Source organism: Aliifodinibius sp. S!AR15-10 (genome assembly GCF_031569985.1).
In the GTDB taxonomy this organism is placed as follows: domain Bacteria; phylum Bacteroidota; class Rhodothermia; order Balneolales; family Balneolaceae; genus JAMQKA01.
Genome location: NZ_JAMQKA010000009.1, coordinates 1 through 57,671, shown reverse-complemented (window position 1 = coordinate 57,671; position 57,671 = coordinate 1). Strand labels below are relative to the sequence as shown.

35 protein-coding genes and 1 pseudogene are annotated in these 57,671 nt (G+C 43.4%); 10 read left to right on the top strand and 26 right to left on the bottom strand.

Annotated features, from left to right (window positions below; translation table 11 throughout):
* The first annotated feature begins 2 nt into the window (after nt 1–2).
* From NC796_RS08140 to NC796_RS08125, 4 genes are all read left to right on the top strand, one after another.
* Complete coding sequence (locus tag NC796_RS08140; protein WP_310683788.1) at nt 3–1,118, top strand: DUF6588 family protein; 1,116 nt, start codon at nt 3–5, stop codon at nt 1,116–1,118.
* A 342-nt stretch (nt 1,119–1,460) separates the two neighbouring features.
* A complete protein-coding gene (locus NC796_RS08135) occupies nt 1,461–4,016 on the top strand; it encodes a family 20 glycosylhydrolase (RefSeq protein WP_310683786.1) in 2,556 nt (851 codons plus the stop codon).
* A 379-nt stretch (nt 4,017–4,395) separates the two neighbouring features.
* Nucleotides 4,396–4,671, top strand: a complete 276-nt coding sequence (locus NC796_RS08130; protein ID WP_310683784.1) for a SelT/SelW/SelH family protein — start codon at nt 4,396–4,398, stop codon at nt 4,669–4,671.
* A 126-nt stretch (nt 4,672–4,797) separates the two neighbouring features.
* The gene (locus tag NC796_RS08125) at nt 4,798–5,580 is read left to right on the top strand and encodes a DUF1080 domain-containing protein (RefSeq protein ID WP_310683783.1); all 783 of its coding nucleotides are present in this window, start codon (nt 4,798–4,800) and stop codon (nt 5,578–5,580) included.
* 20 nt (nt 5,581–5,600) lie between these two features.
* Here the strand turns inward: NC796_RS08125 and NC796_RS08120 are convergent, their stop codons facing one another.
* A complete protein-coding gene (locus tag NC796_RS08120; RefSeq protein WP_310683782.1) occupies nt 5,601–7,337 on the bottom strand; it encodes a histidine kinase dimerization/phosphoacceptor domain -containing protein in 1,737 nt (578 codons plus the stop codon).
* Nucleotides 7,338–7,707: 370 nt separating this feature from the next.
* Between NC796_RS08120 and NC796_RS08115 the strand changes: the two genes are divergently transcribed.
* Entirely contained in the window at nt 7,708–8,076 is a 369-nt protein-coding gene (locus NC796_RS08115) for a hotdog domain-containing protein (protein ID WP_310683781.1), read from the top strand.
* A 279-nt stretch (nt 8,077–8,355) separates the two neighbouring features.
* Here NC796_RS08115 and NC796_RS08110 read toward each other — a convergent pair whose 3' ends face one another.
* Entirely contained in the window at nt 8,356–11,451 is a 3,096-nt protein-coding gene (locus NC796_RS08110; RefSeq protein ID WP_310683780.1) for a hypothetical protein, read from the bottom strand.
* A 110-nt stretch (nt 11,452–11,561) separates the two neighbouring features.
* Between NC796_RS08110 and NC796_RS08105 the strand changes: the two genes are divergently transcribed.
* From NC796_RS08105 to galE, 3 genes are all read left to right on the top strand, one after another.
* Entirely contained in the window at nt 11,562–11,918 is a 357-nt protein-coding gene (locus NC796_RS08105; RefSeq protein WP_310683778.1) for a taurine dioxygenase, read from the top strand.
* 85 nt (nt 11,919–12,003) lie between these two features.
* Entirely contained in the window at nt 12,004–12,747 is a 744-nt protein-coding gene (mtgA, locus tag NC796_RS08100) for a monofunctional biosynthetic peptidoglycan transglycosylase (RefSeq protein ID WP_310683776.1), read from the top strand.
* Nucleotides 12,748–12,902: 155 nt separating this feature from the next.
* Nucleotides 12,903–13,916 carry a UDP-glucose 4-epimerase GalE gene (galE, locus tag NC796_RS08095; protein ID WP_310683773.1) on the top strand — a complete coding sequence of 338 codons (1,014 nt, stop codon included), beginning with the start codon at nt 12,903–12,905 and terminating at the stop codon, nt 13,914–13,916.
* A 101-nt stretch (nt 13,917–14,017) separates the two neighbouring features.
* Here the strand turns inward: galE and NC796_RS08090 are convergent, their stop codons facing one another.
* From NC796_RS08090 to NC796_RS08080, 3 genes are all read right to left on the bottom strand, one after another.
* Nucleotides 14,018–14,785 (bottom strand): hypothetical protein, encoded by a 768-nt coding sequence (locus NC796_RS08090; RefSeq protein ID WP_310683771.1) that lies wholly within the window; start codon nt 14,783–14,785, stop codon nt 14,018–14,020.
* A 447-nt stretch (nt 14,786–15,232) separates the two neighbouring features.
* Nucleotides 15,233–15,898 (bottom strand): InlB B-repeat-containing protein, encoded by a 666-nt coding sequence (locus NC796_RS08085; RefSeq protein WP_310683769.1) that lies wholly within the window; start codon nt 15,896–15,898, stop codon nt 15,233–15,235.
* Between the two features lie 61 nt (nt 15,899–15,959).
* Nucleotides 15,960–19,322, bottom strand: a complete 3,363-nt coding sequence (locus NC796_RS08080) for a T9SS type A sorting domain-containing protein (protein ID WP_310683767.1) — start codon at nt 19,320–19,322, stop codon at nt 15,960–15,962.
* A gap of 1,133 nt (nt 19,323–20,455) precedes the next feature.
* Between NC796_RS08080 and NC796_RS08075 the strand changes: the two genes are divergently transcribed.
* Nucleotides 20,456–20,650 carry a hypothetical protein gene (locus NC796_RS08075; protein WP_310683765.1) on the top strand — a complete coding sequence of 65 codons (195 nt, stop codon included), beginning with the start codon at nt 20,456–20,458 and terminating at the stop codon, nt 20,648–20,650.
* A 528-nt stretch (nt 20,651–21,178) separates the two neighbouring features.
* Here NC796_RS08075 and NC796_RS08070 read toward each other — a convergent pair.
* From NC796_RS08070 to NC796_RS07980, 19 genes and pseudogenes are all read right to left on the bottom strand, one after another.
* On the bottom strand, nt 21,179–21,502 hold the full coding sequence (locus NC796_RS08070; RefSeq protein ID WP_310683940.1) for an NAD(P)-dependent oxidoreductase: 324 nt from the start codon (nt 21,500–21,502) through the stop codon (nt 21,179–21,181).
* A gap of 50 nt (nt 21,503–21,552) precedes the next feature.
* Nucleotides 21,553–21,999 carry an NAD(P)-dependent oxidoreductase gene (locus NC796_RS08065; protein ID WP_409070361.1) on the bottom strand — a complete coding sequence of 149 codons (447 nt, stop codon included), beginning with the start codon at nt 21,997–21,999 and terminating at the stop codon, nt 21,553–21,555.
* 281 nt (nt 22,000–22,280) lie between these two features.
* Nucleotides 22,281–23,884, bottom strand: a pseudogene (gene pckA, locus NC796_RS08060) (phosphoenolpyruvate carboxykinase (ATP)).
* Between the two features lie 173 nt (nt 23,885–24,057).
* On the bottom strand, nt 24,058–25,218 hold the full coding sequence (locus NC796_RS08055) for an iron-containing alcohol dehydrogenase (protein ID WP_310683763.1): 1,161 nt from the start codon (nt 25,216–25,218) through the stop codon (nt 24,058–24,060).
* Between the two features lie 50 nt (nt 25,219–25,268).
* Entirely contained in the window at nt 25,269–26,759 is a 1,491-nt protein-coding gene (locus NC796_RS08050; RefSeq protein WP_310683761.1) for a CoA-acylating methylmalonate-semialdehyde dehydrogenase, read from the bottom strand.
* 3 nt (nt 26,760–26,762) lie between these two features.
* Nucleotides 26,763–28,475, bottom strand: a complete 1,713-nt coding sequence (locus tag NC796_RS08045; protein ID WP_310683759.1) for an L-lactate permease — start codon at nt 28,473–28,475, stop codon at nt 26,763–26,765.
* A gap of 13 nt (nt 28,476–28,488) precedes the next feature.
* Entirely contained in the window at nt 28,489–31,365 is a 2,877-nt protein-coding gene (locus NC796_RS08040) for an FAD-linked oxidase C-terminal domain-containing protein (RefSeq protein WP_310683757.1), read from the bottom strand.
* Nucleotides 31,366–31,411: 46 nt separating this feature from the next.
* Nucleotides 31,412–33,304 carry a hypothetical protein gene (locus tag NC796_RS08035; protein WP_310683756.1) on the bottom strand — a complete coding sequence of 631 codons (1,893 nt, stop codon included), beginning with the start codon at nt 33,302–33,304 and terminating at the stop codon, nt 31,412–31,414.
* A gap of 37 nt (nt 33,305–33,341) precedes the next feature.
* Entirely contained in the window at nt 33,342–33,959 is a 618-nt protein-coding gene (locus NC796_RS08030; protein WP_310683754.1) for a YhcH/YjgK/YiaL family protein, read from the bottom strand.
* A 55-nt stretch (nt 33,960–34,014) separates the two neighbouring features.
* Nucleotides 34,015–34,647, bottom strand: coding sequence for a hypothetical protein (locus tag NC796_RS08025; RefSeq protein ID WP_310683752.1), 633 nt, complete (start codon nt 34,645–34,647; stop codon nt 34,015–34,017).
* A gap of 79 nt (nt 34,648–34,726) precedes the next feature.
* Nucleotides 34,727–36,016: a mandelate racemase/muconate lactonizing enzyme family protein gene (locus tag NC796_RS08020; RefSeq protein ID WP_310683750.1), complete on the bottom strand. Its 1,290-nt coding sequence runs from the start codon at nt 36,014–36,016 to the stop codon at nt 34,727–34,729.
* Between the two features lie 121 nt (nt 36,017–36,137).
* Entirely contained in the window at nt 36,138–39,626 is a 3,489-nt protein-coding gene (locus NC796_RS08015; protein ID WP_310683748.1) for an FG-GAP-like repeat-containing protein, read from the bottom strand.
* A 287-nt stretch (nt 39,627–39,913) separates the two neighbouring features.
* Nucleotides 39,914–41,005 (bottom strand): hypothetical protein, encoded by a 1,092-nt coding sequence (locus NC796_RS08010; protein WP_310683746.1) that lies wholly within the window; start codon nt 41,003–41,005, stop codon nt 39,914–39,916.
* An 88-nt stretch (nt 41,006–41,093) separates the two neighbouring features.
* Complete coding sequence (locus NC796_RS08005; protein ID WP_310683744.1) at nt 41,094–43,406, bottom strand: hypothetical protein; 2,313 nt, start codon at nt 43,404–43,406, stop codon at nt 41,094–41,096.
* Nucleotides 43,407–43,489: 83 nt separating this feature from the next.
* Nucleotides 43,490–45,823, bottom strand: a complete 2,334-nt coding sequence (locus NC796_RS08000) for a hypothetical protein (protein ID WP_310683742.1) — start codon at nt 45,821–45,823, stop codon at nt 43,490–43,492.
* A gap of 200 nt (nt 45,824–46,023) precedes the next feature.
* Nucleotides 46,024–47,457: a RagB/SusD family nutrient uptake outer membrane protein gene (locus tag NC796_RS07995; RefSeq protein WP_310683740.1), complete on the bottom strand. Its 1,434-nt coding sequence runs from the start codon at nt 47,455–47,457 to the stop codon at nt 46,024–46,026.
* A gap of 69 nt (nt 47,458–47,526) precedes the next feature.
* A complete protein-coding gene (locus NC796_RS07990) occupies nt 47,527–50,937 on the bottom strand; it encodes a TonB-dependent receptor (protein WP_310683738.1) in 3,411 nt (1,136 codons plus the stop codon).
* 15 nt (nt 50,938–50,952) lie between these two features.
* A complete protein-coding gene (locus NC796_RS07985; RefSeq protein WP_310683735.1) occupies nt 50,953–52,062 on the bottom strand; it encodes a FecR domain-containing protein in 1,110 nt (369 codons plus the stop codon).
* Nucleotides 52,063–52,370: 308 nt separating this feature from the next.
* Entirely contained in the window at nt 52,371–52,946 is a 576-nt protein-coding gene (locus tag NC796_RS07980; RefSeq protein WP_310683733.1) for an RNA polymerase sigma-70 factor, read from the bottom strand.
* A 682-nt stretch (nt 52,947–53,628) separates the two neighbouring features.
* Here NC796_RS07980 and NC796_RS07975 point away from each other — a divergent pair.
* A complete protein-coding gene (locus NC796_RS07975) occupies nt 53,629–54,354 on the top strand; it encodes a hypothetical protein (protein WP_310683731.1) in 726 nt (241 codons plus the stop codon).
* 322 nt (nt 54,355–54,676) lie between these two features.
* Here the strand turns inward: NC796_RS07975 and NC796_RS07970 are convergent, their stop codons facing one another.
* Both NC796_RS07970 and NC796_RS07965 read right to left on the bottom strand, forming a co-directional pair.
* A complete protein-coding gene (locus NC796_RS07970) occupies nt 54,677–56,221 on the bottom strand; it encodes a tripartite tricarboxylate transporter permease (protein WP_310683729.1) in 1,545 nt (514 codons plus the stop codon).
* A gap of 11 nt (nt 56,222–56,232) precedes the next feature.
* Entirely contained in the window at nt 56,233–57,462 is a 1,230-nt protein-coding gene (locus tag NC796_RS07965) for a tripartite tricarboxylate transporter substrate-binding protein (RefSeq protein ID WP_310683727.1), read from the bottom strand.
* Between the last annotated feature and the right edge of the window lie 209 nt (nt 57,463–57,671).

Sequence of the window (57,671 nt, the reverse complement as noted above, 5' to 3'; positions counted from 1 at the left end):
CGATGAAGCTACGACAACTACTTCTCAAAGGACTTCTGTTTTTTGTTTTCGTCGGTGTTGTTTCCGTGCCTTCTTTTGCCCAGTTGGGCGATGTGGGTAGTATCCTGCAATCGGGCAAAGAAGATGCCAATACTTTAGTAAGAGCCTATCTGGAACCTTTCGGATCCGGATTTGGTGCGGGATTGAACACGGGCTGGACCAATACAGCCAAAACACACAATACACTGGGATTTGATCTGACTGTCAGCGCGGGCCTTGCCATTGTACCCGATGAAGATCTCACATTTGATGTAACCCAGCTTGACCTGCAAGAGCTTGAACTTGAGGACGGATCGCCAATAACCCCGACCATCAGTGGACCCAGCGAAACCGGGCCTACAATGGCAGCCTATGCAAATGTTCCGTTCCAGGGCCGGGAAAAACTGGTAGAATTCAATATGCCTGAAGGGACCGGCTTCGAATATTCCCCTGCCCCAATGATCAAAGCTGGGATTGGATTGATCAAGAATACGGATGTAATGGTACGCTACACTCCCGAATACAATATTGAGGATTACGGGTCTTTCAAGCTGTTCGGTGTCGGTGTAAAGCATGACGTAAAACAGTGGCTGCCAGGTGGTAAACTTATTCCCGTTGATATTTCAGTCATGTTCGGATATACAAATATGGAGCTGGGAACCGATTTTGATGTAATGCCCAATGATGTGATTACCCAGCCCGAGGATACCGAAAATCCATATCCCGCCTCAACATGGGACGGACAGCGTGCCGCACTCACAACCGACGCATGGACCGTCAACGCTCTTGTAGGGAAGACACTTCCTGTTATCTCGGTTTACGGTGGTATCGGATATGAGGCTTCCACTTTTTCCGTTTCCACCCCGGGATCATATCCTACCGTTATCCCCAATGAGGAATATCAGACTGATCCCAACAACAATGAGCCGCTGATTGTAAATGCCATCGAAAAGCCAATAAATGTAGAAATGGAGGGGCAAAATGGCTTTCGGGCACTGGCCGGATTTCGACTGCGCTTTGCAATATTCCATGTTTCCGCCTCCTACACCCTGGCCAACTACTCAAGCTATAACGTAGGATTTGGCATCAGTTTTAGGTAATCAGCTTTTAATCACCCTCTTTACTTTAAGGGAGCCCATTCGGGTTCCCTTTTTTATTTGCCGGATGGCTCTGTTGTTAAAACCTGGTTGTTTGTCATTTTATCAGAGTATGGTAAATTCAAGGATAGAAATATTTTAGTTACTATACACCCGTTTAGCAGGTGGATTTCATGGCTAATGAAAAATAAATACCTACTGTTTCACCCGAACCCAATCCGGGATCTCGTCGTGGGCAATAGACGTTGATTAATTACAAAACTATATCAACAGTAATGGCCTCTGCGAGATCCTGAAACAAGTTTATATTACGATTTCATCAACGCTCAATTAAGAATCTTTTCCATGCATAGAATAATTGTGCTGCTTTTTTATTTCTTTTTCGGGATATCCTCAATGATTTGGGGACAGGGTAATAACGAATTCAGTCCTTCCTCTCTCCAAATAAGTTGGGAACTGATGGATAATCACCACCGGGGTAACTCACAGTTCTTAGCCCGGCTAACTCTAGTCAATAATGGCAATAATCCAATCCCGGAGAGTGGCTGGAGCTTGTATGTCAATAACATGTTCTGTAAGGATCAGACCGGGAATTTTGACATCAGCCATGTAAACGGGGATTTGGATCAAATGGCACCCATACCCTCTTTTGACGGCCTCATTCCCGGTGAAACCCTAAACCTGGATCTCATATGCACGGGCTCGGCGTTGAATATTACGGGAGCACCGATCGGTTTCTACTGGGTGTGGGACTCCAACAAAGAAAATGGAATTCCGATTAAACAGTACACCGTAGAACCTGTAGACGGTCCAGAGGTGCTGGATCGCGGCCCAGGCGACCATGTGTCCGTGGCCACTCCCGAGAACGTATATGAATGGAACAATCAGATTACAGACCTTGATGAGAACCAGCTCCCCAAAGTGTTCCCTACGCCAAACCAGTATCGCGAGCGGAACGGTAGCTTTTCCCTGACTTCCGATGTCTCTATTAAGTATATCAGCGACTTTAGAAATGAGGCCGAATACTTCTCCAGTGAATTGGAGAAAATTCTAGGAAGCAAGCCCACTATGACTACTGAGAACGTTCCAGGTAAAGAGATCACACTTCAGAAAACCAACACAGAACCGGAGGGCTACGAGCTTTCAGTCACTCCACAGGCCATCACTATTTCGGCTTCCGACGCGGCAGGCATTTTTTACGGTATACAATCCCTGAAAACGGCCATGCCCCCTACCGCCTGGTCAGGGCCCCAGCAATCGGTCGCTATTCCTGCGCTGGAGGTAACCGATGCGCCTCGCTTCGGTTACCGGGCTTTTATGCAGGATGTGGCTCGTAATTTTCGCTCCAAAGAGCAGATCCTGAAGACGCTTGACCTGATGTCGCTCTATAAGCTGAATGTGTTCCATTTCCACTTTAATGACGATGAGGGATGGCGAATTGAGATTCCAGACCTACCGGAACTCACCGAAGTCGGTGCACAGCGCGGGCACACACTGGACAACCACGAGCGACTGCAGCCCTCTCATGGTTCAGGTCCCAACTCTACACATCCGGGTAGCGGTTACTACAGCACTGAGGATTTCATCGATATCCTGGAATACGCCACAGAGCGGCACATCAGGGTGATCCCGGAAATAGAAACGCCCGGACATGCCAGGGCTGCCATCAAGTCGATGGATGCCCGCTACCGCCGCCTGATGGAACAGGGCAAGGAAGAGCAAGCCAAAACGTATTTGCTGAGAGATCTCGAAGACACTTCGGAGTATGAGTCCGTACAGGGCTGGGATGACAATGTGATTAACGTGGCCCTCCCCTCTACCTACCGCTTCCTGGGCAAAGTAATCGACGAGCTGCAGGCGATGTACAACAAAGCCGGGGCTCCGCTGGAGCGCATCCATATGGGTGGCGATGAGGTGCCCGCGGGCGTCTGGGAAAAATCGCCAGCCGTACAAACACTCATTAGTGAAAATCCGGAAGTGGAGTCGACAGGAGACTTGTGGGGCTATTTCTATCGCAGGGTTGACGACATGCTGAAAGAGCGTGGCCTGAAGCTGTATGGCTGGGAAGAGATTGGGATGAAAGACGCGCTCTGGGGCGGAGAATCTCATTCTGTCGCCGATACTGCTTTTGCTAAAGAAGATGTGCAGGTCGATGTGTGGAATAACGTCACCGGTTCCGGGGATGAGGACCTGGCCTATCGCCTGGCCAATGCCGGATACAAAGTGGTGCTCTCCGGGGTATCCAACTTTTATTTCGATTTGGCCTATCAAAAAGAATTTGCCGAGCCCGGGCTTTACTGGGGTGGCTTCAACAGCCTTGAAAAACCGTTCGAGTTCATTCCATACGATTATTACAAAAATGCGGATGCTGACGTAATGGGAAGACCGCTTAACGACAACCATTTTGAGGGTATGGAGCGCCTGACCGAGGAGGGTCGTGCCAACATTGTCGGTATTCAAAGCCTGTTGTGGGGAGAAAAACTTATAAGTGACGAGCGGCAGGAATATATGTTGGTGCCGAAGCTGCTGGCGATGGCTGAACGGGCCTGGGCTGAACAACCTGAATGGGCGCAGGGAGAATGGACTATCCAAAATGAACAGCAGTACCAACAGGCGTGGTCAACGTTCTTGAATATTGCCGCCAAACGGGAACTCCCGCGGCTGGATCACTATGCCGGTGGATTTCGATACCGGATTCCCACGCCCGGGGCCATTATCAAGGACGGCACCATTTCGGCAAACGTCCAGATGCCCGGCTTTACCATCCGCTATACAACCGACGGTTCTGAGCCCGATATAAATAGCAAAATATACGCCGGCCCGATCAATGCTTCTTCAGCCAAACTGAGGGTGTTTAGCCGAAACGGTCGCGGCGGGCGTACGGTAGAGATTAGTAAGTAGTAATAGAACACAGATTAAGCGGATCAAGCAGATTATCACAGATTTAACAATACGGGTTTACGACTGAAGACCTTTATTTTAAGAGCCTGATTAGATTATTTGTAGATACCGTGAGATGTCCACCTTATCCATAGCGTGGGAATTAATTCCCACGCAAGTGATCGGGCATTCCCCACGGGAGTACAGTGTTTTTAACCAGTAAACACGTTAAATACTACTATCTGCGTGTATCGGCTTTGTTCGCAACATCTGTATTCTAGTGCTCTTTCAATTCTAAGCTGCCGAGTTCCGAGAATGCAGATGAAGCAGATCCTGCAATGTCTCGCGGATTTCAATACTATCTGTTGTTGTCAATAATCATTAAACCGAAATCTCTAGCATGAAGCCCAACGTAGAAATCACATACTGCACGCAATGCCGGTGGCTGCCGCGCGCCTGTTGGATGGCACAAGAGCTATTAACGACGTTTGAGAATGAATTGGGAGGGGTAACACTCTCCCCTGGCAGTGGCGGCATATTTGATGTACATGTAGATGGCAACCTGATTTATTCCCGCAAAGAGCAAGGACGGTTCCCGGAGTCAAAGGAGTTGAAGCAGCTGGTTCGGGATCGCATCGCACCGGAGAAAGACCTGGGGCACAGTGACAGCAACTGAATACTCCCTGCACTGGAAGTACGGAGGACCTATAAAAATTTTACAGACACGATTCTTGCGGTTTAGCAGCTTTCTAAAGACCTTCCTATGATTCAAATCAACAAATTAGTATTCAAACCATCGATTATGACCAAGTATATTCTGTCTTTTTTGTTGCTCGGGATGTTCTGCACTACAACTATCAACGCCCAGGGCACCACTGGTGACGGTGAATGGATTCAGCTTTTTAACGGTAAAAACCTGGACGGATGGACACCCAAATTTACGGGTAGCAAAGCCGGCGTTAATTACAACAATACCTTCCGTGTTAAGGATGGCATATTAACCGTCTCTTACGACAACTGGGACTCATTCGATGGCGAGTTTGGTCATCTTTTTTATAACAAATCATTTTCAAATTACCGGCTGAGGGCGGAGTATCGTTTTGTGGGTGAACAGGTCACCAACGGCCCCGGCTGGGCGATCAGGAACAATGGTCTTATGATTCACGGTCAGCATCCAGAAGATATGCGGGTGGACCAGGAGTTCCCGGTTTCAGTGGAAATTCAGCTTCTGAGTGGGAATGGAACCGATGAGCGATCCACTGCAAATATCTGTACACCGGGCACAAATGTAGTAATTGATGGTGAACTGGTGACCCGGCATTGTATAAATTCAAGCTCCGAGACCTACCACGGCGATCAGTGGGTTACGGCCGAGGTAGTTGTAAAAGGCAACAACATAAAGCATTACATCAACGGCAACCTGGTGTTTGATTATGACGACCCGCAACTCGATCCGAATGATTCAGATGCCAAAGAGATCCTCAAGAACGCAGATAGCAAAATATTGACCGGGGGAACCATATCCATCCAAGCCGAGAGCCATCCTACTCAATTCAGGAAAATTGAGATTTTACCCCTTGATTAAACAGGAATTCCCTACGGAAATCACTGGGGAAATTTCAGGCGAAATGTGGTCCCATTGCTATTCTCAATAGGGTAACTGGAATTAATTTGCTCTAACAGGGCTTTGATCAGCGTAAAACCCATGGTGTCGGATTCTTCCAAATTATAGTTTTGGGAGAGGCCGATACCGTTATCCGCAACCGTCAACGCCACTTCGGCATCCTCGCTGCACTGTGTTAAACTTACCCAAACGGTCCCCTCTTCTTTTCCTTCAAAGGCGTATTGAAACGCATTCATCAGCAGCTCGTTTAACAACAATCCAACCGGTATCGCCTTGTTTATATTCAGAGTAATTGGATCGAGGTCGAGATCCAGCGTATAACGTTTTGAATCCCGGGGTACTTTGTCCCTAATTGACTGGCACAGCTTGGCGATATATTCATCGAGATGTACTTTTGAGAAAGTTTCGGTATGGTACATAAGCTCGTGAACCATTGCTATGGAATGGATGCGTGAAATGGTATTGTCCAACAGGGAGGATTCCTCATGCTTTTCCAGCCCCTCTTTTTGCAGTTGCAGCAGACTCTGAATGAGAGCCAGGTTGTTCTTCACGCGATCATGAACTTCCGTGAGCAGGTAGCTCTTTTCCTCGAGCTGATCTTTTATTTGGAGTTCTGCCCTTTTGCGTTCAGTGATATTTTGAACAATACTGTATGCCCCGTCGATTTTTCCTTCGACATAAATGGGCAGCATCGTCACATCGAGATGCAACTCACCATTGCCCGTTTTAGTAACTACAGTCTCGAGTTTTTGGGGATCGCCCTCCAATACTTTCTGAAGAGTATCACGCAGCTCTTTCAGCTCCTGTCCCAACCAAGCCCGATCCGGCTTATCCCCCTCTTTTGGGCCTTTTGAAGAACTGAATAAGCTTTTAAAAGCTTTGTTATTGTCGACCAGTTGTCCCTCCTTGTCCAGGGAAAAAACGGCATTTGGATTTTGTTCAAACAGAGAGCGATACTTTTGTTCGCTAACAACAAGATCCCGATGCCAGCTTTTTATACTTTTGAGGAAACGCATGGAAAGGACTACCCCGGTTAAAAAAAGAATAATACCCAGTGTTGTAGCGATCCAGATAATTGTTGAATTTAAAAAATGAGTTCCGTTCCCCAACGCACCTGAAAGACGATATTGGGAGCTTGTTAATTGCTGATCAAGTTGCCTGATTTCATTTACCAACTGCTTTTCCCGGTCGGGGGTCAGCGTTTGTTGCGAAATTGCAACATCTGCTTCCCGGGCTATCTTTTTCAGATCATTAAAAAGCTGATCAGCATAGCTCCATTGATGAATCGCTTCTTCGAAATCTGAAAATGATTGAAAAAGCTCAAATGTTCTTATCATTGTCCGCCTGTCGTTGGGAGGAACACGTGCTTGTTGCATCAACTCCAATACCGCGGCATTGTTGGTGTTGTCCTTCTGTAGCTCAACTCTTATTTCAGTGAATTTATCCACAAAAGATCTTGTACTGTCAAAGTTTGCCAGGTAAACAACGTCTCCTGTCTTCACAAAATTGACAAGCTGAAATGTGGCCTCTTTCCGTGCCTCGGTCCATTGTGTTTGGAGGGTAGCAAACCCCCGAAGTGCAGACAATGTACTGGTTGCCAGGATGATAGTAATCACGATACAGATTCCGAGGAAAGCAAAGACCGAGAGAATCCCGATCATATTTCGATCAATATTAAGCCGTCTGGAGCGCTGGTTCGTTCTGCCCAAATTATTCATAAACAGTTCTTTTATTCAACTATCACAAAATTACCCCGCCTAACCCGTATTTTTCAGAGAAGAAATTATAGAACTGAGATGATAATACAAATTAATATAACTAGGTAGTACCACTAAGAAAGTATCGTCATTATTACGATAGATTGAATATATCTGTGCCAACAATTTTGTTAGTGGTTATCGGTTATTTGTTATTGGGAAAGCTCATGAAGCTGACTACTTTAATTAACCACTGTACCAATGAACGAATAACAACACTAGTTATTCGTGTGAGTTAGCTGCTCCAAAAAAGTGTTAAAGTTGTAGATATAAAGCACAGAATTCCTATCTTAAGCCTTCTTTTTGATCTAAGCTGAAATAATCACTTATTATGAAGTTCTACAGTCGCAAACTTATTAAACCACAAGATTTGAACGCAACCGGCACCCTTTTCGGGGGCTCACTCCTGGCATGGATTGATGAAGAAGCAGCTATCTATGTAACATGTCAGCTAGATAAAGGAAATGTCGTCACCAAATATATGTCAGAAATCAACTTTGTGAGTTCTGCCAAAGTGGGTGATGTCATTGAAATCGGTATGGAGACAGTAAAATTTGGCACCTCCTCAATCACCGTTCGCTGTGAAGTCCGCAATAAGTTCAGTAAAGAGACAATCATTAAAATAGATACTATCGTCTTTGTAAACCTGGATAAAGACGGTCGACCAACTCCGCACAAGGTTTCTGAATCTGCAAATTAAAAGACAGTGAGCAAGGTGTAGCACTTTTACTCACTGCCAAAAATAATTAATAGCATCCTAAAGAAGCTTTAACCGGTGGAATGCAATCTGCAAGGATTTTCTGGACTTTATGAAACTGCCAGAGGCTTCTGAATTTATCCTCTCTCCAGGCGCCTTGACTTACGGAATAATGGCCTCCGGCATAATGCACACAGTTAGATTAACAGGCCGTAAAAGATAGTGAGCAAGGTTTGAACGACCTTGCTCACTGAAAATATTGATGTTTTTCTGTTGCTTACCCTACCATCCGGGAGAGATGGAGAACCCAACGTATCCCGGTTGTTCGGGTCGCTGAAATGGTATGGCATAGAACACTTCGGCAACCAGGTAGCCAAGCACATTTACCCTGGCACTTATCCCTGTACTGAAAACCGGAACGCGTTCACTGGTATCTCCCGAGGTCCATTTCAGGTCTTTAAAACTGAATGGTTCGTCTTTGGTCCATGCGTAACCGGCATCAAAGAAGGGAGACAGCGTGGTTGGAATGGTCCTGGAACGAAACAGTGCCAGCTCTTCCGCTCCCAGCACTGGTATCCGGAACTCGACGTTTGCCAACGCCATGCGACTACCTATCAAACGGTTAAACACGGAGCAGCCCTGTCCCGGGGATTGGCTACACTCTGAGGCAGTAAAGGAGTTGCTGCTGTACCCTCTTACCAGGGTTTTATAACCCAGAAAGTTGGGTGATAGGCGTTGGTCTTCCGAATCTTCCAGGTATCGACCGGTGTGCATTGCTCGTATGGCAAAAGTGAACGGCCGGAGGTAAAAATACCGGCGATATTCCGCCAAGGCATTGAGATATGTTAATGAACCCGTGGTTGGTTCCATCTCAAAACGCAAACGATGTCCACGGATAGGACCAGTAAACGCGCTGATGGAGTTATCCTCAACATATGCTGCAGAGGCGGAATAGAGGTTCAGTGGAGACGGAGTCTCCAGGTTCTCGGTCTGCCGGTCGACGGGTTGTCCAAACTGATTATAAAATGTGCGACGCAATTCGAGATCGTACCAAATGTGCGTCCAGCCGGTAGAAAACTCCAGACGCTGGGTCGTAGAGAATGGATACATCCCGAGCAGGGAAATTCGGTCCTGGAATACGCGGCGGTTTAACCGTTCAACGACCGGCAGTTCCACCTGTTGGCCATCGATATTCAGGGTGTCCCTGCTAACACCAGCTGCCGTAGTCCGATACGGCATGTGGCTCAGTGAAGCTCCATAAATAAAACGGTTATCCTGGTTAAGATAGGCCACTTGCCCACCGATATCCTTAATGCGCCCCTGCATCCGGAGGCTGGTTATCAAGCGGTGCTGATTCAGCATATCGCTGAACTGGAGTGTGACACCACCGGCTGCCCCAACCCCCAGCTGGTTGGAGACGCCGATACCGCCACCGCCGCCAACATAATCGAGGGTAAGTTTGGGGACATAATCCCGCTGTGAAAATTCATCTGATGTTGGAACCTCTATGTAGGGCTCCCGGAAATAGGAAGTGACCACTTCATTACCTTCCAGGCCTACCGGTGGCAGATCATTGGCATCAGCCAATTGATTGCTGGTCAACACCTGGGTTCCGGTCGTCTCGTCTTCAGGAATTTTGTACACGCTGTAGTTCGAGTTCTCAAAGACCGACACCATCACTTCACCCGAATTTCGCGCCACTGTGAGTGCTGGTGACAGTGCACTAATGCCGGAAATTCCCGTATTCACATTGGTAACCTGGTATCGATTTCGGGTTTGAAAATCGTACCGAAACAGGTTGCTGATCCCCCGGTAATCGGAAATGTAATAGAGTGATTCTCCGTCCGGGCCGAATTTGGGGTTAATATGTTTGGAATCGGGAAATGCAGGAATGGTGCCCATCTCTCCTGTTTCCAAGTCATAAAGTCCAATCAGCGTTTTGCTGAAAGTCAGCTTTTCAAAGTTGGTTTCCTCTCCTCGATCTGTGACAAATGCCAACGATGACCCGTCGGGTGCCCAGGTTGGCTGCAGATCAGAGTATCGATCATTCGTCAAATTACGCAATGAGTCATTCTGGAAATTATAGACATAAAGATCGGTATATCCACCATCAGAGCCGGAAAAAGCGAGCTTATTTCCATCCGGTGACCATGCGGGATTTGTCATTGCATCTACTTCATCAAACTTAATCTTGCGTACCGTTTTCCCGGAGGTCACATCGATGATGATCAGCTGGTTGTCACCTTTGGAAAATACTACAGCAGCAAACCTTTCCCCATCCGGCGACCATGTACCGGCCGATTCGATAAATCTAAGTGCCTTGAGGTGGGGATCAGAGACTGTACTCGTGAGGCTTCGGATGATCTCCCCGGTCTGTGCATCAGCCAGGAACAGCTCAACTGAGAACAGGTTCTTTTCCGAGATAAATGCCACATATTCCCCGTTGGGACTCAGTGAGGGTCCTGAATTAATGGTCCCCGTACCTTTTGATTTGCCGAGTATCTTTTCCCCGACTTCTGAAGGATCATCAAACTTTTCTACGGTCTCGGAATATTTCTTTCGCACCGAATTTTGCCAAAGCGTAGAGAGCGAGTCCTGAGAAATCTCCAGGGTATTCTTGAGCCCTTTTTTCAGTCCACGCTGCACGCTGTTGACATACAACGGTTTCACAACCTCGTCGCCCCATTTACCAGTTATATAGGTCCAAACGGAATGGCCATACCGATAGGGAAAATACTGCCGGCTGTTGGCCAGCTGCTTGATCGTGGGCAGTGTGTCGCGCCGAACCGCATCCCGCAGCCACATGCCGGTGTGTGTATCTTCCGGTCCCACCGAAAGGTATTCAGCCATCCCCTCAATAAACCAGAGCGGCATTTGGCTGGTAGCCCTGATCCCGCTTATTTTATCACTGTTTCTGGCAATATCGTATTGAAATGCGTGCACGAGCTCATGGCCCAGCACATGATTTGTGCTTTGGTTGGCCTCGGCAAAAGGCATGATAACCCGATTCCGAAGGCCTTCAGTTACTCCTCCTGTTCCGACTCCAACATTCGGTACAATATCGTTCTGCTGGAAATCGGCATGATTCGCATAGATAATAAGCGGATTTACAGAGCTGAAACTGTGCTCCAATATATTGGAATGGCGTTGGTACCATCGCTCAGACAGGCGTCCGAGATCCTTAACGGCCTGCTCCTCTTGCGGATAATGGTAAATATCAAAATGAGAAGTCTCTAATATTTGGAAGTTAAAATCCTCATATTGTACTTTATTACGCCCAAAATATTGAGCTTCTAAGTCTGGAACCAAGAAAAATATGATTAGAATTACCGTTAATAATACTTTGACAAATATTGTTGTATTATCACGTAAATTCATAAGAATAATTTACATACTATTTCCTTGAGAATTCATTAATTCAATATTATCAACGATTTAAACGTTCCGCGGAGAATTCATTTTAATATTTTTTAAACATTGCTGAGAAATTGAGTAATTCAAATAAATATATCGACCGAGACATCATCGCTAATCTTGTCTATAACGAAAAACCTTATATCAAGGAATTCGCTGAAGCCACCGAAGATTCTTTTTCCGAGTTCAAGGTAAATTACAACAAATATTTACTGGAAAGAGATGAAACCAACTTCAGGAAGGCGGGTCACAAAATTAAACCGGTGGTGAAGATGCTCAATATAGATGAAATCATTGAGGAATATGAACATGCCAAAACGCTACTCTGGGAAAATGAAACACAGGAAGAGCTGGAAGCTTCTGCACAAAAAATCCAACATATTTGTGACCAGATAATTAAGGAATTAAGGAAGATTCAAAAAAATCCCTAATTTAAAGGATTGTTTTCAAGGGATTCTAAGCACGCTTTCAATGAAGGAAAGCTGAACATAACAGACCAACCAAAATATTTAGCCGGTGTACAACACCCCTGAATCTTCTGAACCCAGAAAGAAGAACATTTTTCTCAGGCTCCTGAAGTGGTTTTTTGGAACTACTATTCTCCTGGTTTTTATCTCTTTTCTGCTGGTTCTTTCTTTTCGATGGATTAACCCTCCTACTTCATCTTATATGATCCAACAAAAGTATGAGTTGCAAAACGACAACGGAGAATCTCTTGAAATCAAATACCAGTGGGTTGGATGGGACCAGATATCCGATTATGTAAAAGTGGCTGCCATCACGTCCGAAGATCAACGCTTTCCTGAACACAACGGGTTCGATTTTGAGGCTATTGAAAAGGCATTGGAAGAGAGCCAGCGAGGTGATAATCTGCGCGGTGCCAGCACCATCACCCAGCAGGTTGCAAAAAATATGTTCCTGTGGCCCGGTCGTTCTTTTATCCGCAAAGGTATTGAGGCCTACTTTACTGTTCTTATTGAATTGTGCTGGTCAAAAAGGAGAATTCTGGAGATATATCTCAATATTGCAGAATTCGGTGCCGGGGTGTTTGGAGTTGAAGCCGCCGCTAGTACGTATTTCGGTATTCCCGCCAGCAAGTTGAGCATGCTGCAAAGTGCGCTTCTTATTACAGCCCTGCCCAGCCCCAAACGGTATAACCTGCACAACCCTTCTCCCTACATGATTAAACGCCGAAACTGGGTTTTACGCTATATGCACCTGCTCGGCAACCGGGACTACCTGGACCGGCTGGAGCAGTAACATCACCTTTGCCCGGCCGATGTAGATTTTGATACCCACCGGCAAATCAAATTTGATTCATACCCAATGAATATTAAATTTAGCCACCATTGCAAGGAGCTCTGCTCAAATAAATAATCTCTTCTGAAAAATTTTCATTTTAAAGGTTTTATCTCATGAACACCATTTTGGTAACAGGTGGCGCAGGATACATCGGCAGTCATACCACTGTTGAGCTATTGAATGAAGACTATGAAGTCATCGTGGTTGATAACCTGTCTAACAGCAAAAAAGAGGCCCTCGACCGTGTTGAGGATATCACCGGCAAGGAGCTTACGTTCTATGAAGTTGACCTGCTGGACAAAGAGAGCCTGGACCAAATTTTCTCTGAACATGACGTGGATGCTGTCATCCATTTTGCGGGATACAAGGCGGTTGGTGAATCAGTTAAAATACCCCTGAAATATTATCACAACAACATTACCGGTACGCTCTACCTATGCGAGGTAATGGAAAAACATCGGGTGACCAACATCGTGTTCAGCTCATCAGCCACTGTGTATGGGGATCCCCACGAAGTGCCCATTACAGAGGATTTCCCGCTCACAGCCACAAATCCCTATGGCAGAACCAAGCTGTTTATTGAAGAAATTCTGGGTGATTTGAGCGTGGCAAATGAGGACTGGAATATTGCTCTCCTGCGCTATTTTAACCCGGTTGGGGCACATAAAAGTGGCAAAATCGGGGAAGATCCGAACGATATCCCCAACAACCTGATGCCCTATATCAGCCAGGTGGCGGTTGGGAAGCTGGAAAAACTGAATGTGTTTGGAGACGACTATCCCACCCATGACGGTACCGGCGTACGAGATTATATCCATGTTGTGGACCTGTCGATCGGGCACCTCAGGGCCCTAGAAAAACTTGATACCGAACCAGGATTAGTGACCTACAATCTGGGCACCGGACGCGGGTACAGCGTGCTGGAAATGGTGAAAGCCTTTGAGGAAGCTTCCGGCAAAGATATCCCCTACCGCATTGCTGACCGACGGCCCGGTGACATTGCAGAGTGCTATGCCGACCCCTCCAAAACCGAAAAAGAACTGGGGTGGACTGCTGAACGCGATATTTCAGATATGTGCAAGGACGCCTGGCGCTGGCAGTCGAACAACCCCAACGGCTATGAATAGCTTCCGCTGACCCAGTTTATCAGTATTTCAGTGTTAATGTGACTAGGAAGTAGTTCGCCCATATTTTGATATTCTGATCTCTGACACACTGTTAAACTGTTCTACTCTCCACTGAATATAACCGTTGTTTTGTCTACACCTGTATTACCGGTCTCCGGGTGATAGGCATAAACTGTAATTTGGTACGCACCACTCTCTTTCGGGGTAAAATCCCCCTCAAATGTACTTGTTTTGCCTGCAAACGTCAGTGGAACTGAAGCTACCTGGTGGCCTTCCTTTGCTATCAATGCCCGGATTTCATACTCATCGCTGTTCCACATTCCACCGGGTGAGGTGGGACAGCCGCACATCATCACCAAATTCGCCTCGATACTTATCTTCTTTAGGGAAGTGACTTCGTGGGCTTGTGGACTCAATACATCTACGGCAAAACCGGGGATTTCAAGTAAAACACCATCTCCGGTAATATCTTTGCCCGGAATCATCCATAGTTGTGTAGAACTGGTCACATGGGATTGCGCCTGTGCATATGGCGCTGTTACTTCAATCGTAACAAAAGTAGGTTCGTCAAGCTGTAATGTGGTTTCAAACTTGGCAGCTCCCGGCGTGCTCAGTTGCAGGTCGCGTGTTTTGGGGGTATTCATAATCTGTTGAGTATCGCCCGTTGAGCCTATTGTTTTTCCCTTTGCCAATATTTCGCCGGTCTCAGTATTTTTAACGACAACAAAAGCACCGCCCATAGAACTTCCAATAAACTTGGCATCCTGGGCCTTAGCACGGACTACCAACTTGGTTTCCTGGGCTTGTCCGAACACTGTTTCTGGTAAAATGAATAAGCTGAGGAGTATTGCAAAAACTAACTTCTTCATAAGGAATCTTCTGTAGGGTTAAGTTTTCTCCAAAATAACAAAGCCATGCCCAAAAGCATGGCCTTTTAGTTCTAAATTAGATATCTGTTAGAAAAGGAGTTGATACAATCAATTACTAGAGGGCATTACAATACTATGGTATCATTGTGAACGGAATGAATGGAGTGCGGCAATCTCCCACTCACAATACTGCCTGAGACAACAAAAGGGGATCGCCACGACTCAATCCACCAGCTGGCGGACACGATGACAACTTCAAATAGGATGGTTTTTCAAAGTCTTCTTACTAAGAGTCTGTTAACATGTTTACCGTTGAAAATCTAATTAATCAGGTCTGAAACCGTTTAATTGGCAAACGCAGTTTTGCCTTATCCATAACGCGGGAATTAATTCCCGCGCAAGTGATAGGCACGATTCAAGGAAGCTACTGTCTCCACAGTTCATGTTCTAATCGGTAAATGCACTACTAATAATATAGAGCGTATTTACAGAACTGCTGACCTGGTAACTAGTCTCCTGCTTCATATCCAGCTCAAAAGTAGGGCTTTCAGGGTCGTCTACCAAGATTAGACTGCCTGTATGCTGGCTATCGCTAAAATCCCAGGTCAACATTATGGGACTCTCTCCTTCTTCCGGGGCAAAAGCCAGTTTCCAAATTACCGGATCATTAGTTACCGGACGCATATCTCCTTTCAAATTATAGTCCGGGATTTCAAAATGAGCATAGAATGAACCCGAAGGAGCGGCCGGCGGAGCTTCCCAATCCAGGTTATCATAGCCTGTTGTAGCTTCTTGGTGCATACCCAAGTATAGTTCGAATTGATTGACCCCGTCAGAAACATGCAGTGTATCTAAAAATGCTGAAGCCGCATTCTGTGGTCGTTGAAAATTGGCAGTGATGGCCAGGTCTCTCGTCATGGTAAATACCAAGGAGTTCTCCTGGGCAGTGGTATCGCCCGACCAGCCGGCAAACTCCCATCCATCATTGGGGTTCGCTTCAATCTCAATCGTTGCCATATCTCGATAATAAGCCGAGTCAACATTTACGGTACCTGATCCCGGCGGATTAACAGACGACGAAAACCGGTGCTCCTCGAGGGGGCACTGGGTCATAACAAATGCCAAAATTGTGTATATAACGAACGCTCGCATAGGGTGAATACCGTGTAAATATTTATTTGATCAGTGTGATTTTTTGGACTTCCTGGAATGCTCCTGCCCGAATCTGAACGAAATAGAGTCCACTGGACAGGTCAGAAGCATCAAATGGAATTTTATAACTTCCTGCCGACTGCTGTTTGTCCACCAGTGTTGCTACTTTTTGGCCCAATAGGTCATACACCTCAAGGGTTACCTGCAACGGTCTAGGTATGGCGTAACGAATAGTTGTGGATGGATTGAATGGATTAGGATAGCTTGGCTTCAGCTCCACCTGCCTGGGAAGTGACTGCTGTTCTAGCCCTGTAACCGGAGAAATAGAAATGTAATCGACAGGATTTTCAATATACGCTTTCTGGCCCCGCGAAAGCTTCATAAATCTTGTTTTTTGGTCCTGCCTGAACAACTTCATTTGGTAATCGGAGGAGGTCTGAGCCACAGATATTTCCACTGAAACGGGGAACTGCGATGCATCCAGGTGGAGTATCACACTATCCTGTTCAGAAAGACGAAAATCGCCGTCAAAACGTACATCCAGTTTGGGACGGGGCGGCACCGGGGGCATTGCAAAATTTTCGGGACTCCATCCCTCCTCCAAATCGCCGCCAATCAGCAGATGTTGACTTGTCCCCTCTGTTTCAAATGTCAACTGATCGAAGTCCCGGGCGGCCTCCACTGCGGTAATGGACTTCCTCGAGTCTACCGGCTTTTCAAATCCAACACCTGCTCCGAGCGATATTTTTCCTTTTGCTGATGCCTTAACAAAATAACCTCTACCCGGCGCAAGCTCTTGTACTGGCTGATACGCGCCATCATAATGCTGAATTGTGCCCTTAACAATAAGGTTGTCAGGATCTTTGATGGCCCCAAGTTCAAATAAGCTATCAATCGGGGCCCCAATCAGGTTCCACCCCTCTCGAAGTGGAATTGTCAGGCTCTCAACAGGTTTTCCCTGCAGTCTCACATTGCTCTCAGTATCAACTCGGAGCCAATAACCAATCCCGGCAGTCAATGTGGTATCTGTTTGATAGCTCCCATCATAACGGTACAGCGTTCGTGGGTCGGCACCCGGATAAAGTGTTTGCACAGATTGGTCCTCGGTCGTAACGGGCAAACTTACAAGCTTCCAGCCGGGTTTAAGCATTCCAGACCATTCGTTGATATATCTCTTTCCAACCGGGTCTGACCCAAAGCTTTCATTTCCCAGCGTGTCTGTTGATGCAATGCGATACCAGTAACTCTCGCCATTCGCAACCGTCTGATCTAAAAAGGTTGTCGCCGATATGGAGTCTTCAACCAGTTCAAATGGTACCTCCTCCGTCAATGATCCAGCCGCACGATAGAGCGAATAGCTGTGGAGATCGCTATCCTCAACAGCAGACCAAGTGACCTGAAGTCCCTCAGGATCCCAGGTTAATTGGGTGATTGCCGGCACAGGCGGTGGTGACTTGTCATAATAAATCTTTTGGGTACCGGAAAGACTACTCTCATTTCCCACAGTATCCACCGATGAAACAGCATAATAAAAACTGGACTCTATTTCCCCAGGTGCATCGATATAAAATGTATCCTGTACCGCCTCTGCCTTCAAAAAATCAGATGATTGAACGGGTACATCTTTTTGGCCTCGATAAATTCGGTAGCTGTCAAAATCACCTGTTGTGACCTTGTCCCATTGCAAAAAAACGCCGGTATCGGTCGATACTACGTTCAGATTATTTGGTACAGAAGGCGGAGAATTATCGACGTAGATACCATATTCCTGTGTTGGCTCGCTCTCATTACCCGCTGTATCGTAAGCGGAAAAACGATAGTAGTAGGTCTGCTCACTGTTAACCCCGGTATCAACAAACGGCGACTGAGTGAGTGTATCGGTAACAAGCGATTGGTCATTAAGCGAAAATTCCCTTTGTGTTGATCGGTACAGCTTATAGCCTTCGAGGTCAGGTTCATCATTGGCGGTCCATTCCACATTAACTCCCTCCGGCCCAGTAAATGCCATAACATTTTGTGGCGTTGCAGGGGGTTGATCAGTGACGGTGACGTAAAATGAATGATACTCCGATCCTCCCTTGTCATCCTGGGCCTGAACGATGATGGTAGTTGAGCCTGCCGCTAGCCCATCTATTGACAGTATATTCTCTTTAATGGCGGGGAGGGCAACTGAGGGAATTTCAGCATTTGCCGAAAAGGTCAGTGGATCAGCGTCCCCGTCGGTAAAATGAGCAGTGAGATCAAAGGTTTTGGGCGGTTCAATGACGTCAAACTGGAAGTCGGTTATCGGGCTTATGACTTCCGGCTCCTGGTTAGAATTTGTCTCCAGGTCCAGCATCTGAGTGTCCCCATCCGTAGTCCAGGTCGGTCTGTCCATGTTCTTCGGCGTTGCTGGTACCCCGTTTATCTGAAATGCCAATGGGTCACCAGGTTCAGCTCCTTCATCCTGGCTGGTGGTGCCATCGTCACGATATACATTCATCATATACTGTCCGGGCGACTCTACGAGCGAGCTCCCCACATGCACTCCGTCAGGATCGTATGCATCCACCACATCGCCGGGCTGCACCGGCATTCCGCCAAATGTAGTATTGCCTTCGCTGTAAAAACTAACCCATTGGTCGGTGGGGACTACATCTGTTAAAACATTGGCGCGGAATGGTACTGGATAATAGGAACCATTGAGAGCACCAGCATAAATCAGAATAGCTCCTTTGATCCCGCCCTTGCCGAAATCCGGGGTGAAATTTACCTGGAGTTGCGTAGTTTCTCCGGGATCCAGCTTGTTATCAGTCAGGTAAACTTCAATGAAGGAATCAAACCGGAAGGCTGTCGTTAAAGAATCAATTTCTACAACTTCAGATCCAACATTCGTCAGAGCCACAGTCTGATTGGTCGTTACATCTAATTCAACGTCTCCAAACTCTATAAACAACGGATCTGAAACTATTACTGCCCCTCCTATTTCAAGATCCAACTCAATTTGGTCGCCATTGGAGGTCCACGTTGCACTCCCCTGACCTTGTGGCGTTGCATGAAGTCCGCTAACCTTGAACGTCAATGGATCGCCGGGTTTAGCACCTTCGTCGATATCGGTACCCGGGTCGTCCGCATAAACCTGCATCAGTCCATAACTACCCGCTTTCTCGGTGGTATATTGACCACAGAGCACCCCGTCAGGATCGTAAACCTGTACTACTGCTCCGGCGGGTACTGCCTCACCATAGATTAAAAGTCCGTCATTGCTGTAAAAACTGACCCACTCATCAGTTGTTTCAGGTTGGGCACTCACCAGGGTGATGGCGAGAAAGTGAAAAAGGATACTGGCAAAAACAAACTGTACCCACCTGTAGATAGATTGTACCTTTATTGTTTGTAGCCTCATGTTTATTAACGAGTGTAAACTTGCGTACCTGTAGAGCCCTTATTTTTATAGCGAAAAAGCCACTTGCGAGGAAACCAACTTCAAAAAAGCTTTCACTGGAGCTGGGATTTAGCTGATAATTCAATGTGTGCTACCAGCCCAGCATGTAAAGACTGCCTTACTTCAGCCTTTGACGCATAATTACTGGTTAACGTGACTCAACAAACCGTGTGTGAAATGGACTATAGAATACAACCCCAAAAATCGAACGATTTATATCACCCCGTGTGATAGCTTTCATCCAAGCTATATATTTTCTAAGCCTAAGCTGTAGGATATTATATATTTACCTAAAAATCGAGTAGCAATAAGAGTCTTTTACTCTGGAAATGATTGTGTAATTTATCTGCGAAGATTCGGGCTATAATGAGATGGGAAAGTACCGGTGGAGAGATTTTTTATGCGTAAAAAAAGGAGTTTTACCCTTATTACTGAACTGGAAGAAATGGCTGGTTGAATATTTCTAAACTCCATGCCGATTGTCAGCCACCGGATCCTTAAACGAGGTACTCTTGAATTCCCAGACGGAACAAAGCATGTAACCCTGGGATATGGGCTTCGAAAAGGGATACACAAGAAGAAATAAGTCGTGAAGGAAAAGGGACCGTCCCGATACCTAAAAGCTGTTTTTATCCAGCCCCACCCCTATACCCACGTTCTATTTCATTGCACCGGTGTTTGAGTTAATGATCTCTCCTCGTGAATACTGTATGCTTCCGCAAGTGTTCGTAACTGTTCGAAGGGATCCGCAAAAGTCCACAAGTGTCCATGAGCTTCCACCGGGCATCACCTACGGGCTAAAGGCGGCTAAAAAGAAAGCCGGCAGAAAATCATCGAAAAGTACTTTGAGAAGCCAGGAATCCTACCGGGACAGTCTAAAAATCCCCGCCTGAAACATTTCCTAAAAGGTGACTATTACCCCATCCCCCTATGTCAAGGCCAACTGCAAGCCAGCTATCTTCGCCAACTACAAAAAGAGTTAAACCATTTCCTGCGGATCTACAAAGATCGGTTAATAAACCAGTAAAAACGCCTGGAGCGGTATAAACTGTGCCAGCATAACAAATATCCGTAAAACCACAATTAACATCAATATGCGTGCCATCAAGGCCGTCTTCTCCTGGGCCTATCGGTATGACCTGACCAACAATAACCCGTTTAAAGGTCACGGGCTACTGTTTGAGGTGAAACCCAACACAACCGCCGGGGCATTTACCAAAGATGAGATCAACAGGCTAAGAGACCACGGTCATCTGCCTGATCTACTATACCGGCATGCACCTGAATGAGGTTGTCAGCTTGACCTGGGATATGGTTCTCTAGGATGATGTGCCTTTCTTACGCATCACAGAAGAAAACTCAAAGTTAAAAAACGGCAGAAATATACCGCTGGGCGAAAAGCGTTTTCCGTCATCGAGGACCTACAGGACGTGCCGGCCAAGAAAAAGAGACGGTACCCGAAAGTTTATGAAAGTCGTCCGCTGGATGAGACGTACGTGATCCAGAAACAGCGATGATGAGGCCAATACCAAATACGAAGCGTACAAGACCAGTTTCGCAAGGCGATGAACGAGGTCGGCCTGCTAAATTTTCATTGCCTGCGGCTAATCCATAAAAATAACTGACGTCACGAAGGCGGTCTAAAGTTCTCCACTAAAAGTGCAATATTTTAGACTCTAGACTGTGATCAATAAAGGTAAACTGGGCTGTACTTTTTTCATCACTAACTTCCTTTACCACTTTGGGTAAAACTACCACACTATTCCCACACAGGAACTTGAATTAAAGAGTAAAATTCTTATTCTTTTCTTGAATCCTTACTTCTTTAAGTTTAAAAATACTTGAATGTTATGTATAACTCTTTCCATAAGTAAAGTACGGGCCTCAATACTTGCCCAAGCTATATGCGGAGTCAAAACCAATTTCTCTTTATTTTTTACTTTTAGTAGAGGATTCTTTGAATCAATCGGTTCTTCTTCAAATACATCTATACCTGCACCGGCAATTAAATCTTCATCCAGAACCCGTGCCAAATCCGATTCATTTTCAATACCTCCCCTACCTGTATTTATTAAAATGGCTGATTTTTTCATAAGGAGGAAGCGTTCATAATTAATAAGGTTCGCAGTATATTTATTCAATGAAGCATGACTGAAAACAATAATAGAGGTGATTAAAAGTTTATCCAAATTCAAATGAAATATGGCTGCTGAATATTTCTACCGGAAGCCAAATAATACACTACTTCCGTTCCGAAAGCTTCAGCTATTTTTGCTACCTCGCTGCCGATATTACCCAAACTGATAATACCAAAACGTTTTCCATTCAATTCCCAAAAAGTTCTACCAATATGTGTAAATATATCATTTTCTGAATATCTGCCTTGCTTAACATATCTATTATAATAAGGGGGTTTATGAAGAAGGTACAGTAATAAAGAAAAGGTAATCTGAGCCACACTTTTTGATGCATAATCGCTAACATTCTTTACTGGGATACCTCGCTCCTTGGCAGCTGCTTGATCAATATTATTGGTGCCGGTAGCTGCCACACAGATTAACTTTAGCTTATCGGCCTGTTCAATAATAGTTATATTTAATTCTACTTTATTTGTGATTACTATATCTACCCCTTTAATCCGTTCTAAAGTTTGACTTGGAAAAGTAGTCTGATAGTAAGTTACCTCACCAAATGAATCTAAAACATGTATATTGGGAATTTATCCCATTGTTTTGGCATCCAAAAAGGTAATTTCATACTTCAATAATTATTTTAATCTGGGATCGCTTCGTTAACTATTGTTGATTATAGTTACAGAGAGAATTTATTTTTAGTAAATATTTTCTTGGTTTAAACTATTTATATATTTGATATTTCATTCATAACTGACCAACAAATAAGCAAAGTCAAATTACCAAACTAGACCTTCGGTCCCGCCTTAACGAGCTGCTGGCTTGCTTCTTCCTCAAACTGTTTGAAATTCTGGTCAAACATCTGCGCTAGTTTTCTTGCCTTTTGATCGAAAGCCTCTTTATCATCCCATGTTTTGCGGGGTGCCAGAATTTCTGCTGGTACTCCATCTATTCTCGTCGGTATGGCTAATCCGAAGACAGAATCATATACAAATTCAACCTCGTTGAGATTGCCTTTCAAAGCTTCGATGAGCATCCGGCGGGTATGTTTTAAATTCATGCGGTGTCCTGTTCCGTAGGGGCCACCGGTCCACCCTGTATTTACCAGCCACACTGAAGATTTATGCCGCCGAATTTTTTTTGCCAAGAGCTCGGTATATATCATAGGATGCAGCGGCATGAACGGAGCTCCAAAACAGGCTGAAAAGGTGGCTTGTGGTTCTGTCACACCATGTTCAGTTCCCGCAATCTTTGCCGTATAACCACTGATAAAATGATACATCGCCTGATCTGGAGTAAGTCGGGAGATGGGAGGAAGTACGCCGAAAGCATCGCAAGTCAAAAAGAAGATGTTTGATGGGTGATTCCCGTGCCCAGTCTTACTGGCATTGGGGATATAATGAATCGGATAGGAGCACCGGGTATTTTGGGTCAGACTGTCATCATCAAAACATGGGTTTCTGTTTGCATCCAATACTACATTTTCGAGTATAGTACCAGGTATCCAGGTGGTATTATATATCAACGGTTCTTCCTCTTCGGAAAGATTAATAGTTTTAGCATAACAGCCACCTTCAATGTTGAATACACCTTCTTCACTCCAACCATGCTCATCATCGCCGATTAAAATGCGATCGGGATCGGATGAAAGGGTGGTCTTACCGGTGCCCGATAGCCCAAAGAATAGGGCTGTATCACCATTCTCGTTCATGTTTGCTGAACAGTGCATGGTCAACACTTTTTTTTCGGCAAAAGGTAATTCAGCACTGAGAAAATTCCCTTCTTTACCTCCCCAGAATAGAGGGTACCGCCGATGAGGATCAGTTTTTGTTCAAAACTCAGCACGATAAATGTACTGGATTGAGGGCCGTCTATCTGGGAATCAGCCTTGAAATTGGGTGCCGCTAAAACAGTGAAATCTGGCTCATGGGATGCAGACTCATCCTGTGAGGGTCTAATGAACATGTTATGACTGAATAATCCATGATAGGCTGCCTCGCTGACCACCCGTACACTGAGCCGGTACGATGGATCCGCGCCGGCGTATACATCTTTCACATAAAGTTTTTTGCCGTTCAGATAACGGCTTACTTTCCGGCGGAGCCGGTTAAACACTTCCACAGAAATAGGTTGGTTGATTTCACCCCAGTCAATGTCGTCACTAACCGACGGCTCTTTTACGATGAAGCGATCCGCGGGCGAGCGTCCGGTATACTTTCCAGTCAACACGCGGAGGACATAATCGTTGGTCAGTATCGCCTCACCATTGCGAATGGCCTCATCATAGAGTTCCGGTGGCGTCAGGTTCCAAAGCAAGTTATCGTTGTCTTTTATCCCCAGATATTCTAGTCCGCCAGAACTGCGGGGAGGTTTGCCATAATTAATTAACATACATCCTAACCTATTTTTATTTAGCATTAAGCCTCATTTGTTTTTCCCTGCGATGTCCTTTGTTAAACACTCTGTAATCTCTTCTGTTAGGGATTTAGATTAAATTGATTAAACAGCGGATCGGAAACTCCAAAAAAGCTTATGGCCAAACTAAGTAAAACATCAAACGTGTATTACCAAGCTTGTTTATAAAGCTCCATAATTTGATCTACTGTTGGGACAACAGGATTATTTTGTGGACTTCCGGAATCCAAAGCATCTTGAGCCATTTTTCCAAGAACTTCTTCAAACTTTTTCTTATCTACATCTACACAATTTTGGAGAGAGGGAATTTTTAATTGATCATTTAATGATAACAAGCCATCTATTAAAGCTTCATTTGAAGCTTTAATAGAATCTTTAGATGATGCAAATCCTAATATTTTCGCAACGTTAGCATATCGTTCTTTTGCTCCTGAAATAGAAAACCGTGTTACTGTAGGTAACAATACCGCATTTGACAAACCGTGAGGTAAGTGAAATTGCACGCCCAAGGGACGACTCATACCATGAATCAAACAAACACTACTATTGCTAAAAGCCATACCACCATGGCAAGCTGCCAAAGCCATCCCTTCACGAGCTTTATGATTATTCGGATTTTTCCATGCTTTTGTCAGGTAGTTTGAAACCAGACGAATGCAAGATAAAGCAATTGGATCAGTCATAACATTCGCCTTTTTAGAGACATATGCCTCCACTGCATGCGTTAATGTGTCAACGCCTACATAAGCTGTAAGGGATTTTGGCATAGATATTGTTAATTCATAATCAACAATTGCAATGGTTGGTAACAGAAATGCATCTAACATCATCATTTTCGTATCACTTTTCGTATCTGTTATAACAGTCACTTTTGTTACCTCACTACCTGTCCCAGCAGTGGTAGGTATTGCAATCATAGGAATACCCGGATTTTTAACCTTATGATACCCCATATATTGATTTAAAGGCTCTGGATTCGTTTTTAGAATAGAAATAGCTTTTGCCGTATCAATAGAACTACCTCCACCAACTGCAATTAGTGCTTCAGCTTCAAATTCTTTCAAGTGTTGTAATCCCTGCTGAACAATTTCTACAGTTGGATCCGGTTGTACATCACTAAAAACAGCTGAAAAAATCCCACGTTTATTTAAAGACAGGGACATTTCGTCAACTAAACCATTTTCCGAAAAAAACGAATCTGTTACAAAGAGTACCCGTTTTATCTTTAGCCTATTGAGTTGATCTGCTAAAGTCTTTCTAGCCCCCGCTCCCGATATTATGGTTGATGGAATATTAAATGAATGAGTCATAGCTTAGTCTGTTCAATTAAAAGCGTTCTAAAATAATTTTGCACTAATATTTACCATCCCAGATGTCGTTCATAAGAATCGTCCCATCGAGATAGTACTATTTTTTGACGTGTATAAAACATAACACCTTCCGCGCCTTGTAAATGCAAATCCCCATAAAAGGAATCATTCCAACCAGAGAATGGATACATTGCCATTGGAGCCGGTACTCCTACATTAACCCCAACCATACCACAGTTTATTTCTCTAGAAAATCTACGTGCTGTAGCTCCACTATTTGTAAAAATAGTAGCTCCATTTCCATATGGCAGACTATTTTGCCACTCTATAGCTTGGTCAATATTTTTTGGGCGTAACATTGAAAGGACCGGACCAAAAATTTCATTGCTGAAAGCTGAATCTTTCGGAGTTATTTGATCAAATAGTGTAGGTCCCACAAAAAAGCCTTGCTCTGGTACATTTTCCCTTCCATCACGTACTAATTTTATATCTTGGGCAACCATATTCCCGATAGTTTTGTTAATGCGCATCTGAGAAGATTTATCAATAACTGGCCCCATTTCCGCAGTGTCATCAGAACTGGTATCTGTTATATTTAAATCATTCATTAAATCTACCAGTCGATCTTGTAACTTGTCTCCAATTTCATCTATACCCATCAATAAAGATCCTGCCATACAACGTTGTCCAGCGCATCCAAATGCTGCTCCCATAATAGCACGAAGTGTCGATTCAGGATCAGCATCTGGCATAACTATAAGAGCATTTTTTGCACCTCCGCCAGCTTGTACTCGCTTACCATATCGACAGCCTAAAGCATACACTTGTTTAGCTATTTTTGATGAGCCAACGAAACTTATTGCCGATACATCAGGATGAGTGCATAGTGCTTCTACCACATTTTTGCTTCCATGTACTATGTTTAATACACCATCGGGAAGACCCGCTTCCTGAAATAACTCCGCCAAACGAATAGCAGTCAACGGTACTTTTTCACTTGGTTTGAGGATAAAAGTATTACCACAGGCAATTGCAATCGGAAACATCCACATCGGAACCATCGCAGGGAAATTAAAGGGACTGATTCCGACACACACTCCTAAAGGCTCACGCATTGTTACACTATCAATTTGGCGAGCTATTTGAGGTAAAGTTTCTCCTTTACTTAACTCCGCAATTCCGCATGCAAACTCAACTACCTCTAATCCACGTTGAATATCCCCCTTGGCTTCTTCCAACGTTTTCCCGTTCTCACGAGTAATTAATCTGGATAAATCATCAAAATTTTCTTTTAATAATTTACGATAGCGAAATAAGATATCCGATCGTTTTGAGGGCGGCATTTGCGACCAGTGTTTAAAAGCTGTTCTTGCGGCTTCAACGGCTTCTTCAACCTCCTTAGCACCACATATGGGCGTATAAGCAATAATTTGTGCAGAGGATGGGTTATAAACTTCTTCGAAATCGGTAGTCTTAGGAGTAATCCATTTTCCACCAGTTAAGAGTGGAGTGACTAATGATGATTCAATAGATAAAGACATGTTTCAAGGATTTAGATTAAATTGATTGAATAGCGGATCGGAAACTCCAAAAAAGCTTATGGCCAGCAACCCTAATATTCCTATGAATATTACGTAGTAAAGCGTGGGAATAACAGTCAATCTCAATACACTACCTTCTTTCCCTAAAAAGCCTACTGTAGCACATGCCGCCACAATATTGTGAATGGCGACCATATTACCGGCAGCAGCCCCAACAGCCCCCAGGGCCACCAAGATCGTTGTAGGAATCGACAGGCTTTCGGCTACTCCAAACTGGAATAAGCTGAACATGAGATTACTAACGGTATTGCTGCCGGCAATAAAGGCTCCCAGACCTCCAATAGAGGCAGCGAAAAAAGGATAAATCTGACCAACGCTGCTTGCCACCCAATCCGCCATAATAATAGGCATACTGTCGAGACCAATCTCGTTAATACCAGAATTTATATAAATACGCACCATTGGAATCGTAAATATGAGTACAAAACCCGCCCCAAGGAGCATCCTTGAGCTTTCGAAAAAGGCCGTCTTGACTTCAGCGATATTCATCTTATGTAAAAAGACTGTAATTACTCCTACAATCAGTAAAATGGTGCCCGGCAGGTAGAGGGGCGTGCTGCTCGCCGAAATCGTGGATCCGAATATCTCCTGCCAACTTAGCTCCACACTAAGGAATGCTTCCCGGATGGGCAGTTGATGCAGCCGGCTTAACACCAAGATCAAAGCCAGGAGTAAATAGGGCATCCATGCTTTAAATAATGTCAAGCCCGGCTTTTTAACCTCATTTTCCGAACTCACTGTTAAGGTGCCAATCCAGAAGGCAGGCCAGGCTTCTTCTGCAGGAAAATCCCAACTGTCATCAGGTATTAAAAATCCACGATTGGCCGCATATGTGACAATGGGTAGGCCAATAAGGGCCCCAATCAAAGAAGGGAATTCAGGACCTAAAAACAGAGCCGTAAGAGTATAGGGGACGGTAAATGCCAATCCTCCCAACAGAGCAAACGGAAAAATGGAAAAACCCTCTTTCCACGATTTGTTTTCACCAAAAAAACGCGTCATCATAACAACCATCAGTATAGGCATCAGGGTACCTGCAATAGCGTGTAATATGGCTACATGAGAGGTTACTACCAACAGGTAATCCATCATCGAGGCATCTACGGAAGCCAACTGGGCACTAAACTCCGGGCTTGCCAACCCCGACTGCACACCTATTAATATCGGAGTTCCTACGGCGCCAAACGTCACCGCTGTACTTTGCACCATCAGACCTAACATTACGGAAGCAAGTGCAGGATAGCCCAGAGCCAGCAGCAGGGGAGCTACAATCGCAGCAGGGGTTCCAAAACCGGCTGCTCCTTCCAAAAAAGACCCGAACAGCCAGGCGATGATAACCACCTGAACCCTTCGGTCCGGGCTGATATCGGCAAAGCTCTGACGTATGACACTTATTCCTCCCGAATATTTTAAAAGGTTCAGCAACAGTATAGCCCCGAAAATAATCCAGAGAATATCGAAGGTAATAAACAGCCCTTGTATGGATGAAGCAACAATGTTAAGGGCAGAAAAATCCCACACGAAATAAGAGATGACAACCGTCACGGCCAACACAAGGGGCATGGCAATTTTTGCTGCTATCCGGAAGCCAATTAATAATATACCCGCAACCAAAATGGGTAAAAAAGCAAGAAAAGCCAGAGTTAATAAAGACATAAATGACATTTTTTTATTGACGTTGCTTAGCTCTTATAACCTCTACCCAATGTTTGGGACGTTTGCCGGTAAAATGCTCTATTTGGTGGCGACAGCTGAAGCCACTGGCTACTAATGAAGTATCTTCTTTCATGGACGCTACGGCGGGAAACAACACCATCTCTCCAATATTCCTGGAAATATCATAATGTTCTTTTTCATAACCGAAGGAGCCTGCCATACCACAACATCCGGAAGGAATTTCTTCGACCTCGTGATCGGTCGCCTCACAGATTGACTTCATTGCTTTCGTGCTGTAAAGAGCCTTCTGATGACAATGCCCGTGAATAAGCATATCGCCTGCGATAGATGTAAAATCCGCGGACAAATTTCCTGCTTCTATTTCACCGGCTAAAAAAACATCAATCATCATTACCTGTTCTTTAAGTTGGGTCGCCAGCGTCTCATCTTCAATTAGGTCCGGAAAATCATCGTTAAGAGCAGAGGCACAGCTCGGCTCACAGACCAGAATTTTTAGTCCCTGATCCAGGTACTTCTTTAACCCTTCCAAGGTTTTAGCCCCCTCTTTTTTGGCTTCTCTTAGAAACCCATGGGATATTTTGGGTCGCTGGCAGCACCCGACATTGGCCAGTATCACTTCATATCCACATGAGTTGAGTAACTGCAGAGCAGATATACCAACCCTTGGTTCATGAAAATTCAAATACGTATCTGCATATAGAACTACCTTTTTTTCACTTTCATAGGTATTGTTCTTTTCAAACCACCTGTAAAAGGGTTCTTTGGCATACGATGGCAAAACTCTTCGTTTGTCAAATCCAGCTATCTTTTCCAGAATGAATCTAAAAAAAGGTGATTTTTGAATAGAGTTTACTAAGCCCGCCAAGATGCCGGATAGCCGGGAAGCCGCCCTGGAAGAATCTCTGATCAAACGATCACGCAGACTAATGCCATGCTCATCGTAATACATCTGTTGGACATCACTTTTCATCTTAGCCATATCCACATTGCTGGGGCATTCCGATTTGCAGGCTTTACAAGACAGACACAGATCCATTACCTCCTGAAGTCGCTTACTGGTAAGCCCCTCGTCATCCAATTGACCTGACATTGCCAGCCGAAGAGCATTTGCCCGTCCCCTGGTGGAATGTTCTTCATCACGGGTAGCTTTAAAACTGGGACACATCGTTCCCCCCTGCATTTTCCGGCATTCTCCCACACCTGTACACATGTGTACGCTTTCCCTGAAACTATTTTCCGAGCGATATTGAAACTCTGTGTTTACCTCCTGGTCGGTATATCCAGATCCATATCGAAGGTTGTGTTCGATAGTTTGGGCATTCACTATCTTACCAGGATTCATCATGTCGCCCGGATCAAATAATTGTTTTACTTCCTTAAACGCATTATACAATCGGGTACCAAAAAAACGCTCATTAAAAGCACTTCTTACCAATCCATCGCCATGCTCGCCACTCCACGACCCACCAACCTCCATTACTAAATCAAAGGTTTCTTCGGCAATATTTTTCAAATTTTGAATATCCTCATTCTGCCGAAGATCCAGAATCGGCCTGACATGTATGACGCCTACGCTGGCGTGTGCATACATGGAGACTTCGGTATTATATTTCCGGCAAATAGCAAGAACATTTTCAATATATTCAGGCAATGCCTCTACGGGGATACCGGCATCTTCAATGAATGGCAAGGGCTTTTTTTCGCCATGCAAGCCTAACATAAGCCCTAACCCTTTTTTGCGTACGATCCAAACATCTTCATACTCGGTGCCTTCGGGAAAATAAGGATAGGCATAACCCATCTCTTCATTTTTAAGATGATCAATCATTTCCTGAGGCCTTTCCATTACTTCCTCAGTAGTATCTCCATAGAATTCAACAATAAGAATGGCAGCAGGATCACCTTCTATAAAATGACAATGCCGCTTTGTAGTCAGGTTTTTTCTGCTCAACCTCAATACTGTACGGTCTAGTATTTCAATGGCAGAAGGTCGGTAGTCAAGTATGTGCTTGACAGCTCGCAGGGCCATTGACAATGTTGCAAAATGGACTACGGCTACTGACTTATATTTGGGAAGGGGTTCAAGATTAAGTTTTAACTCAAGAATGATAGCCAATGTCCCTTCACTGCCGGTTATCAGCTTTGAGAGATTCCACCGGTCCGTATTGATAAATTCATCAAGGTTATATCCCCCCACCCTTCTCATTACTTTGGGAAAGCGTTGTTCTATCTCATCTTCATTTCGTTTGATGATCGCATCAAATTCCCTGTAGATCTCACCTTCCCTACCGCCCTGCCTTATCTTCTGCTCAATCGCTTCCCGGGAACATTCATTCAGCCACATTACAGTCCCATCAGCCAATAAAACTTTTGCCTCTAGCACATGATCAACAGTCTTGCCATATAGCACACTTTTTGTACCGGAAGAGTTATTCCCGACCATACCGCCCACATTAGCACGACTGGAAGTAGCTGGATCAGGAGCAAAATGTAAGTTGAATTTTGCCATCTCCTCATTCAACTCATCCCGAACCATTCCTGGTTGCACTCGTACCCATCTTTCCTGCTCGTTAACTTCCAGTACTTCATTCATGTACTTAGAGAAATCAACTACCAAAGCTTTGCCTACTGTTTGTCCAGCCAAGCTGGTGCCTCCGCCTCTTGGCAATAACTTTATATTATGGCTTCGAGCTATTTCAACAGCTTTCTTTACATCAGCTTCGTTTTTGGGCAGAGTAACTCCCACAGGTTTAATCTGATAAATACTGGCATCGGTGGCATACATACCTAACGAATAGTCGTCACTAAGAACATCACCCTGGATGTTCTTTCGCAAGTCTGTGATAAAGGAATCTGTTGAAATTACCATATTGCAGCTTTACAGGATTAACGAGCCAAATTGTCTAAGGCAAATACTATGCGGGAATTGCAGGAAAATCGAGATTTTCTGTAATGCGAGCTCCCTCATTTTTAAAGGCCTCTTTATACTGTGCAATCCTTTGGGCTGCCACATTCAGATCCTCGTTATTCAGATTAATATTTAACAAGTCAATAAACCATGGAAGTTTTATATCGCTGAGTACATAATCCCGGACAATTTCACGGGAAATTGGCAACGTAGTAGTTTTTGAATAGTCATATACATCCCTGTCACTGGCATTAAGCAGCTTCTGGTATTCCTCTTGCAACAGTTTTTCAAATAATTCAGGTGTAAAAACATCACCTTCTTTTACGCCAACTGCCGGATTATCCTTCGTAAGAACTGCGCCTTTATGAACCCATTCCCAAAGAATACTTAGCCGAATTTCCCCCGTTGCCATATCTTCCATCAGGTACAGAATATCGTCATTACCAAAGAAATCAGCTGGTTTCAAGGCAGCTGCCTGCATGCCCTGCCCGAATGCATTTCCGTACTGCAAGGCAACACTCAGCAGATTGCGCGCCCCGCGTATGGTTCTCTCAGCAGGTTCAAGAAGAAGCAGCCCATCTTCATCTTCTTTTGTGTAGCTGAGCGCAGGGAATTCTCGCCCCAACTGATTAGCCTCTCCGATCTTCTCCCACACAGGCCTGACGATATGCACCATTTTCCAGTGCGCAACCCATTTGCCGCTGGCTCCCTCACGTTGTTCGCGCTGGGCACCGACTACAGCTTTTTTCATTCCGGATGAAACCCCTTCCTCTGTTCCAACTGGAATATTTGGTTCCATTCCGCCCTGCCAGAGAGCAAAGTTGCCGTTATTGTCTGGAGTATTTACCGCCCTTCGCACCCGATCTTCGTAGTTACGCATATATCCATATGTCATGGTGATCTCTTCAATATTGGGATTGACAAAATCCTTATCCCATGTCATGGCATCAGCTACACTGTTGATATAATCCCACCGGCCGGTATTATACCCAACAAAATGTTTTCCAAGAGCAGCGCGAATCTCCATCAACTGATAGGTCGCCTCAAGTTGCTCGACCAAGACGTACACTTTGATTGCACCTATCTCTATTCCGAGTTCCTGCTCAAGAGCGGTCAGTATCTCATTCCAGAGAGCTGCCTCTTCTGCCGTCTGTATTTTGGGCAGATACAATACAATAGAGGAACCCTCATTTTGCAAGACTTTATAATTATTGGCCACATATAAAACCAGATCAACTATGGAGGCAGCCATTCCCTCTCCATTATAACGGATATGACGATCATCAAGATGAAGACCCCGCACGCGAAATATCTTCGTTGTAAAATCAAGTTGCTCTTTCCAGTCATCGACAATGGGACGGTCAAAGAAATCCTCCGCCCAGTCATTCATTCCCTCTGCCACTTGCTCTGCGACCTTTAGGAACAAAGGATCCTTACGAATAGCCAGCTTCAGATTTCGCTGATTATCAAGCGACATGGTACCGGTTTGCCCGAGCGCATCTTCGCCATCAAACATCCAACCGTCAGCGCCGGAAAGCAGGGCATATGCCACGTTGCGAATACTGCTCTCCACCGGGGCATCTGGCTTCGTCGCAGGTCCGGTGCCCTGGATCCATTGACGTTGCAGGTCCTCCGGAATCGCCGATCCCTCAAAATTACCATCACGGGCATCCTGAACTTTAATATCGGTTCGGGGAATTGTGCTTTCCGGATCTAGAAAAGAGATCCGGGTCTTATCCCGTTGTCGCTTCGCTCGACGTTGTATCCGGGCAGCCATTACTTCCTTAATATCACTGTTAAAAGATGAGAGCTCCCGTAGAACAGAAAGTACTTCCGGGGTAAAGATATCGCTGTATTCTTTTGTTAAATTATCTCGAATTGTAATATTGTTATTGGCCATTGTTAATACTGATTTATTTTTTAAGAAAGCTAGTAAGTTAATTCTTCACTTTAATCACGACTTTTTTGACGGGAACACTGTCCTCAACTTTCCTGCCTGGACTGTGTCCCATGCCGGGGAAAAAGATGAAGAATGTATCAGGTTGGGCCAAATGATGCTGCCCATCCACAACATTGTCATAGAATACAATGTCTTGTTCTTCTTCATAAGGAGTAGTTACAGTAGCAGAAGAAACGTCTGCCACACCAATATACTCAGAACCGGAAACGACATACTGAATGTCAGTGTATTCCTTATGTGCCTCAAACGGCACATCTTTATGATTTTTCGTATTATATTTTGACACCATCACAAACACATCCTGCCCGTCTAATTCATGATTACCTTCCTCAATAGCTTTGAGATCTGCTTCTTTTAGAAAGGCAAAAGCTTTATCCCAACGTGCTTTATTCTGATGATACCGGATAACAAACTCCCTTTTATTGATTGAAGAATGGGGTTGCAGATTTGTTTGACCCAGCCAGTCTTTTTGATTGAACCAATCGGAGAGCTGTTGCTCTGACCAGGTTTCAGGATTTTCTACAGGTTCCTCTGAGGCACAACCTATAAGAGGGAGAAGGAATGATCCGGCTAACAAAGATATCATGAATTTCATAATCATTTGTGGTTTGTGATGTTATAATTTGAAACTTATATCATAGTTCTGGCTGTCATTTTCCAGTGGTGCTTGCTGTTGCATTGCGGGCAATTTCTATATCATTGGCGACTTCCGATCTAATCAACTGCCAGTGAAATAGATTGTCATTTCTATCGTCCCCTCTCCTGTTGTAATGCACTAATGGCATGTCTTTGTAAATTGGCCGCGTAATTGAAATCACCTCATCCCAAAACCCTAAAGCCTTTTCCAAGTGTTCGACAGCATTGCGCTTGTTTTCTTCTCCCCCCTCTGTCCGATAAGTCTGCAGCGCTACCGCCCCCTTCAACTTCTCTGCAAAGTGCAGTCCCAAATTTGCCCAAGCTTTCACATCAGATACTTCGTACATGAACGAAGGATCGCCGGATGTATCTATATCCTCCACTAGCCGCAGGGCTTCCAGACAATCCTCTTCAAGTATACCGGCCAGCTTCGGAGGAGTAGTATCATTCGCTCCGAAAGCCCCGCCGGAAGAGCGAGTTTCGACATAATCGCCCACGGACACATAGTCAGGATCCAAAGACGGTTGTTGAATAAGTCTGTCAACGGATATGTACTCCACACCCTCTCTGTTGAGCGCTACCTGCACGGGGTGAGTAAAATTATAGGGCATCCTTCTCCGCAGGTGACAAGTCAGTTTTATGATCATACCACGGCTCTTAATTTTCGGGAAACGGCAAATTTGATATGATATACCAAAATCTATTTACTATTTCCGGTACTTTTTATTAAGTATTTTCCACTGTACTAACACGCTTTTTTGCTCCATCAAGCCAGTTGTCGTTAATTGTAACTCCCCAACCTGGTCCTGATGGGATGGCTACCTTCCCGTCAATAACTTCGAATTCCGGAGCAAAAATGTTTTCGGCCCATGGTGTGTCTTCAATAGAAAATTCTACATAGTCTCCTGCATTAGGTAATGCACCCATAACATGTAACGTAAAAAGGGTAACCATTGCCCGATTAGCGGAGTGGGGCACGCAGGGGATTCCATGTTGTTCAGCCTTTTTTGCTACTCGCAAAGTTCGAGTCACTCCACCCAAGTAAAGAATATCTGGTTGAACGATATCTACAGCATGCATATTGATCATGCGCCGCCACGTAGCCAGTTCATTGTCTTGTTCACCACCTGAGACTGCCATATCCAACTCTTGCGTCACTTCCGTGGTCCATTCAAGTTCCCAATAAGGGCAGGGCTCTTCAAATTGGGTGAAGTGGTATTCCTGCAGCATACGACCTACTTCAATCGCCTTAGTTGGGGCATAGCAGCTGTTGGCATCTACCAGAAGTTTTACATCATCACCTAATGCCTTACGTACTGAAGGAATTATATTTTCAGTACGTCCTGGCCACGCATCTTTATTGTGTCCATTTACACTGCCTACACGGACCTTAAAGGCAGGGTATCCCTTTTTTTCATATAGTTTCTTGAGCCGTTCCGACTCATCTTCTGGTGTAATAGACCTGCTCATACTGGAGCCATAAACCGGGAAGGGGCGTGGGCGTCCACCCAGAAGTTCGCATACACTTTTCCCCTCGTGCTTACCCAACAGATCCCACACCGCAGTATCCACACCGGAAAGAGCTCGACACACGTAGGACCAGGGATATTTATAGTTGGCCTCAATAGCACGATCCACTAATATCCCCAGATCACTGGGATCTTCACCTAAAAAGTGTTCAGTAATTTTACGATGTAAAACATTTATCGATATATCGGCATCGTATGTAGAAACTTGTCCCCAGCCAACACTGCCATTGTCGGCAGTAATTTTTACAAAACCAAGTGTAGAATTTTTATGAAAGGTTTCAATCTTTTGAATCTTCAATCCGGTCTTATTTTCTAAAACCGGATAAGGGTCGTTATGACCATCGGCGGTAATAGCTAACACGTCCCCGTAGTTGTTGACCTGTGTAGCATCTATTTGTTGAAATGATAATCCGGTACCGGGAAAAACGCTCAGTGCTGCAGCTGTCTTCAAGAAATTACGACGAGAAATATCATGTTTTGTACCCATGAGTTTATCCCAAATTAAATTATTATTCTGATTAGTAGAGGACTTTATAAAAACAATTGATTTAGCAAAGTCTCTAAAAACAGATAATTGATGAGCTTGACACGCTTTCTAGCAGGTTCTATCAATACTTAATCTGATATTCCATTTTTCCCTTCTGCAAATCAACTATTTGAGTTGAACCATCAAACCATTCTACCTGTATTGCCGTTGCTTTACTATCAAATCCCATAACCTGGGTAGTACTGTTCTGCGACCAATGACCTGACCCTGCCTGTATTTCCCTACGAGGTCCTTTACTATTGTCAGCATATATCACCCGGAGGCTTGAGCCAATGGCATCACGATTGCTCTCAGACCCAATAAGAGTTACACGGATCCCAGCCTTTTTACTTCTATTCTTAAAGAGTTTGGTCTTACTATCATTTTGTGTAACAGCCAAATCTGTTTTACCATCTTTATTAAAATCAGCCATAGCAGCTCCTCGCTGCTCACCATATATTTTAACTCCACTTTGAGTACCATCTAATACACTGAAATGACCCTCTCCGTCTCCATTAAGTATCATTCCACGTCCAGCATCCATTCTAGGTACAAATGAAGGAAAAGAGAAGAAATTTTGACTTAACAAAAGATCTTCATTCCCATCATTATCAAAATCAGCAACACCTGCATTAAAGGAAATGGAAAACTGGGATTCAGCCGGTAACGGATGTGCTTTAAATCCATTTCCTGTATTGATGAATACCATGTGTTCCAGGGTATTTATCTCTTTGAAAGGGACATCACTGAAATCTTTGTTGAAGATCTTTTTCAGCGACGATCTTGAAAACTTATCGTGGGTATCTACATTTCGAAGAATGGTTGAAATCGAATCAAAATCATAAAGTTTCCTTCGTGGAACATAGGATCCCATCTGCTCGTCATAATAGGCGTCTATAATATCAAGCTGCCGATCACCGTTGAAATCATCATAATAGAGTTTCAAAGGATGATTGTTCCCAATCTGATAAGGGCTGTTAGTTCCTATATTTGTCGCTACAAAATCAGGAAGGCCATCATTTGTAAAATCTCCTGTTGCCACACTATGCCACCACCCTTTGTATTGATCTAAGCCTACATCTGTTGTAACGTCATAAAATATTCCACTCTTGTTTTGAAACAACCGAAGAGTTCCCCATTCCGTACTCAGTAATAAATCTTGATCTCCATCTTGATTGTAATCGGTAAACACAGCACCTGTAACTAATCCAATGTTTTTAAATTGTTTTTGATTTTGTGTATCAATTTGGAAATCGCCATTCTCATTTGTCAACATGCGGGAAGTTGCATTTGTAGGATATTGACCTGGTATAAACCGCCCGCCTATAAATAAATCTACATATCCGTCTCCGCTATAATCTGCCGCAGCAATCGGACCCGTGGTAGAGCGTATTCCCGGGATATATTCTTCCTTTACCTCGCCATCCTGTGAAATCGTATAGATATACGCCGATGGAGAATTCAAATTATTTTTCTCAAAATTTGCACTACCGATTACCACTTTTGTCTGATCGCTTTCTTTCCATCCGATAACGGATGTTTGATCTCCGGTGGCCCCCTCACTTAATTGATCAATTTCTATTTTGTTAAATTGGCCATCCTCCGAATTTTCATATATTCCAATTTTCCCATCTTTACCAGATGCGATGAACAGATCTTCTCTACCGTTATCATTGTAATCAATCCAGGCAATTCCCGGTCCCTCTTCGCTGAGTCTCTTTGGGAGCAATGCCTGTGTTTTGTAATCATCAAACGAACTTTCGTTGTGTTCATGCTCTATTTGGCCAGATATATCCTCAAAGAGAGGATCGATATTGTTGTTCTTCTGTCCTTCATCTATAGTTTCTGTAGCTGATGATTCATAAACCTCATATATTCTATTAGGTTCTAAATTCTTAATATAATTTACTTTACCGCTTGGCCATCTGATTATTAATTCGTGATTTAAATTGTCTGGATTAGCTGCAAAGACGGCTTGAGGTTGTGATCCTGATAAGTAATTACCTCCTAAATATACCTCCTTCTGTTGCATTGTAGGGCCTCCCTTTAATTCAATTTTGGCTCCTACCCCCTGTGTATTGGAGTTTTCCCCTTTCAGGCGTACAGCAATACGTGCCGTATTATTGGTATTCTCATAAATTACTGCTTCCTCATTAAAACGATTACTCACAAGATCCAGATCTCCATCGTTGTTCAAATCGCCCAAAGCCATTCCCATAGAGATATCCTCCACTTCAAATCCCCATTCACCACTCTTTCCTGTAAAGGTGAGATCTCCGTTATTCCTAAAAATTTTATTGGAGAGCTTAAGAATAGGATAATTTATTTGGCTATCATCTCGCTTTCTCATTATTGACATCTGGGTATCCAGATCCTGGGGATCTTGTAAAAAACCTGTATTTACAATTAAATCTTCATATCCATCTAAATTTATATCCATGAAGGATGTAGCCCAAGACCACTCACTAGCTTCCAAATTGCTATAGTTAGAGATCTGAGCAAATGTGTTATCACCTCGATTTAGATACAGGGAATTTCGATTATGGTGAGTTCGCCCTTGGTACTCTTCAGCAATGTGTTGTGACAATTGACGCATTCTTCTTCCATGCTTTGAACTTAGCATTTCGGTAACCACAAAATCCAAAGCTCCATCCCTGTTGATATCGGAAAAATCTACCCCCATTGATGCAAAGCTCATATTTGTGATGGCTTTATTTTGGATGGGCTTGAACATCCCATTCCCTTGGTTAATCCAAAAACGGTCCGGAGTCCAAAAATCATTAGCTACATACAGGTCTGGTAACATATCTCCATTTACATCCCTAAACGTAGCAGTCAGCCCCCAGTCTTTTTGTAAATTAATGGGTTCACCATCCAGATTTAAAAAGTGATCTTGATCATTGGCCCTTTTAAATTTTCCATTTCCCAAATTAATATAGAGTTCATCCGCAGTACCATACTCACCTCGATATTCCCTGTCTTCTGTCTCAAAGAGAACAAAATATTTATCAAAAGGAGGGCGTAATTGGTACTCCCCATCCACTATTTCTCCAGTATTTTTAAAAGTAAGCTCTTCTAGGCTAAATATATCTCTCGCTGTTTTTTGGCTATAATTAGTTATGTAGAGATCTAGATCCCTGTCATTATCAATATCGGCCAACGCAAAAGTTGTATTACCCTTACCGATAGTACTTTTAAATTGATTTTCGGGAGCTGGCATAAAATAGCCCTTCCCATTGTTGATGTAAAGCGTGACACCTTTATGAACGGATGCAACTAAAAGATCCAAATCACTATCACCATCAACATCGGCAAAAACAACTCCAGTGGAGTTATAGCCCTCGTGGGCAATACCAGCTTCTTCAGTAATATCTCTGAATTTGTAGTTCCCAAGATTTTTATAAAGTTTATTTGATCCTCGAAGACCTGCAAAATAGATATCAACCAAACCGTCTGCATCTACGTCTCCAACAGCTACGCCTGAACCGTTTAGATATACACGGTTCTCCTCTAACTCTTTTTGACTGACCTGGTTTCTGAACTCAATATTTGTTGAAGCGGAGTTTTTCATATCGAACCCTGTACTTCCCCAAAAACCGGGTTCTACCTTAGCCCATCGATAGCCCTCCTCTCCATTCCACTTGAGTTCTGAATTTGTAGAACAAGCGGTTGTTACACATAAACTTGTTACAAATAAGACAATAATTCTTCTACTTAAATGGATCACGTATCAAACTTCCCTTTAAATGGCATTTATAAAATTTGTCAAACATACACATAAAGCAATCCCTTAAATTTGACTTGGAATGGGAATGGTGGCGGAACTCTGATACCACTATATTATCCATCCCTCATGTTCTATTCTGTTCTATTCACGTTGGCTTCTTCAAAATTGTAGATAAAAAGTCCCCTACCTACACCTGCGGGATCTCCGATCTTTGCCATCTGAAAAGCCATATACCGTCCATCATCACTTACAGCTGGATTAGAAGATTTAAAGTTCGGATTATCATTAAAGAACGTTAGCCGCTCCATCTGGCCTGATTCATCAAGTGTTAGCTTATAAATATCAATAAACCCAGGCCCCTTTCCATTATGGCGATCACTTTCAACCAGTGTAAATTTTCCACTAGGATAAATGCCTTCCGGTTCTTCATAAAGAGGAGAGCTTGTATAATTGGTAATTTCGTTCGTTTCCAGATTTATTCCCATGACATCTGCGCTCGAATAGTCAACCGCATAAGCGGTAAAAATCAGTTCTTTTTCATTAGGAGAACGGAAGTCTTGTGTCTCTAGCCGCCCCTTGAGTCTAAAGGAATGATCCCTACTGTCAATCAGCAATTTTTTGTTTTCTAGTTTCGGCGTACCATCTTCATAATTGATGTCAGCCATCCAGATTTTTGTTGACTGTTCAGGGAGTTCTTCCGATGCTCTATCATCAACAGCCCATGCAATAGTCATGTTTGTTCGAGAAACGGCTGCACCTTCGGAACATTTCGTTCCCAACGGTACAGGTGGTTTATCAAGGCTTTTATCAAGTACCCATAGTTCGGCATTAGTATGGCGGCTAGCCCCCGGATTTTCCGAATCAAAGTTAGGTGCTCCGGATAGCAGAATGTCTCCATTGCTGAGATAATTCGCTCGGACGTATCCCTCATGGTAGTAATGATGTGTGACCGGGCGGATCACACCGGTCTCCAAAGTCACCTCATAAACGTCCCCATAAGTCCGTTCAACAAATAATATTTTCCTCCCGTCATGGGACCAGTTGGCCCGCTGGCCAAAATGGGTAACTCTCGTAATATAAGATGGTAAATTTGAAAGAAATTTTTCCTCCTCTGATGGTGTCCTTTGCGTAGTTTGGCTAATATCCTTTTCAGCACTACCACAATTGAACAAAGAAAGTGTAAATAAAAAAAGGATTAAATAGTTAATTATAGAATTGTTCATAATATGTGGAATTGTGGTAAATTAATGCTGGTTTCTTTTAAAGATCTTGCTACAATTGTATCTATACGGTTGACCCTGCATTTTCCATTTATTTAGTAGATTCATTAGGCTTTGCCTGCCTTGCAATTTGAACATCCCGCTCCACCTGATCGCTATATTTTGCCCACGAAAACTGCTGATCATCAAGCTCCACAGTGGGAGTTGGATGATAGTGGGACTCGGTCACAGCAACTACCTCTTCCCAATAATGGGCCGCCTTTTGAAGATGTAAAATTGCCTCATTCTTTTCGCCTTGTTCTCCAGTCTTGCGAAACATCTCCAGTGACACCCCACCGCGGAGCTTGGCGGCGAAATAATGGCTGAGGTTAGCCCAAGCCTTAACATCCGCAATTTCACATTCGAGCGTTTCTAAATTCCGTTCAGCAGCATCTTTCGGTAGCGTCTCCACCAATTCCAAGGCAACTTTAGCATCCATTTCCAGACTCTCAGCCAGACCCAATGGCGTCAACATCGAAGAATCGATATCTTGTTCCTTACTTAAATAAGCATCGACAAAGTCTGGTATGGAGTAATATGTTGGATCAAGTGTTATATGGTCAATAAGCTCGTTGATAGAAATAAAGGGAGATACTTCATCAAAAAGTCCTCCGGACTCGGCCGGCGCGAGAAAACCTTCTGAATAAAGAGTAAAGTCCCAAGTCGCTCGGTAAAACGAAGCCAGCTGCAAAGGCATATTACTAGCTAAGGTATAGGCTTTAAGCATCTTTCTACCAACACCAGTACCATAACGTTTGTTAAAGGATGACTCGAAAACCTCGTTCGGTGTGTTAGGATTGTAAAGTAACCGCCCCCATGCCTTATAAAATAACCACTGTTTCTCAAAGGCATATTGCCAGGTCATATGACTGCTGGGTATTTTATGTGAATAGTCTTTTGCCGGTATATAATCCTCAGAACCAATAATGTAACCCTTCGCGTATTCCTTGTTATTTTTTTCGATATGAGCCCTTATAAATTCTGGCTGGCCCCACCGGAGTATAAAGAAGTCTTCATTCCGAACTGTCCATAATATGTTATAATTTTTAGGTTTTGGTTCCCATAGACGTTCATCAATTTCACCAGAATGATAAGCATGGTTAATTGAAAGACGAGGGGTTGAATGCCCATGAGACCAATTAAACTTCATTGGCACCCAAACTGGATCCTGAAAGTTGGCGTCATTAATCACTCTTCGCATCTCTGTTGGGGAACCTGCTAAGACAGATCGGTGTATAAAACGCGCTTCACGATTAGCCTGGTTAATACCTTTAATAAAAGTATCTTCAATCCAATCCTCACGTTCTTTAGGTGTCATCTCGTTATTTTTTTCACCCTCAAAATCAAAATTTCCCATCCAATCCGCTAAGGTTACGCCTAAGCCAGTAAGGTTTTCATATTCATTAATAACCTGAGTTACCGATTCTCGGGTATATTTCCGAACAAGGTCAGAGGTATCACTTCGTTGTCTAACATCATAAGCCTCCGCCATCTCCGGGGAGACAACAATGTTCCAGTTTACGATATAAGTCTTGATACCACGCTCCTTTGCCATTGCAAAAAGCCGATGCCAAAACCGTTTCCATCTTGCGAGTTCCACATCAGAAAAGGGAGTTGCTTCGGGGAAATTCTTTGCCCGGATCATATATGAAAACGGGTGTCGATTCCATAGTGAAAGCACATTAAATCGATTTTTTGCCATCATATCTAGGAAGCGTTCCCAATAGTCCAAATCACGGACCGTTTCCATATGTAGGTTCACCGCTTTATTTTCACTCCCTCGATAAGCCGACCAGGGTAGATTGAACTTTATTGCCCGGAATTCAGAGTGCGGATTAATGCTTTTTTCTTCGACCTCATCAAAATTTCCCTTCATTTGTATTTGCTCAGCCAAATCAAGCGTTCCATACATTGCCCCACTATTATCACTGGCCACTACAACTATCACGGATCGGCCATCATGATCCAAACGGCGAATCTGATATCCCTCTTTTTGGATTGAAGAATCAAAAGAGGGATTCCCATTGAACTTTTGGAGATAAATAGTCTCAGAGGGTTCTGAAAGTATAAGAATGTCCATCTCTTCATTGAGACTGGCAAAATCTTCCCGCTTGGGCATATATCCCTGCTCCCGAAGTGCCTGCTCAAGCTGATCAACAGAAAACTCCAACTGTGGAATATCAGTATTATAAGAGATAGTCACATCCGCATGAACGGAACATACTATCCCAAATACAAACACTATGGCTAGGGATATAAAAGAAAAAGCCGACTTTATTATTTCTATCCCCACAGCCCTGGCTTGTAATTTAATTCTAAGGTTTAAGTTTTTGAGAGGACCAGTATGCGCCTTAATAAATTCCATTTTAGTATAGTATTTAACAATAAATTGTTGTCTTATACGCTGGTTTATTACAGAACCAATCCAATTGACAGAATGTTAATTTATTACTCTTTATTTGCCTGCTTGGCAATTTGAATATCCCGTTGCACCTGATCTTCAAATCTTTTCCAAGAAAACAGCTTATCACTTAACTGAGGTGTTTCGGGGTTATAGGGAACCTCGTGATAGTGATTTTCTGTTATCTGAACTACCTTATTCCAGTGAGTAGCTGCTCTTTTTAACAGCTGTACAGCTTTTTCCTGTTGTTCTTTATTTCCCGTTCTACGAAACTGTTCCAACGCAACCCCAGCGAGCAATTTATCTGATAGATAAAGCCCCAAGTTGGCCCAAGTCTCGATATCATCGAGTTCGCATTCCAAAGCGCTTGAAAAGTGCATATCAGATGACCTGAGAGACTTTACCAACCGAAGCGCTTCCTCGCTGTCTTCTTTAGATCTGTCACTAAGTTCTAAGGGTGTAACTAAATATTCAGGTAACTTTTTCCCGTCAATTCTAGACGTGATATAATCAGGAATAGATACATATGTGGAATCCAACGTTTCATGATTAATAAACTCGTTTATTGAAATAAAGGGAGAAACTTCTTCATGAAGTCCTACTGAACTGCGAGGAGCTAAAAAACCTTCTGAATATAGTGTATAGTCCCATGTAGCCTCATGGAAAGATGCTAAACGTAAAGGCATACGGCTGGCTAGCTTATAGGCCCGCAACATTTCCTTACCTGATTCAAGCTCTTCAAAACGATTAGCTAGGGCTGACTCAAATACTTTGTCTGGGGTCTCTGGATTATATAGTAAACGCCCCCATAGCTTATAAAAAAGCCATTGCTTCTCAAACTGATACTGCCAAGTTTGATGCTGATCTATCTTATGGGAAAGATCCTTAGCTGGAATATATCCTTCCGAACCAATCATATATCCCCCCACATAGCTCTGACCATTCAAAGAAATATGCTTTCTAATAAAATCTGGCTCTCCCCACCGCAAAATAAAGAAATCTTCATTTCGTACAGTCCAGACCATTTTGTAATTATTAGGGAATGGATTCCAGTAGGTATCTGAAATTTCCCCGCCATGTGCTTTAATCAACTTAGGCGTAGAATGTCCGTGCGACCAGTTGAATTTTATCGGCACCCAGATGGGAAGATCGAACCCTTCAAGACTTTCTATCTGCTCTCTTGTCATCTGCTCTACAGTAGTACTCGTCGATCCGCCTGAACCCTCATCAGCTGAAAAGGGAACACGGTACATCAGCTTAGTTTTACGATCAGCCGATTGCATGCCGGCTATAATCGTATTTTCTGCCCAATTTGCCCGCTCTTTGGGTGTCATTCCTCCCATGCGTTCGCCCAGACTTATCCCCATACCATCTAGATATTCATACTCATTCAGTGTTTGTCTGATCACGTCTCTTGTATAGCGCTTTACCAACTCAGTAGTGTCCCCACGTCCATAATAGTATTGGTTATTCGGGCTTTCATCATACACAGTTATATCGTGTGCATCGGCAAACGAGGGTGAGACGAATATGTTCCAAAACAGCAAATAGGTATCTATTCCCCGCTCTTCTGCCATTGCAAAAAGTTTATGATAGAAATCCTGCCAGGTGGCCAATTGATCATCCGTAAAGGGACTGGCTTCCGGGAAATTCTCTGGTCTGATCATATATGTGAAGGGATGCAGGTTCCAGATTGATAGCATGTTAAACCGGTTTTCGACCATCATATCGAGATACTTTTCCCAAAACTCTAGATCTCTGACAACTGATAAGTGCTTACTCATCGCCTTATTGCTAGCAGGTCGGTATGAATCCCATGGTAGATTAAATTTGATTGCCCGAAATGAAAATCGCGGATTGGAGGTTTTCTCTTCAACAGAATCCAGTTGTCCTTCCATTTGTACTTGCTCAACCAAATCCAGAATTCCATACATAGCGCCATCTTCATCCTGAGCAAGAATACAAAGAAAGGGGTTACTTGGAGAATTGACTCTTATAATCTGAAATCCTTCCGCTTGAATTGAATCGTTAATATTTGTTCTACTATAGAGTCCAGAGAATTCGGAGACATCGGCCTCATTTGAAATAACTATTATATCGGCTGTATTACTTTTTGAAGATAGATCAAGGTCAGAACGATAGATTTCCTCATCTAACTTACTAAATGTTTCCTCTAACTTGGACACTGCAAATTGAAGTTGCGGTGAATCCCGATCATAGCTAATTCCGACACTATTTTGCGGTTTAGCTATTGATGAAAAAGCTGCAAAAAAAATGAGGGCTAATATTATAGCACACTTACCCTTACTAAAAACCCAATGAACAACTTTCTCAAAATAATTAATTAAGATTTTGGAAATACGTGCAGTATCTGAATTCATAGTATGAGTAATTAAATTTAATCAGGGTTTTGGAATGGAAATTGATTCTTATCGATTAGCCATTAAGTCGCAATTTTTGCAATCCATTTTGGGGAACACTTTTTTACTGCTAGCTAGTATAGTATCATCTATTTTAAAAATTGGCGGACTATCCCATAATTATTAAATCGATAGTCCGCCTTTTTTCTCTCTTTTACAATTTAGTTTCCATACCCTGGATTTTGTTCTAATTTCGGATTTAAAATTATCTCATTTTGTGGAATAGGATACAATCTATGATGCTCTTGGATATTTGAAGTACCATAGTTTTTCATTGTTTCTAAGAGCCTTCCAGTACGAACTAAGTCAAAACGACGTTCTCCTTCAATTGGCAACTCACGACGTCGTTCTGCATAAACCCATGCTCGAAACTCATCTTGACTTAGTCCGGTTGGAAGATCTGAAAGGTTTGCTCGTTCCCTTATTTCATTGATTGCATTGTATGCTTCATTTGTTGGTCCTGACATTTCGTTAACAGCTTCAGCATATATGAGCAATACATCAGAGTAGCGGAGTATTGGCCAGTTATTATCAGAAGATCCTGTAGAAGGCAAGGTTGGATCAACATATTTCCAGATCCCGACATACGGTAGAGTGACATTTTCTCCATCAGGAGTAGTATAAGAAGTTATAAAGACATCTCTACGTTCATCACTATTTTCATAACTATTGTAAAGGTCTTCTGTAGATTTTATTGAGCCCCAACCCACGGGTACACCGTCAGGATTAGGGAAAGCCTCCGGTGTAAAAAATGGAACCATATTACTTCCTTCACCAAGATCAGCATTAGCTTGTACAGAGAAAATATCTTCTTTCCCATTTTCGTTTTCCAAAGTAAAGGCCTCTTTATACACGTCCCACAGATCATAAATACCTAAATCAATTACCTCTTGTGCTTTATTGGCAGCCTCTGACCATTCCTCTCGAGTTAGATGAACTTCAGCTAATAAGGCTTTTGCTGCACCTTGAGTAGCTCTACCCTTATCCTCGGCACTATAAGTAGTAGGTAATACTCCTTCAGCATCCTGCAAGTCAGAAATAATTTGTTGATAAACAGCATCTGCAGGAGTTCGTTCGACTTCTAAATTGGCAAGCTCTTCAGTTGGTGTAAGAGACATTGGCACCCCACCCCATAGTCTGACAGCATTGAAATAATATAATGCCCTGAGAAATTTGGCCTCCCCAATGATCCTTTCTTTTAATCCAGCGTCCATGTTTTCAATATTAGCCACACGGTTAACTACAAGGTTCGTTCTGTTTATTCCATCATATAAGTCAGACCACACCCCTTGAAATGAAGGGTGTGTGGCATCAAATGAATACTCTAAAATTTCGACTCGTATATTCGAACGAAAAATTGCATCCATATCATCTGTACTCATATCAGTTATCACCCAGAAGTCAGTACCAGTAAAAACCCCCAGAGGTTCGTAAGCAGCATTTATTGCAGCTTCTGCATCACTTCCTGATTTATAGAAGTTATTCGTTGAGACAAAACTATCAGGGTTTTCTTCTAGTAAAGATTCACAAGAATACAGAAGAGGCAACATTACAAGTATTGTGACCAGAACAGTTATTCTTTTTAAAAAATCCATTTTTTTACCTTTTATTTTTACACTTATTAAGTGTGAATCCCAATTTACTTACCGCCAGACAATTATAATTTAAAATCCAATACTAACACCTAGTGAATACGTCTTGGCACTTGGATAAGCGGCATAATCTACACCTCTTTCTACGTTACTTTGTCCTGCTATATTAACATCAGGATCATAGAGCGTATAATTGGTAATTGTAAATAAATTTTGTGCACTTAAAGATACCTCTGCCCGTCTTAATCCTAACATATCAGTTACGTTAGGGATATTATAGCTTAACGAGAGGTTCTTTAGACGTAAGTAGGAACCATCTTCAACATAAAACTGACTTATGCGGAAACCTCTAGAATCAGTAGGTCTTGGTATATTGGTTTCACGATTATTAGGTGTCCACCTATTAAGTACATCTTTATGGTTGTTAGTCCTAGTCTTGGCAGTATACAGATTAAAACGACTGGTGTTGAAAATGTCATTCCCATAAGTCCCATATAAAAAGAGATTTAAGGACCATCCTTTATAGGAAAATGTATGAGACATGCCTCCACTAAACAGAGGCTCAGAATCTCCAATCATTGTCTTGTCGGCATTACTAAGAACCCCATCACCGTTTAAATCCTTATATCTCGGGTCTCCAGGTTGAGCAGTACTCTGTTGTGCAGGATGAGCCGCAACCTCTTCCTCATTCTGAAAAATGCCATCACGTACATACCCTTTAAAGGATCCCAAGGGTTCTCCAGTCTTCACAATGCTAAATTGCTCAATGACCAGATCCGAGGTACCTCCTACAAAAAATTCTCCCCGGCCACCCAGATCTAACACTTTATTCCGATTAGCAGTAAGATTTAGACTTGTATTCCATTGAAATTCACCCTGACCTTCTTGGTATGACAAGGAAAACTCGACTCCTTTGTTTTCCACCTCACCTATATTTTGAAGAGCACTACTAAAACCAGATGTTGTTGGCAGTGGAACATTTAGTAAAAGGTCTTCCGTTTTTTTGTAATAGTAATTAACGGTTGCCGTTAACTTCTGATTGGCAAACCCCATATCAAGGCCAACATTGAACTCATTTGTGGTTTCCCACTTAAGATCTGGATTGGTAACACGATCTGGGGTATATCCTACATTTATATTATTACCAAATATATAATTATCTGTTGATAGAGCTGCTAGAGACTGGTAGGATCCTATTTCTTGGTTCCCCACTATACCGTAACTAGTTCTAAGTTTTAAGTTACTAAAAAGGCCTAAAGTTTTAATAAATCCTTCTTCTGAAAGTCGCCAACCTACTGATACAGATGGGAACACTCCATACTTATTCCTTTCACCAAACTTAGAAGAACCATCTACCCGTCCTGTTGCTGTAATCAAGTATTTATTATCAAAATTATAGTTAGCTCTACCAATATAAGAGATCAAATCCCAATCAGTCGAACTACTGCTTGGAGCTACCAACCGACTTCCACCGTCAAGGTCATTATATGTTGTATTATCAGTTGTAAAACCTTGTGCTTCAGCATTCATAAACTCATTTCGGGATCCTTGCGTACTCACACCTCCTAAAAGGGTGAGGGTCTGCTGCTCTCCTAAATCTTTATTATAGGTAAGTGTGACATCAGCTAGCCAAGACGAAAGTTGTACTGTACCGACTGATGCAAGACCATTTCCCTCTTGCATCCCCCTGTAGATGGTTCTTGGTATATAAAAGTTCTCCTTTACATTAGTTAAATCTGTACCAAACCTGGTTTGTAGCGTTAAATCCTCCTGTAGGTCGTAGTCGACAGAAACATTTCCTATTAATCTTGTTCTGATATTATTATTAGTAATCTCTTTCGCTTCAGCTACTGGATTACCGACTGGAGTTGTGCCAGGGATATCTTGATACAAAGTGTAGCTTCCGTCAGCATTGTATACATCAAGAATTGGTGCATAAATAAGTGCACTGTTCACAATACCAGTACTATTTTCGGTACCACTTCCCGTAATTACAACATTTTCATTTATTCGACTAGCTTGCATATTTACAGCTACGTCAATTTTTTCACTGAGCCGTTGGTCAAGATTGACTTTAAATGATCCCCTATTAAAGTCCGAACCTATTATGATTCCTTCATCATTTACATAGCTTCCAGATACCATATACCTTGTCGATTCATTTCCTCCTGATGCAGTAAGATTATAATTCTGAGTAACACCAGTTCTAAAAATTGCATCCTGCCAATCTGTTCCTTCACCATATGACTCTGGATTTTCAAAAATGGGATCATTCCCATCATTGATATACCCCTCATTAATTATCTCAGCATACTGTCTGCCATTTAAAAGAGATATCTTTTTACTAACCTGCTGAAGTCCAATGGAACTTTCAAAATCTATATTATTTTGCCCGCTAATACCTCTTTTTGTTGTTATTATGACTACCCCATTACTACCTCTTGAACCATAAATGGCTGTTGCAGAAGGACCTTTTAATACATCTATAGATTGTATATTACTTGGATCAATCGATGAAAGGGCATTTTGAGGAGAACCTGATGGTACTGGTTTTCCTGCAGTTATATCCTCATTCGAACTGTATACTGGGAATCCATCAATTACATAAAGGGGTTCATTTCCTGCAGTAATGGAATTACTTCCTCTAATACGTATTGAAACGCCACCACCAGGTGCCGAAGAAGCTTGCTTAACCTCTACCCCAGATGCAAGACCTTGCAAACGGCCATCTATTGATGTAACATTTGCAGGTGCTTGCTCAAATTCCTCTCCAGAAACCGAACTTATGGATCCAGTCAGGTCTCTTCTCTGTTGCGTTCCATAACCAACGACAACCAATTCTTCACCTGAAACAGCCTGGACCTGCAAATCCACATCTATCTCAGTCCGACCATTAATAGATACTTCCTGTGTCTGATAACCTATAAATGAAAATACAAGCGTATCCTGCAACGAAGATACATTAAGCTCATAATTACCTTCATTATCTGTAGACGTGCCGGTCGTTGTTCCTTTTAGTACCACATTGACGCCTGGAAGTGGTTCATCTGAACTTGCATCGATAACTTGCCCACTAATGGATTCTAGAATTTTGGATCTTTCCTTTTTCTGAAGGATAATATAATTTCCCGTGGTCCAGTAGCCTATGCGATACGGTTCAAATAATTGATCCAATAATTCCCTAAGACTTTGCCTTTCAGCTGCCAATGATACATTTGAATGTCCCTGAAGGATATCTCGGGTATAAAATACATGTATACCGCTTTTCCGTTGAATTTTTCTCAATACATTCTTTAGTGACTGATTTTTAACACTTAATGAGATCTTCCTTTGAAGTAAATTTTCTGATGTGGCTTTAACCGAACTATTTTGTTTTACATCCGAAAAATTTCTTACTAATACTTGTCCTTTAACGATAGAGGATAATCCTAGCACTATCGAAAAAACAATTATCCCGATCCCTGTACTGTATTTATTATACATAGTTCTACCCTGTGGTTATCTATTGTTATTGAAGTGATTAATTTTTTGTTGCTCAATAAAAAATTGAAGCGTACTGTCTTTCAAACTATAACTCGCATCCATTGATATAGCGAGTACTTTAGCAACATTTTCTACACTTTCATCTTGAAAGGAGCCGGTTATATACTTATTGAAAAGAGAGGAGTCTGCGACCTGAACGGAAATACCATAATGATTCTGAAGCTGTTCAATGACTTGCCTGAGAGGTTCATCATCGAATATCAAGCGGTCTTGCAACCAAGCCAACGCCTGGTATAAATCTGCCCTTTCCACAATTAAATTATCCGGATTATTTTTGACACTTACTTTTTGCCCTTCAGATACAATTACTGATGAGGTGGATTTATCATAAGTGCTATCACCTCTACTATCCCGAACATGTGGCGATACCCTAACTTTCCCCTCAGATACTACCACTTCCGTGCCTGCACCTTCTTTATTAGCATTCACATTAAATTTTGTACCAATATCTTCTATGATGGCATCTTTGGCATGAACCACGAAAGGAGCTGAATGATCATGGTTAACCTCAAAATAAGCCTCACCCTGCAAATAGATGTCCCGGGACGAATTTCCGTAATCATCCCTATATTGAATTTGGCTGGAACTATTAAGGATTACCCTTGAACCATCTTTAATATGAACAACAACCCGCTCATCATCTTCGGATTTAATAGTATTTAAAACGATCTCTTCCTTGGTTTGAGCAGGTGTATTCGAGGATATCGAGTAAAGATAGAAACCGTAGGCCCCCGCAACGACTAACAGTATAGCTGCCGCCTGGAAAAAAATGTTTAATTTGCTAGAGCCACTTCTATTAATATTTCTGGGAAACGGTTTCGACTGTTGAGTAGCAGTTTTCTTCTCTTTTTTTATCTGATCCTTGATATTACTCCACGCGCGGCCCTTATTCCCCAACTCCAATACCCTTCCAGATATCTCCCAAAGGTTTTGAAGCTCTTTCAACACTTCTTTTCTGGCAGGATCTTCTTCAAGCCACTCATGTACAAACTCTTCATCCTGAGGGGAGTACTCTCCAGATACATATCGCTTGATCTCTTTAGGATATTTATTATCTAAGCTCACGATTATTAATGGTTAAGTAGTATGTTACAATTATTCATTTCCTGAGTTCTTACTAATATGACAACTATAAATAGTTTCACCGTGACAGCTATTTTGAAAAAACTTTCCCTTATTAATACTTAGTGTGAGTGTAATCTATACTGTAGTTGAAGTATAAACCCTGGAAGTATGATAGAAAGGCTACTCAGCTATCGTTAAAAGCAATGCTGAGAAACTAATTGCCCGCTAGTTCATTTTAAATTATAAATGGAACAATTATTCCCAGTTTTCCCACTAAAACGATTTTTGAAGTCTTATGCTTTGTAGATTCAGATGATGAGACTAAAAAATGCAAGTAAGTAGATCAATAAGTCGGAAAAGCGTTCTCTTAAAGAAGCTAATACTCTTCTAATCTGCGTGTCCACGGTATTTTCTGAAATATCTAAAAAATCAGCGATCTCCTTATATGTCATATCTTTATGCCGACTAAGGATGAATATTAGCCTGCGTCTCTCCGGTAGATTTTGAATAGCTTCCTCAACTTTCTCGAGCATCATTTTGTTGTGCAGACTGTCGTCTAATTTGGCCTCGAGCGGTCGATTCTCATGTAGGGCTTTTTTTTCTTTTTCCCACTCTTGTTGTGTATTCTGATGCTTCAAGTAATTCAGGCTCATATTTCGACCGGCACTATATATGTATGATTTAACCGATCTCTGAATTGTCAAAGTTGAACTTATATTCCAAACCTTCATAAATAATTCTTGGACTATTTCTTCTGCGATCGCTTCTGATTTGACATACCCCCATACAAACCGAACCAATGGTTCATAATATTTATTAAACAGCTCCTCAAAAGCCTCCTCATCCCCATTTTTTATTTTTCTGAATAATAACTTGTCACTCATCTATTCCCTAGACTCTTTTAAAGATCTTTGAAATCTTACATTAATTTAAATTCCCCTGACACTTTAAAACCAAGTTGTTCATTTTTTAAACAAAGTTTAAATATATACTCTAGATACACTTCTTAAATCGGTTAATTTACTTAATCTATTTTACCTATCCCTATTCCTGCGTTAGCAGTGAATAAATTTTACATTTACAAAAACGGACCTTCTAAAACTTCCAATCCCAACCAAGGGGTTGGAAGTTGGACTTAGGGAAATTAGGGGAAAAATCACTTCCAATAGTAAGTATTGGTGTTAAAAAACCAGATCTATACCCTTCTCTAAAAATATGCCTCTAGGCAAATATTTTATGGACTTTTATGTCTATGATAAATTATGACAATCGTGATGAGGTTCTCCGTGACAATTCTTTTTAAAATAATCTTTCAGATAAATTATCTTGGTATTCCCCTACAAAAACGTGTTGTCTCCCGGGATAAGTCGTTTAGATCATTAAAGAGTTAACAAGGCGAAACCTAGAAAAATATTCAGATTTATAATATGTTGAATTTGGGAGTTTGAAAGGATCTGAATTGTAATCAGTATTGATTGGAGATCTTCTGAAAATTAGTCAACTGTGAAATTTCGGGATGGTATTAGAAAATAGAATCTTATGTAACTGAAAAGAGAGAGGACAATTATGAAATATGGACGCCCGGTACTGTTTTACTCGGTACTTGCTATATTTGTGGCTACAGCAGTTGTAGCTTTGCTTGGTATAACAGGTGGTCTAAACATAAGTGATAAATATCTGGATGTTCTTTTCACTGCTCTGATCATTGAACTAGTTGCAGCTGTCATAGGTCTTTTTAAATCAACAGATTGGTTCGGCCAGAGCAATATGAATACTATTAAAGAAATCGAGGGTGACTGGTGGCAATTAATTCTTAAGGAGGGAGAAAAAGCGATAGGATTTGTGCATATATTTTATGTGGAATCAGAACAGCAAGTCAAGCTCGAAGGTCAGGCTTTTACAGATGAAGGCTTAAGATGGGCCCGCTTCTGGAGTATAGCAGCTGCGCTTAATTCAACCAAAGACGATCTATATTATTTCTGGCAAGGAGACCACACTCAGAGTGATGAGGATTTTTCGGGTATCGGACTCATTAGGTTTACTCTTTCAGATGAATTAATAAAGGTCGATAGTGGAACAGGATGGTTCACAAAGGGAGACATATTCCGAGCTGATGTTACCGAGAGGAAGAAGGTTGAATATCGAAGAGCTTCTGCTGTAGAGTCAGAGACAATGAAGGTTGGTAGCCCAGATCTCCAGCAGCAATTAGTTTCGAAAGTACGTTCCAAGTGGCCTTCCGCATGCCACCAGTCGTCAATGGAAGAGCTAAGTAAAGAACTTTTACATAGCTAACCTTCAATACCGCTGCCACACATGATCAAACACCTCATTACACGTCTGGGCGAATAGTTGGCGATCATATTGATCAGGAAGGATGTTATCCAACTCCTTTTCGATGGTGACCTTTACGTCCGCGATGCGACGCTGTTGCTTTTTCCAGATCCGTGACCGTCAGATCTCAGTTTGATTCAGTCATGAGGAGTAGACCAGTTTTGCGAGCGACTCATAACCAGCAACTCCCGACGCTTGGAATCACTCACTATTATCGGTTGTGTTGTTCGTGCCATTACTGACAATACGAGGTAATTAGTTTGAGAACTAATTAATTATTACACTAGTTACTCTTTTTTATATTTCTCCAGGTTGTCCAGATCCACAATATCAGAAAACCAACGCCTAATACAGCGGCTATAGGTCGATTGAAAAAAGGTAGGATAATCCCTTCGGAGCCGGTCAGGGTCTGGATAAAGCGTTCTTCGACAGGGCCTCCCAGGATAATGCCCAGGACCACAGGACCTAATGGGATCTCCCAGCGCTCCAATACAAATCCCAGGAATCCCATAAAAAGCATGATCCCCACATCAAAATAACTACCCTGGATAGCATAGGAGCCGATAATACAAAATATAAGGATCAGCGGCAGAAGAACCTTCTGAGGTATTTTGAAGACAAATCTGCCCGTTTTTATGGCAACATATCCTACAACGAGAAGCGCGATATTGGCCAGGATAAACGCAAGGTATATGCTGTAGACCAAGACCGGCTGGTCGATAAAAATGTCGGGCCCGGGATTGAGATTTTTCATTAACAGGACCCCGATTACAATAGCCGTGATGGAGTCGCCCGGGATGCCGAAGACCAGGGCGGGAATCCAGGTTCCGGCCAGTGCCGAATTGTTGGCAGTAGTGGCATCTGTAATGCCTTTGAGCGAACCTTTACCGTATTGGTCCGGGTTGCTGCTGGACCGCTTGGAGGCCGCCAGTGAAATCCAGGAGCCCATGTCTGCACCCGCTCCCGGCAGCATACCGATCACGGATCCTATTATACCGGAACGAAAGAAATCCCGCTTCCGGCTGGCCAGTAACTCGAACGGCTTCTTAAATACCCCCAGTATAGGATTCATAATCCTTCGCCTGAAAAATGTGTCCCTTCCCGATTGATCTGTCTTTTCATCAGGAAGAGAATCTAATGAGGGCTGGTTCCCCAGATTGATCGCGTTTCGAATTACTTCCGAGAGTCCAAACAGGCCTATCATAGCAGGAATAAAGCTGATCCCCTGGTACAATTGAGGGAAGCCAAAGGTGAAACGAGCCTCGGTATGAACCGCGCTGAGCCCAACCGTAGCGAGCAGCAGTCCAATCAACAGACCGAGCAACGCTTTTAAAACAGGTCCACGCGAGACCACTACCGCGGAACTAAGTCCCAGCAGGTAGAGCCAGAAATATTCAACAACGCTAAACATGGTAGCGACCCGGGCCAGCTGTTGCCCCAGAAGCATCAGGATTATTGCCCCAAAAAGGCCGCCAAATACACTGCCGGTCAGCGCCGCACCCAGCGCTTTTCCTGCTTCTCCTCTCTGGGTGAAGGCGTAGGCGTCATCCACATAGGCTGCCGAAGCCGGGGTACCGGGTATCCGCAAAAGCGTGGTGGGAATGTCGCCAGCAAAGATAGCACAGGCAGTCATAGTAGCAATTGCGGCCAGAGCAGGGATAGGATCCATCCAATAGGTGATGGGCACGAACAGGGCCACTGCCATAGTTGCCGTCAATCCCGGGATGGCCCCTAGAAAAATACCGTATACCGCGGAAAGCAGGATTACCAGCCATATTGATGGTGAAAACAATACCAGTTGCAGAGCCTCGTATATTGCTTCAATCATAATCTAACGGTTTACCATCCCAGCAGTCCCCACGGCAACGGCACCCGCAGGTATACTGCAAACAGTTGATATATTAGAGGTACGGTGATCAGTATGACCAGCAGTGCCGTTTTCCAGTTGACCCGGAATTGCCACATCAGCAGGCCCAGTATCAGGGCAGCGGAAAGAATAAATCCAAGATACTCGGCGATAAGCAGGTACAGGATAATTGATCCCAACACCCACGCCGTACGCCGGAAGTCAACAGCCGTTATCTTCTCAGCCGATTCCGCCTGCTGCAGATTCCCGCTGACCACGATCCCCAAAAGAGCCAGTCCCATTAATCCCATCAGGATGTATGGAAACAACATCGGCCCGTACCGCTGGGAGACTACCGACTCAAACGCTGCACTGTTAAATATCTCGCCATACTTCTGGTTTTCTTCCTTCAATGATGAAAGAAATTCTTTGGGTGGCTCAACTCCTCCTCCAAAACCGGAGGTCTCCAAAAAATTCCGGTACTCCTCACTGTGAACAACTTCATTGACGGCATCCAACAACCTGTTATACCGCTCGTCCGGAACCCCATTGGGCACGGCCAGCCCCCGCCACGTCTGATTGCTCCAGTCGTATCCCTGTTCTTTGAAGGTTGGGATTTCGGGATGATCTTCCAACCTCTCTTCCGCCATCACACCCAGGCTGCGAATTTCCCCGGCCTCATACAGTGATCTGGCCTCCGGAAAACTACAGGATACCATATCCACCCCGCCGGCCGTCAACTCCTGAAGGGAAGGCGCCGAGCCGTTGATTGAGATCCATGTGACCGCATCGGCAGGGAGTCCCGCCTCCAGCAGCCATCCCGCCAGGCTCACATGCCACACCCCTCCAAAGGCAGTCCCCGAGGCCTGAAGCTTCCCCGGGTTTTCAGCTATGGCGGCTTCCAGTTCTTCAAGGCTCTCCCACGGTGCATCGGCACGGACAAAAAGAGCGGCATTATCGCGGTTTACCTTCATCAGGGGACGGTAATCCTGGAAGGTGATATTCGTCAGTCCCCGCCAGTGGAGCATGTTGATCTCGGCAGTGACCATCGTCATATTGTATCCATTTGGCCGTGCCAATGCACCCCGTGTATGGCCTGTAACTCCGCCTCCACCGGTTGCATTTATGACATTAACGGGCACTCCCAGCTCTCGTTCCAGTTGTGAGGCGATCTGCCGGGATACCCGGTCTGTCCCCCCGCCAGCCGACCAGGGACATATCAAAGAAATTGGTCGATTGGGATAAGATGTATCTTGGGAGCATCCCAAAAACGACAGGGTTAATAAAAAAAGTGATATTTTAAAACCTGAGTTCAAGTAATAAGTGCAACACGTAGGAAGACCTCAGGGGCGCGCCCCTGAGGTCTTCGGCCAAGCGGGTTATATTCGTGTTGCTTATGCAAGAATACACCCAACTCAGCGAAGAAAATCGT

Excerpts from the sequence above, each read along its gene's own strand:
- NC796_RS08140 (WP_310683788.1), top strand. The coding sequence starts at position 3 with ATGAAGCTACGACAACTACTTCTCAAAGGACTTCTGTTTTTTGTTTTC.
- NC796_RS08135 (WP_310683786.1), top strand. The coding sequence starts at position 1,461 with ATGCATAGAATAATTGTGCTGCTTTTTTATTTCTTTTTCGGGATATCC.
- NC796_RS08130 (WP_310683784.1), top strand. The coding sequence starts at position 4,396 with ATGAAGCCCAACGTAGAAATCACATACTGCACGCAATGCCGGTGGCTG.
- NC796_RS08125 (WP_310683783.1), top strand. The coding sequence starts at position 4,798 with ATGACCAAGTATATTCTGTCTTTTTTGTTGCTCGGGATGTTCTGCACT.
- NC796_RS08120 (WP_310683782.1), bottom strand. The coding sequence starts at position 7,337 with ATGAATAATTTGGGCAGAACGAACCAGCGCTCCAGACGGCTTAATATT.
- NC796_RS08115 (WP_310683781.1), top strand. The coding sequence starts at position 7,708 with ATGAAGTTCTACAGTCGCAAACTTATTAAACCACAAGATTTGAACGCA.
- NC796_RS08110 (WP_310683780.1), bottom strand. The coding sequence starts at position 11,451 with ATGAATTTACGTGATAATACAACAATATTTGTCAAAGTATTATTAACG.
- galE (WP_310683773.1), top strand. The coding sequence starts at position 12,903 with ATGAACACCATTTTGGTAACAGGTGGCGCAGGATACATCGGCAGTCAT.
- NC796_RS08090 (WP_310683771.1), bottom strand. The coding sequence starts at position 14,785 with ATGAAGAAGTTAGTTTTTGCAATACTCCTCAGCTTATTCATTTTACCA.
- NC796_RS08085 (WP_310683769.1), bottom strand. The coding sequence starts at position 15,898 with ATGACCCAGTGCCCCCTCGAGGAGCACCGGTTTTCGTCGTCTGTTAAT.
- NC796_RS08080 (WP_310683767.1), bottom strand. The coding sequence starts at position 19,322 with ATGAGGCTACAAACAATAAAGGTACAATCTATCTACAGGTGGGTACAG.
- NC796_RS08075 (WP_310683765.1), top strand. The coding sequence starts at position 20,456 with ATGCGTGCCATCAAGGCCGTCTTCTCCTGGGCCTATCGGTATGACCTG.
- NC796_RS08055 (WP_310683763.1), bottom strand. The coding sequence starts at position 25,218 with ATGACTCATTCATTTAATATTCCATCAACCATAATATCGGGAGCGGGG.
- NC796_RS08050 (WP_310683761.1), bottom strand. The coding sequence starts at position 26,759 with ATGTCTTTATCTATTGAATCATCATTAGTCACTCCACTCTTAACTGGT.
- NC796_RS08045 (WP_310683759.1), bottom strand. The coding sequence starts at position 28,475 with ATGTCTTTATTAACTCTGGCTTTTCTTGCTTTTTTACCCATTTTGGTT.
- NC796_RS08040 (WP_310683757.1), bottom strand. The coding sequence starts at position 31,365 with ATGGTAATTTCAACAGATTCCTTTATCACAGACTTGCGAAAGAACATC.
- NC796_RS08035 (WP_310683756.1), bottom strand. The coding sequence starts at position 33,304 with ATGGCCAATAACAATATTACAATTCGAGATAATTTAACAAAAGAATAC.
- NC796_RS08030 (WP_310683754.1), bottom strand. The coding sequence starts at position 33,959 with ATGAAATTCATGATATCTTTGTTAGCCGGATCATTCCTTCTCCCTCTT.
- NC796_RS08025 (WP_310683752.1), bottom strand. The coding sequence starts at position 34,647 with ATGATCATAAAACTGACTTGTCACCTGCGGAGAAGGATGCCCTATAAT.
- NC796_RS08020 (WP_310683750.1), bottom strand. The coding sequence starts at position 36,016 with ATGGGTACAAAACATGATATTTCTCGTCGTAATTTCTTGAAGACAGCT.
- NC796_RS08015 (WP_310683748.1), bottom strand. The coding sequence starts at position 39,626 with ATGAAAAACTCCGCTTCAACAAATATTGAGTTCAGAAACCAGGTCAGT.
- NC796_RS08010 (WP_310683746.1), bottom strand. The coding sequence starts at position 41,005 with ATGAACAATTCTATAATTAACTATTTAATCCTTTTTTTATTTACACTT.
- NC796_RS08005 (WP_310683744.1), bottom strand. The coding sequence starts at position 43,406 with ATGGAATTTATTAAGGCGCATACTGGTCCTCTCAAAAACTTAAACCTT.
- NC796_RS08000 (WP_310683742.1), bottom strand. The coding sequence starts at position 45,823 with ATGAATTCAGATACTGCACGTATTTCCAAAATCTTAATTAATTATTTT.
- NC796_RS07995 (WP_310683740.1), bottom strand. The coding sequence starts at position 47,457 with ATGGATTTTTTAAAAAGAATAACTGTTCTGGTCACAATACTTGTAATG.
- NC796_RS07990 (WP_310683738.1), bottom strand. The coding sequence starts at position 50,937 with ATGTATAATAAATACAGTACAGGGATCGGGATAATTGTTTTTTCGATA.
- NC796_RS07980 (WP_310683733.1), bottom strand. The coding sequence starts at position 52,946 with ATGAGTGACAAGTTATTATTCAGAAAAATAAAAAATGGGGATGAGGAG.
- NC796_RS07975 (WP_310683731.1), top strand. The coding sequence starts at position 53,629 with ATGAAATATGGACGCCCGGTACTGTTTTACTCGGTACTTGCTATATTT.
- NC796_RS07970 (WP_310683729.1), bottom strand. The coding sequence starts at position 56,221 with ATGATTGAAGCAATATACGAGGCTCTGCAACTGGTATTGTTTTCACCA.